At 37.0% G+C, this 54,936-nt stretch carries 52 protein-coding genes and 2 riboswitches; of the genes, 10 read left to right on the top strand and 42 right to left on the bottom strand.

Annotation, left to right across the window (positions count from 1 at the left end; all coding sequences use genetic code 11):
* Positions 1 to 425: 425 nt before the first annotated feature.
* The 13 genes from ACQKNZ_RS19120 to ACQKNZ_RS19060 form a co-directional block, all read right to left on the bottom strand.
* Positions 426 to 941, bottom strand: coding sequence for a GNAT family N-acetyltransferase (locus ACQKNZ_RS19120; RefSeq protein WP_144541993.1), 516 nt, complete (start codon positions 939 to 941; stop codon positions 426 to 428).
* Between the two features lie 130 nt (positions 942 to 1,071).
* Positions 1,072 to 2,403 (bottom strand): NCS2 family permease, encoded by a 1,332-nt coding sequence (locus tag ACQKNZ_RS19115; RefSeq protein ID WP_144541991.1) that lies wholly within the window; start codon positions 2,401 to 2,403, stop codon positions 1,072 to 1,074.
* 86 nt (positions 2,404 to 2,489) lie between these two features.
* Positions 2,490 to 2,591, bottom strand: a riboswitch (purine riboswitch).
* Positions 2,592 to 3,101: 510 nt separating this feature from the next.
* Positions 3,102 to 3,236 carry a hypothetical protein gene (locus ACQKNZ_RS19110; RefSeq protein ID WP_427661304.1) on the bottom strand — a complete coding sequence of 45 codons (135 nt, stop codon included), beginning with the start codon at positions 3,234 to 3,236 and terminating at the stop codon, positions 3,102 to 3,104.
* Between the two features lie 437 nt (positions 3,237 to 3,673).
* Complete coding sequence (locus ACQKNZ_RS19105) at positions 3,674 to 3,922, bottom strand: DUF3923 family protein (protein ID WP_427661298.1); 249 nt, start codon at positions 3,920 to 3,922, stop codon at positions 3,674 to 3,676.
* Between the two features lie 444 nt (positions 3,923 to 4,366).
* Entirely contained in the window at positions 4,367 to 5,920 is a 1,554-nt protein-coding gene (guaA, locus tag ACQKNZ_RS19100) for a glutamine-hydrolyzing GMP synthase (protein WP_151112693.1), read from the bottom strand.
* Between the two features lie 129 nt (positions 5,921 to 6,049).
* Positions 6,050 to 6,151: riboswitch (purine riboswitch) on the bottom strand.
* Between the two features lie 33 nt (positions 6,152 to 6,184).
* The gene (locus ACQKNZ_RS19095) at positions 6,185 to 8,377 is read right to left on the bottom strand and encodes a DUF4129 domain-containing transglutaminase family protein (protein WP_427661295.1); all 2,193 of its coding nucleotides are present in this window, start codon (positions 8,375 to 8,377) and stop codon (positions 6,185 to 6,187) included.
* Complete coding sequence (locus ACQKNZ_RS19090) at positions 8,374 to 9,579, bottom strand: DUF58 domain-containing protein (protein ID WP_427661293.1); 1,206 nt, start codon at positions 9,577 to 9,579, stop codon at positions 8,374 to 8,376. Before ACQKNZ_RS19090 ends, ACQKNZ_RS19095 begins: the two co-directional genes overlap by 4 nt.
* Positions 9,576 to 10,526 (bottom strand): AAA family ATPase, encoded by a 951-nt coding sequence (locus ACQKNZ_RS19085; protein ID WP_427661291.1) that lies wholly within the window; start codon positions 10,524 to 10,526, stop codon positions 9,576 to 9,578. Before ACQKNZ_RS19085 ends, ACQKNZ_RS19090 begins: the two co-directional genes overlap by 4 nt.
* 490 nt (positions 10,527 to 11,016) lie before the next feature.
* The gene (nadE, locus tag ACQKNZ_RS19080; protein WP_144540842.1) at positions 11,017 to 11,844 is read right to left on the bottom strand and encodes an ammonia-dependent NAD(+) synthetase; all 828 of its coding nucleotides are present in this window, start codon (positions 11,842 to 11,844) and stop codon (positions 11,017 to 11,019) included.
* A 1-nt stretch (position 11,845) separates the two neighbouring features.
* Positions 11,846 to 13,327 (bottom strand): nicotinate phosphoribosyltransferase, encoded by a 1,482-nt coding sequence (locus ACQKNZ_RS19075; protein ID WP_427661289.1) that lies wholly within the window; start codon positions 13,325 to 13,327, stop codon positions 11,846 to 11,848.
* A 365-nt stretch (positions 13,328 to 13,692) separates the two neighbouring features.
* The gene (locus ACQKNZ_RS19070; RefSeq protein ID WP_427661287.1) at positions 13,693 to 15,879 is read right to left on the bottom strand and encodes a PQQ-binding-like beta-propeller repeat protein; all 2,187 of its coding nucleotides are present in this window, start codon (positions 15,877 to 15,879) and stop codon (positions 13,693 to 13,695) included.
* A gap of 612 nt (positions 15,880 to 16,491) precedes the next feature.
* Positions 16,492 to 17,772, bottom strand: coding sequence for an aminotransferase class I/II-fold pyridoxal phosphate-dependent enzyme (locus ACQKNZ_RS19065; protein ID WP_151112679.1), 1,281 nt, complete (start codon positions 17,770 to 17,772; stop codon positions 16,492 to 16,494).
* A gap of 100 nt (positions 17,773 to 17,872) precedes the next feature.
* The gene (locus ACQKNZ_RS19060; RefSeq protein ID WP_427661285.1) at positions 17,873 to 18,637 is read right to left on the bottom strand and encodes an exodeoxyribonuclease III; all 765 of its coding nucleotides are present in this window, start codon (positions 18,635 to 18,637) and stop codon (positions 17,873 to 17,875) included.
* Positions 18,638 to 19,042: 405 nt separating this feature from the next.
* On the opposite strand from ACQKNZ_RS19060, the gene ACQKNZ_RS19055 reads away from it, so the two are divergent.
* A complete protein-coding gene (locus ACQKNZ_RS19055; protein WP_144540829.1) occupies positions 19,043 to 19,831 on the top strand; it encodes an SDR family oxidoreductase in 789 nt (262 codons plus the stop codon).
* A 292-nt stretch (positions 19,832 to 20,123) separates the two neighbouring features.
* Here the strand turns inward: ACQKNZ_RS19055 and ACQKNZ_RS19050 are convergent, their stop codons facing one another.
* Positions 20,124 to 20,774 (bottom strand): HAD family hydrolase, encoded by a 651-nt coding sequence (locus ACQKNZ_RS19050; RefSeq protein WP_427661283.1) that lies wholly within the window; start codon positions 20,772 to 20,774, stop codon positions 20,124 to 20,126.
* 379 nt (positions 20,775 to 21,153) lie between these two features.
* Between ACQKNZ_RS19050 and ACQKNZ_RS19045 the strand changes: the two genes are divergently transcribed.
* Complete coding sequence (locus ACQKNZ_RS19045) at positions 21,154 to 21,717, top strand: GNAT family N-acetyltransferase (RefSeq protein ID WP_427661281.1); 564 nt, start codon at positions 21,154 to 21,156, stop codon at positions 21,715 to 21,717.
* 337 nt (positions 21,718 to 22,054) lie between these two features.
* On the opposite strand, the gene ACQKNZ_RS19040 is transcribed toward ACQKNZ_RS19045, so the two are convergent.
* From ACQKNZ_RS19040 to ACQKNZ_RS19030, 3 genes are all read right to left on the bottom strand, one after another.
* Entirely contained in the window at positions 22,055 to 23,002 is a 948-nt protein-coding gene (locus ACQKNZ_RS19040; protein WP_427661279.1) for an ATP-grasp domain-containing protein, read from the bottom strand.
* A gap of 347 nt (positions 23,003 to 23,349) precedes the next feature.
* The gene (locus ACQKNZ_RS19035) at positions 23,350 to 24,945 is read right to left on the bottom strand and encodes a catalase (RefSeq protein ID WP_427661277.1); all 1,596 of its coding nucleotides are present in this window, start codon (positions 24,943 to 24,945) and stop codon (positions 23,350 to 23,352) included.
* A gap of 88 nt (positions 24,946 to 25,033) precedes the next feature.
* Positions 25,034 to 25,600 (bottom strand): hypothetical protein, encoded by a 567-nt coding sequence (locus tag ACQKNZ_RS19030; protein WP_427661275.1) that lies wholly within the window; start codon positions 25,598 to 25,600, stop codon positions 25,034 to 25,036.
* Positions 25,601 to 25,916: 316 nt separating this feature from the next.
* Here ACQKNZ_RS19030 and ACQKNZ_RS19025 point away from each other — a divergent pair, with 316 nt between their 5' ends.
* The 4 genes from ACQKNZ_RS19025 to ACQKNZ_RS19010 all read left to right on the top strand — a co-directional run bounded on the left by ACQKNZ_RS19025 (position 25,917) and on the right by ACQKNZ_RS19010 (position 29,037).
* Positions 25,917 to 26,174 carry a hypothetical protein gene (locus ACQKNZ_RS19025; RefSeq protein ID WP_144540811.1) on the top strand — a complete coding sequence of 86 codons (258 nt, stop codon included), beginning with the start codon at positions 25,917 to 25,919 and terminating at the stop codon, positions 26,172 to 26,174.
* A gap of 27 nt (positions 26,175 to 26,201) precedes the next feature.
* The gene (locus ACQKNZ_RS19020) at positions 26,202 to 26,945 is read left to right on the top strand and encodes a gluconate 2-dehydrogenase subunit 3 family protein (protein ID WP_191697840.1); all 744 of its coding nucleotides are present in this window, start codon (positions 26,202 to 26,204) and stop codon (positions 26,943 to 26,945) included.
* Between the two features lie 30 nt (positions 26,946 to 26,975).
* Positions 26,976 to 28,718, top strand: a complete 1,743-nt coding sequence (locus ACQKNZ_RS19015; protein ID WP_144540806.1) for a GMC family oxidoreductase — start codon at positions 26,976 to 26,978, stop codon at positions 28,716 to 28,718.
* 118 nt (positions 28,719 to 28,836) lie between these two features.
* The gene (locus ACQKNZ_RS19010; protein ID WP_144540803.1) at positions 28,837 to 29,037 is read left to right on the top strand and encodes a twin-arginine translocase TatA/TatE family subunit; all 201 of its coding nucleotides are present in this window, start codon (positions 28,837 to 28,839) and stop codon (positions 29,035 to 29,037) included.
* Positions 29,038 to 29,157: 120 nt separating this feature from the next.
* On the opposite strand, the gene ACQKNZ_RS19005 is transcribed toward ACQKNZ_RS19010, so the two are convergent.
* Complete coding sequence (locus tag ACQKNZ_RS19005; RefSeq protein ID WP_191697842.1) at positions 29,158 to 29,769, bottom strand: TetR/AcrR family transcriptional regulator; 612 nt, start codon at positions 29,767 to 29,769, stop codon at positions 29,158 to 29,160.
* Between the two features lie 260 nt (positions 29,770 to 30,029).
* On the opposite strand from ACQKNZ_RS19005, the gene ACQKNZ_RS19000 reads away from it, so the two are divergent.
* Positions 30,030 to 30,794, top strand: a complete 765-nt coding sequence (locus ACQKNZ_RS19000; RefSeq protein ID WP_427661271.1) for a DUF817 domain-containing protein — start codon at positions 30,030 to 30,032, stop codon at positions 30,792 to 30,794.
* A gap of 112 nt (positions 30,795 to 30,906) precedes the next feature.
* On the opposite strand, the gene ACQKNZ_RS18995 is transcribed toward ACQKNZ_RS19000, so the two are convergent.
* Positions 30,907 to 32,298, bottom strand: a complete 1,392-nt coding sequence (locus ACQKNZ_RS18995) for a protoporphyrinogen oxidase (protein WP_427661269.1) — start codon at positions 32,296 to 32,298, stop codon at positions 30,907 to 30,909.
* A 367-nt stretch (positions 32,299 to 32,665) separates the two neighbouring features.
* Here ACQKNZ_RS18995 and ACQKNZ_RS18990 point away from each other — a divergent pair, with 367 nt between their 5' ends.
* Positions 32,666 to 33,307, top strand: coding sequence for a glycosyltransferase (locus ACQKNZ_RS18990; protein WP_427661267.1), 642 nt, complete (start codon positions 32,666 to 32,668; stop codon positions 33,305 to 33,307).
* A gap of 260 nt (positions 33,308 to 33,567) precedes the next feature.
* Here the strand turns inward: ACQKNZ_RS18990 and kynB are convergent, their stop codons facing one another.
* The 15 genes from kynB to ACQKNZ_RS18915 all read right to left on the bottom strand — a co-directional run bounded on the left by kynB (position 33,568) and on the right by ACQKNZ_RS18915 (position 48,284).
* On the bottom strand, positions 33,568 to 34,194 hold the full coding sequence (gene kynB / locus ACQKNZ_RS18985; RefSeq protein WP_144540782.1) for an arylformamidase: 627 nt from the start codon (positions 34,192 to 34,194) through the stop codon (positions 33,568 to 33,570).
* 11 nt (positions 34,195 to 34,205) lie between these two features.
* Complete coding sequence (gene kynA / locus ACQKNZ_RS18980; RefSeq protein WP_427661265.1) at positions 34,206 to 35,060, bottom strand: tryptophan 2,3-dioxygenase; 855 nt, start codon at positions 35,058 to 35,060, stop codon at positions 34,206 to 34,208.
* A 14-nt stretch (positions 35,061 to 35,074) separates the two neighbouring features.
* Positions 35,075 to 36,346, bottom strand: coding sequence for a kynureninase (gene kynU / locus ACQKNZ_RS18975; protein WP_427661263.1), 1,272 nt, complete (start codon positions 36,344 to 36,346; stop codon positions 35,075 to 35,077).
* A gap of 995 nt (positions 36,347 to 37,341) precedes the next feature.
* Positions 37,342 to 37,563, bottom strand: coding sequence for a transcriptional regulator (locus tag ACQKNZ_RS18970; protein ID WP_427661261.1), 222 nt, complete (start codon positions 37,561 to 37,563; stop codon positions 37,342 to 37,344).
* A 134-nt stretch (positions 37,564 to 37,697) separates the two neighbouring features.
* A complete protein-coding gene (locus tag ACQKNZ_RS18965) occupies positions 37,698 to 37,856 on the bottom strand; it encodes a hypothetical protein (protein WP_186318254.1) in 159 nt (52 codons plus the stop codon).
* Between the two features lie 195 nt (positions 37,857 to 38,051).
* Positions 38,052 to 38,900, bottom strand: coding sequence for a pentapeptide repeat-containing protein (locus ACQKNZ_RS18960; RefSeq protein WP_427661259.1), 849 nt, complete (start codon positions 38,898 to 38,900; stop codon positions 38,052 to 38,054).
* A 44-nt stretch (positions 38,901 to 38,944) separates the two neighbouring features.
* Positions 38,945 to 39,487, bottom strand: a complete 543-nt coding sequence (locus tag ACQKNZ_RS18955; protein WP_427661257.1) for an SDR family NAD(P)-dependent oxidoreductase — start codon at positions 39,485 to 39,487, stop codon at positions 38,945 to 38,947.
* A gap of 268 nt (positions 39,488 to 39,755) precedes the next feature.
* A complete protein-coding gene (locus ACQKNZ_RS18950) occupies positions 39,756 to 40,031 on the bottom strand; it encodes a DUF1292 domain-containing protein (protein ID WP_151112651.1) in 276 nt (91 codons plus the stop codon).
* Between the two features lie 94 nt (positions 40,032 to 40,125).
* Positions 40,126 to 41,835 carry a phosphoenolpyruvate--protein phosphotransferase gene (gene ptsP, locus ACQKNZ_RS18945; RefSeq protein ID WP_427661255.1) on the bottom strand — a complete coding sequence of 570 codons (1,710 nt, stop codon included), beginning with the start codon at positions 41,833 to 41,835 and terminating at the stop codon, positions 40,126 to 40,128.
* A complete protein-coding gene (locus ACQKNZ_RS18940) occupies positions 41,823 to 42,098 on the bottom strand; it encodes an HPr family phosphocarrier protein (protein ID WP_144540764.1) in 276 nt (91 codons plus the stop codon). The genes ptsP and ACQKNZ_RS18940 overlap by 13 nt, the downstream gene beginning before the upstream one ends.
* Before the next feature lie 149 nt (positions 42,099 to 42,247).
* Positions 42,248 to 43,687: an N-acetylglucosamine-specific PTS transporter subunit IIBC gene (gene nagE / locus ACQKNZ_RS18935; protein WP_151112649.1), complete on the bottom strand. Its 1,440-nt coding sequence runs from the start codon at positions 43,685 to 43,687 to the stop codon at positions 42,248 to 42,250.
* 108 nt (positions 43,688 to 43,795) lie between these two features.
* Positions 43,796 to 44,278, bottom strand: a complete 483-nt coding sequence (locus ACQKNZ_RS18930) for a PTS sugar transporter subunit IIA (RefSeq protein ID WP_427661252.1) — start codon at positions 44,276 to 44,278, stop codon at positions 43,796 to 43,798.
* A 204-nt stretch (positions 44,279 to 44,482) separates the two neighbouring features.
* Positions 44,483 to 45,118: a FusB/FusC family EF-G-binding protein gene (locus ACQKNZ_RS18925; RefSeq protein WP_144540755.1), complete on the bottom strand. Its 636-nt coding sequence runs from the start codon at positions 45,116 to 45,118 to the stop codon at positions 44,483 to 44,485.
* Positions 45,119 to 45,211: 93 nt separating this feature from the next.
* On the bottom strand, positions 45,212 to 45,970 hold the full coding sequence (locus ACQKNZ_RS18920; RefSeq protein WP_427661250.1) for an HAD family hydrolase: 759 nt from the start codon (positions 45,968 to 45,970) through the stop codon (positions 45,212 to 45,214).
* Positions 45,971 to 46,049: 79 nt separating this feature from the next.
* A complete protein-coding gene (locus ACQKNZ_RS18915; RefSeq protein ID WP_427661248.1) occupies positions 46,050 to 48,284 on the bottom strand; it encodes a PepSY1/2 domain-containing protein in 2,235 nt (744 codons plus the stop codon).
* Between the two features lie 255 nt (positions 48,285 to 48,539).
* Here ACQKNZ_RS18915 and ACQKNZ_RS18910 point away from each other — a divergent pair, with 255 nt between their 5' ends.
* On the top strand, positions 48,540 to 48,710 hold the full coding sequence (locus ACQKNZ_RS18910; protein WP_427661246.1) for a hypothetical protein: 171 nt from the start codon (positions 48,540 to 48,542) through the stop codon (positions 48,708 to 48,710).
* Here ACQKNZ_RS18910 and ACQKNZ_RS18905 read toward each other — a convergent pair.
* The 5 genes from ACQKNZ_RS18905 to ACQKNZ_RS18885 form a co-directional block, all read right to left on the bottom strand.
* Positions 48,700 to 49,416 (bottom strand): 3-ketoacyl-ACP reductase, encoded by a 717-nt coding sequence (locus tag ACQKNZ_RS18905; RefSeq protein WP_144540746.1) that lies wholly within the window; start codon positions 49,414 to 49,416, stop codon positions 48,700 to 48,702. The genes ACQKNZ_RS18910 and ACQKNZ_RS18905 overlap by 11 nt on opposite strands.
* 69 nt (positions 49,417 to 49,485) lie before the next feature.
* Positions 49,486 to 50,010 carry a hypothetical protein gene (locus ACQKNZ_RS18900; protein ID WP_427661244.1) on the bottom strand — a complete coding sequence of 175 codons (525 nt, stop codon included), beginning with the start codon at positions 50,008 to 50,010 and terminating at the stop codon, positions 49,486 to 49,488.
* A gap of 61 nt (positions 50,011 to 50,071) precedes the next feature.
* Positions 50,072 to 50,560 carry an HXXEE domain-containing protein gene (locus ACQKNZ_RS18895; protein WP_427661242.1) on the bottom strand — a complete coding sequence of 163 codons (489 nt, stop codon included), beginning with the start codon at positions 50,558 to 50,560 and terminating at the stop codon, positions 50,072 to 50,074.
* Positions 50,561 to 50,571: 11 nt separating this feature from the next.
* On the bottom strand, positions 50,572 to 51,867 hold the full coding sequence (locus ACQKNZ_RS18890) for a DUF4179 domain-containing protein (RefSeq protein WP_427661240.1): 1,296 nt from the start codon (positions 51,865 to 51,867) through the stop codon (positions 50,572 to 50,574).
* Positions 51,867 to 52,367 carry a sigma-70 family RNA polymerase sigma factor gene (locus tag ACQKNZ_RS18885; RefSeq protein WP_154309913.1) on the bottom strand — a complete coding sequence of 167 codons (501 nt, stop codon included), beginning with the start codon at positions 52,365 to 52,367 and terminating at the stop codon, positions 51,867 to 51,869. The genes ACQKNZ_RS18890 and ACQKNZ_RS18885 overlap by 1 nt, the downstream gene beginning before the upstream one ends.
* A 181-nt stretch (positions 52,368 to 52,548) precedes the next feature.
* Here ACQKNZ_RS18885 and ACQKNZ_RS18880 point away from each other — a divergent pair, with 181 nt between their 5' ends.
* Complete coding sequence (locus ACQKNZ_RS18880) at positions 52,549 to 53,367, top strand: thermonuclease family protein (protein WP_427661238.1); 819 nt, start codon at positions 52,549 to 52,551, stop codon at positions 53,365 to 53,367.
* 36 nt (positions 53,368 to 53,403) lie between these two features.
* On the opposite strand, the gene ACQKNZ_RS18875 is transcribed toward ACQKNZ_RS18880, so the two are convergent.
* From ACQKNZ_RS18875 to ACQKNZ_RS18865, 3 genes are all read right to left on the bottom strand, one after another.
* On the bottom strand, positions 53,404 to 53,613 hold the full coding sequence (locus tag ACQKNZ_RS18875) for a hypothetical protein (protein ID WP_427661236.1): 210 nt from the start codon (positions 53,611 to 53,613) through the stop codon (positions 53,404 to 53,406).
* A gap of 44 nt (positions 53,614 to 53,657) precedes the next feature.
* Positions 53,658 to 53,888, bottom strand: coding sequence for a hypothetical protein (locus ACQKNZ_RS18870; protein WP_427661234.1), 231 nt, complete (start codon positions 53,886 to 53,888; stop codon positions 53,658 to 53,660).
* A 156-nt stretch (positions 53,889 to 54,044) separates the two neighbouring features.
* Positions 54,045 to 54,635 (bottom strand): hypothetical protein, encoded by a 591-nt coding sequence (locus tag ACQKNZ_RS18865; protein WP_427661232.1) that lies wholly within the window; start codon positions 54,633 to 54,635, stop codon positions 54,045 to 54,047.
* Between the last annotated feature and the right edge of the window lie 301 nt (positions 54,636 to 54,936).

Raw genomic sequence — 54,936 nt, 5'->3', positions numbered from 1 at the left:
CCTGAGCCAGGATCAAACTCTCCATAATAGAGAACTTAAAAAGCTCATTTTGTTTTGCTGGCATCATCATTAAATGATGTCAAAAATTGTTTTGCTTCAATACAACCGAAGTTGTTTGATGCTATATGTCTTAACGTTTTGCATGTTCAGTTTTCAATGTTCATTGTGTCGTTTTGTTTCGACAGCTTTATTATCTTATCAAATCTAATCATCAATGTCAACAACTTTTTTTAAGTTGTTTTTTTGAAATCAGAAGTAAAAATGAGAACTTGATAACTATACCACCCTATTTAACTATTCGTCAACAGTATTTTTAATAAAATAAGCGAAAATATAATAACAATCTATTCTGATAAGTCTTTTAAAATCTTTTAGACTTTCTAATCCCTCTCTCAATGCGCTTTAGACGGCTTTAATTCCTGATTTTATTCATAAGCTAGAAGATCAATATCCTCCCATACGTATACTAGCTCATTAAGCTGCACTCCACCAATTTCAACTATTATACTATCAATCTTCTTTGCACCAAGCTTTTCATAAAACTTCCGCGAAGGGTTATCCTCTAACACAAGCACTAACATAGATGAGATTCCCTGGCGCTTTAGTTCTTTCACTATTGGTTTAATCAGTAGTTTTCCGACACCTTTCCCCTGATACTCTTGCAAAATATAAATGGCATATAACTCTCCATTATACTTAGAGTACTTCCTACTTCGTTCCTTGCCACCAGAAGCAAAACCAATCACTTCCCCTTCTTCATTTTTCGCTACATATACTTCTCCATCGGGTATAGCAGAATACCAATACTCTACTCTTTTTTCATAGGAAAGGTTTTTTAGGAAATCCTCTGGGACAATGTTTATATAAGTAGATTTCCAGCTTTCTACGTGAACTCTTGCGATACCCTCTGCATCTGAAGGTGTTGCTTTTCTTATTTGCATCACTACAATTCCCCCCATTATCTTTTCGAGTTTCTACTATATAAACTATTTCTCTATTATCTCTTTATAACCCTCTTATTAAAACACATAAAAAAAGAGAGGCACTTGGCCCCTCTCGATAGCTTGAAAATTATAAGAATATGAAGTAGGCCACAAATATTACCCATAGCCCATACATTATCGGATGAATCTCTTTTATTCTTCCAGCTACAATCATCGTGATTGGATAGAATATGAAACCAATTGCTATACCAGTTGCAATTGAATAAGTTAATGGCATTGCAATTACAACAAAGAATGCTGGAACTGCTACTTCAAATTTCGTCCATTCTATACTTCCTAAAGATGAAACCATAAGTACACCCACTATAATTAATGCTGGTGCCGTTACATAAGAAGTTACTACATCTAATACAGGATAGAAGAACAATGATAATAACAAGAGAACCCCAGTAACAACTGCCGCAAACCCTGAACGAGCACCTGCAGCAACACCGGCTGTAGATTCTACATAAGATGTAGTAGTTGAGGTACCAGCAACAGCTCCGGCAGTTGTAGCAATAGCATCTGCTAGTAAAGCTTTACCTGCACGAGGTAATTTATTATCTTTCATTAACCCTGCTTGGTTCGCAACGGAAATTAATGTTCCAGCTGTATCAAAGAAGTTAACAAATAAGAAGGTAAGTACTACAATTAAAAATTGTGATGTCATTAAAGATGCTGGGTTTTCAAAAATAGGTTTGAGTGCTGCCCCGAAAGTTGATTCCATACTTGGAACCTCTCCAACAATCGCATGAGGAACTTCTACTAACTTAAAGATCATACCTACGATAGCGGTAATTAACATACCGTAGAAAATTCCGCCTTTAACGCCTTTAACCATCATAATAACTGTTATAATAAGACCAAAAATTGTTAATAGAACATTTGGGTCAGCTAAATCACCAAGCGCAACAATCACATCAGGATTACCAACGATAATCTTTGCGTTTTGTAGACCAACAAAGGTTATGAATAATCCAATCCCCGCTCCTACCGCATATTTAAGCTCAGATGGGATGGCATTAATAATAGTTTCACGAATACCTGATAAAGAAAGTAAGATAAAGATTACCCCGGCTACAAAAACACCAGTCAAAGCGACTTCCCATGGAATTCCGAATTTCAGTACTACAGTGTAAGCGAAGAAAGCATTGAGACCCATACCAGGTGCCAAGGCAATCGGGTATTTAGCCAGGACACCCATTAAAATAGAACCTAATGCTGCTGCGATTGCAGTAGCAGTGAAGACTGCCCCTTTATCCATATACATAGATTCAGGTAATCCAGGCACTGATTCTAGTGATAACGTCATAGGGTTTACCACTAAGATATAAGCCATAGCTAAGAACGTTGTTAATCCACCAATAATCTCGCGGCGATAGTTAGTTCCTAATTCCTCAAAACGAAAATACTTTTTCATAAGTTCCTCCATTTTTTGTCGCGATAACGAAAAAAAGTATACAACCATTTTCGGTCGTATACATGTACTATCCCCAATAAGTGAATATAAATAGGCTCACTCATCGTAGTCGAATCATTTACGGTGATTCGGTAGAGACTTTTGGGCCTTATTCCCAACGTTATACGACGACATAATTAAATTATATATGTAATATAACACCGAATTATGCCGAAATCAATACTAAATACGAACATTATTTAATTTAACCAAATAATAGTTCGTTTTCTGCTTATAGGCAAAATAATTTTTAAAGTAAAATAGACCTATATTTCTCAGAATAAAAATACCTTGGAAAACCTATAAAATAGGCAGTCCAAGGTTTTATTTATACTATTCCCACTCATAGTAGCATGTGGCTTACTCGTAATATCATAAAGCACGCGCCAACCATTGAAATATAACGCTGTTTATCAACACAGAAAAACCCGTTCAGATCATGTAATTCTTGTCCTCATTTGTAGCTGGTGAACCCCTGTTTACAACGCTATTAGTTTGAATAATGGCTATGTCGTTTCGAAAGAGATATCTGATGACGAGTTTTTTTGTCAACGAATCTGAAATTTAGGAGAATAATAAACTCTATCTTCAATTTTAAAAAAGGACATCGAATAAGAAAAACATAGGGAGATTTTAGTCTTCCTATGTTTTCATTCATATTAATTATCTGTTTGTTTTTGCTTCTTTTTCAAATACTCCGCACGTATTTTTTCAAGTTGCTGCTTTTTATCAAATTTGGCAGGCTTGTGTTTTTCATGATACTTTGCCACAACTGCCTTTCCTTTGGTATCCAATTGGTATTTCCCCACTTTGTTCACCTTCTTTTCTTGTCTTTAAAGAGAATCTATTCAACAAATATAATATACCTTACTTTACTGAATTAAACCTTTTTACTTTATTAGTGTACTGCCTAACCTTGAATATATCAGTAAAAACTTATTAAAATAATTCTTAGCCAAATGGTATTCATTATACTTATCTTTACAACCTAAAATTTGCTGATTCATTTTAATGTAAAATGACAATAAAGTTCTTTAATTTTAAAAGAACAAACAAACATAACCCCTTTCTAAATTTAGAAAGGGGTTATAATATAATCGTTTAACTTTTGATGAAAGATACTTACTGCACTAAAAATATAACAATAAAGTCGTTTAAAAATCTAATTTTTTTGTTCTATAATCGCGTCTGATTGCTTATTTTGCTAATTTCTTAAGTACATAATTCCCTTTTATACCTGCTGAATTTTAGTTTTTTTACTATTGTTGATTACCAAGTTAACAATTAGCCATACAACTTGAATTATTAAGGGAAGTATAAAGGCGATTAATAAAACTATAAATGCTGCTAATTTTGCCTCAAGTGTTTGAATTGCACCTGCACCATCAACCTCCCTTAACCAAACGAAAGCCGTACCTACTGCAAAAATGACAACCCAAAAAGTGTTAGCAATCCACCATAAGAACCAAAGCTTTTTCATATTCTCACTCCTTATCTTTCATCACAATTGCTGATAGCAATCGAAAATCAAACTTTTTATTTTATGTATAATCGTTCCACTACTTACTTCTTTATATTTCTATCTTACAGTGCGAATGAATTCCTGTTAATGGACCTGAGATATATTTAAAACTAGGGCTTGAGATGTATAAAATTCAACTGTTTCCTTCACTTCACTGTATAGACCATTTGTTAAATAGAATGACTCGCATTATTTTTTAAACGACTTTAAAGTCATCAATCAAGTTCCTAATTTTAACTAAACAAAAAAACCTCTTCTAGTTATTTGTTATAAATAACTAAAAGAGATTTTAACTTTTGAAATATAAAAAGTTGTACGTTAATCACTGATAATTCTTAACATACTAGGCTAGACATGGATATGACTGCGTTTAACCTGTTTAGATTATATTACTGAAGAGTATTATTCCCACTCAATAGTTGCTGGTGGCTTGCTCGTAATGTCATACAGTACGCGGTTGATGTGTGCTACTTCGTTTACTAAACGAACAGATACTTTTTCTAGAACGTCCCATGGGATACGTGCCCAGTCAGAAGTCATGCCGTCGATAGATGTTACTGCACGGATACCGATTGCGTAGTCATAAGTTCTTGCATCCCCCATTACACCGACGCTACGGATATCAGGAAGTACAGTGAAGTATTGCCAGATATCGCGTTCTAAACCAGCTTTAGCGATTTCTTCGCGTAGGATGGCATCTGATTCACGCACGATTTCTAGTTTCTCTTCTGTTACTTCTCCCAATACTCGGATAGCTAGTCCAGGACCTGGGAATGGTTGACGCCACACGATTTCATCAGCTAAGCCAAGCTCTGAACCTAGCTCGCGCACCTCATCTTTAAATAAAGTTTTAAGAGGTTCAATTAGCTTGAATTGCATGTCCTCTGGAAGTCCACCAACATTATGGTGAGATTTAATCGTTTGAGCAGTAGCTGTACCACTTTCGATAATGTCTGTATAAAGAGTTCCTTGTGCTAGGAAATCCATACCTTCTAGCTTAGAAGCCTCATCATCAAAAACATAGATAAATTCATTACCTATAATTTTACGTTTTTTCTCTGGATCAGATACTCCAGCCAATTTACTCATAAAACGCTCACGAGCATCAATTTTAATAACGTTCATATTGAAGCCTTCAGTGAAGGTTTTCATTACACCTTCTGCTTCGTCTTTGCGAAGTAGATTATGGTCAACGAACATACAAGTCAGCTGGTCACCAATTGCTTTATGGATTAACACTGCAACTACAGAAGAATCTACTCCGCCGCTTAGTGCACATAGAACTTTTTTGTCTCCAACTGTTTCTCGGATTTTTTCAATCTCCATCTCGATGAAGCTTTCCATTGACCAATCACCTTTTGCTTTACAAACATCAAATACGAATTGGCGAAGTAATTCTAACCCGTATACAGAGTGACGAACTTCTGGATGAAATTGTACTGCATATAAGCCTTTTTCAACATTAGCCATTGCTGCAATGTCACAAGATGGACTTGTAGCGATTACCTCAAAACCTTCAGGAGCTGCTGTCACGTGGTCTCCATGACTCATCCACACTACATGGTTAGAAGGAAGATCACCAAACAATGTCGTTGGATTCTTTATATCTATTTCAGCTCTACCATATTCTCTTGTAAAAGACTTTTCTACTTTTCCACCAAATTGGTAAGCCATCAACTGCATTCCATAGCAAATTCCCAAAATCGGAATATTTAAGTCATAGATTGCTTTGTCAATGTGAAAAGCGTTAGTGTCATAAACAGAATTTGGACCACCAGAGAAAATAATTCCTGTAGCGTTCATTTTCTTAATATCCTCTGCTGTTACTGTGTGAGGATGTAACTCACTATAAACTCCGAATTCACGGATACGACGTGTGATTAGTTGATTGTATTGACTACCGAAATCTAGAACAACAATCTTTTCTTGCTCTTTCAACAATGGAGTTGAAGACATATGCATTCCACCTCTTCTAATATTTGTGCCAATTCACTACGTATACAAAAAAAACGCGTGCGAAAGTATCCTCTTTCTACGCGTTTATGCTTACTACATTAAAAGGTGAATGCCGCCACCTAAAAAAGGCATGACTGCATTCACCTTCATAGTCAAGTTATTAATGGTAACTTGGTAGAAACATCCGAACCATATTATCGGACATATACGAGGGCAACTGGTCAATTTAATTTGACTTCAGTTTACAGGTTGTTGAGGTTAAAATCAACCGCTTAGCTGATTGATTAAATATTCCCAACTTTCTCTAATTGACGCGTAATTGAGTTCAGTTTTATTGTTACCATAAAATCCTTGTTGATACGCTTTAGTTAGCCTTATCATATGAGTATCGCCAAAGTCCTTGTCTACTTTTCGTGCAAAGTCCATCAAGGTTTGACCTTGCTCTCTTACAAGGCCGCGACGACTCAATTGCCGTAGCAGCTGATGATACATTTTTTCGAAGGAATTCCAGTCATTTTTTCGCAGCCTTGATGTTGGGATTAAAACCTTTGACAACCATTTGCCTCGGTGTATGTAGGCAAATAAGCTTAAGATTCCAAGGATAATGACAAACCAAAGGATTGTCACTTTCTTCTCACTTATCCAGTCTATAATGGTTTGTAAAAAAGCTGTAAAGCTGAAAGACACTTCATCCTCTTTTTTAAATCCTTCGCTCTTAGGAGTTTCCTGTTGTTCTTCTGGCGTTAGTAGTTCGTCTGTCTGTTTCTCAACATCGTATACAATATCAGCGCTTGAAGAGAAGCCGATCGTTGGCTCAAACGTTATCCATCCCACATTTGGAAAATAAGCTTCTACCCATGAGTGTGCGTTATTGTTCGTTACCTCATAGACATCTCCCAAATTCTCCATATTCGTACGATCCCCAGGTGCAAAGCCCTTCACCCAACGTGCTGGAATATCAATAGAACGAAGTAAAACTACCATAGATGTAGAAAAGTTATCGCAATACCCTACCTTCGTATCAAACAGAAATTGGTCTACGTAATCGGTGTCCTTATCAGGTATTGCAGCCATTGTTTGGTTGTAGCTAAAACTATTTGATCTAAAATATCTTTCAATACTATTCGCCTTATCATAGAGGCTTGACTTGTCTTGTGTAATACTAACTGCTAGCTCTCTCACTCTATCTGGCAATGTATCTGGTAGCTGCAAATATCTATCAAAATCACTAGATAATGAATTCAAGCTCTCTGTATTAGTAGCACGCAACGCTTTCAGGCTGTACGTAGGCTCACTAAATGAAACATTGTAATCCCATAGACTAGAATTAGAGCTATTAAGAACCGAAATTTTTTGATTTAATGGGTTTCGTGTAAACATTGCTTCTTCATTTGTTTGTATGCTTTTAATGCCATATGGCTGAAGGATTAACGGAAAATCTTGTGCCATAACTATGTTGGCATCTGTTGTTAAATTATCTTCTCCTGGTGGTATATCGCTTTCAAATATCTCTCCAATTCCAAAGTTTTGAAGCTCTACCTCACTCTCCGACTGAATCCACCCTTTAGAGGTATATGTGTCCTTTGTTTCTACCTTCCAATATTGCTGTGTATTTACATCTGCCCAAAAAATAGGCGTATCATCGCTTTGGAAGGCACCACCTAACTGTTCATCATTTTCTCCATATCCAACCTTCTTTATGCCGCCTGTACCTTTCACTCCTCCCTCACGCTCGTCCACTTCAAGAGTAGAAGTAGTGAAAAAAGGAACAGGATCTGGCCAGATTGGTCCTGCTTTTGGCAAAGCATAAGCTGTGATACCGCTAATTGCAAGCAGCAGTATTAAGCTGCCGATGGAAGCAGTAATAAAAGTACCTTTAAGTGATATATTATTCTCTACCAATAGCTTTTGAATGTACAATAATCCCATAATTATAAATCCAGATATTAGAGTAGTGACTATGGAATCTTTACCACTATACGGGCTAAATGCATCCAAAATGGTTATAAATAATACCGTGAGGATAAAAAATAGCAGAAGTGTCTTCCGAACTCTAATCCAATAATTTAATAAGTAGGTCGTCATCCAAAGCAATACAAAAAATAAAAACGTACGGAATGGATCAGTAATCGCTCCCCATTCTTGACTAAAAATAGCAGAAAAGTTATGTAGAAGCTCTACACCAAGATAATCTAAAGAAACCTTCGAGAAAAAGGAGTAATCAGTGTATATATAAACTATTATCCAACATATAAATAATAACTTAATAGGTATAGCAAGCTTCCAATCCAATTTAATAAAGTAAAAGAAGAATGAGATGGCCAAATAAAAGACAAACAATGACAAATGGTCCGTATCTGTCAATTCCATTACCGGCTTTAACCATTCCACCATCAAAAGACAAGTAAATATATAAATGAGAAGAGAAACTATTTTCTGCTGGTAGCTTTCTTTCATGAGCGATTCACCTCCATAAACGCTTGGGCAAAACGATCCTTCGTAATATTATGAACTTCAACTCCTCTACTTTTCGCATACTGGTAGAGGGCATTTTCATTTTTATTTGGTTTTTCGTCTTTATTTTTCACGACAAAACATCGACACACTCGCAGGTTTCCTGCATTTCGTTGTATCCCATCAACCCACTCATGTGTTAACTCGCTAGTAATGTATAACAATGAAGTTGCTTGAGCCAAAGTAGGCTCTTGCGATATTACTTGATCGATTGGCTTGTCTAAATCTGGCTGTACCTTCGTTAGATGATAAAGCACTCTATGAAGCTGTTCCTCATTTTCTACATTCTGTACGAAAAAACGATTCTGTCCTATAGATAGAAAAGCGCTACTAGCTTGGTGACGGACAATCGCCTGCATAATAGATGCAGATAAATCTACCACGTCCTCGAACATAGGAGACAAAGTCCGATCGATTAATATAAACAAATCCTGTGATTGACGATCCTCAAATTCCTTTGTTTTAAGGGTTTGAGTACGAGCAAATGACTTCCAGTGTATCCAGGATACTCGGTCCCCGGGCTGATAGGAGCGAACCCCCGTAGCCATAGTTGTATCTTTCATAACCTGAATTCTTGAGGCCGCTGCTCCCTGATCATACCTAGTTTCGATAGGAATATAAACCATATCCACTAGATTTGGAAAGACGAGTAAGGTTTTAGTATTAGGAATGAATACATTTTTTTTCACCCATCCAAACAAATCGCTTATTTCGATTGATGTTCCTTCTAAAACATGCTCCCCACGAGGCATATGTTCAATTTCATATGTCCAGGTAAATTCTTTTTTCATACCCCAAAAGATGAGCTGTTTCTTAGAGCCTGTATGCAAAAGTGAATTACTCACTCTTTCTTCAAACCAAACAAACAGCAAGGGAAAGCTATCATTTCTTGTCACCTTGATTGTTGCAGAGAATTTTCCTCCGCTATATACCTTTCGTGTTTCAATCGTCCGCTCGGCCTCTAATTTGGATAGAGGATAAAAAAACAGGAGCACCGAATATAGAGCTATAGGGACAATGAGGTAAAAAAGAAACCAGCTCACAAATCCTCCCTGGAACATTGCGTAAACAAAAGCGACCACTAATAGAAGGAGGACTCCACCAATACCTTTAAGTTTCTTAAATCCCTCTAACCAACTATTCATCCGTTTACCTTCCTCTTTATAGGGACAGAAGTTCTTTTTACAACACGAGAAAGTACTTCCTCAGAGGATATACCATCATATCTTGCCTCTGGTCGAAGAATCACACGATGTCCAAAAACAAATGGCACTAAATACTGAATATCATCTGGAATAACATAGTCTCTCCCCTGTAACAATGCATACGCTTGTGAAGCACGCATTAGAGCAATAGAAGCACGAGGACTTACCCCTAGGTAAATATATGTATCAACTCTAGTTCTATTAGCAAGGTCTACAATATAGCCCTTCATGGTTTGATCCACGCTAACATTTTTCACTTGCTTTTGAAGATGAATAAGCTCTTCCAACGAAATGACTGGTAGAAGGCTGTCAATAGGAGAGGCATGCTCTAATCTATTTAACACTTCAATTTCTTCACTTGGATGTGGATAGCCCATTTTCACTCTCATCAAAAAGCGATCTAACTGAGCTTCTGGCAATGGATATGTACCCTCATGCTCTATAGGATTTTGGGTTGCCATAACAAAAAATGGCTTTGGTAGCGGCATAGTAATACCATCGATTGTTATTGATGATTCTTCCATTCCCTCCAATAACGCAGATTGTGTTTTTGGCGATGTACGATTAATCTCGTCAGCCAACACAATATTTCCTAAAATAGGTCCAGGTCGAAACTCAAATTCCATTTCCTTAGGATTATATATAGATACTCCTAATACATCTGAGGGTAATAAGTCTGGCGTAAATTGTATTCTCTTAAACTCTGCTCCAATAGATTTAGCGAGAGCTCGTACCATCATAGTTTTACCCACTCCTGGTACATCCTCTAGTAATACATGTCCATCTGCCAAAAGTGAGATGACTGCTAATTCCGCAATGCTTTTCTTCCCTATCATAACTTTCTCTATGTTAGTAATAATTGCTTGAATCTGTGCTTGATCCTTCATATGATTTCCCCCAAAACTATCATTAAATGATTAGTTAGAAAATTTTTATAATACACTCTAAGCATAACGAAAATAAAAGGATAAAACAATTTAAAAATTACTTATCCTATATAAAGAGTTATATTATGCCAATTTTTTCGAATCCAAAATCTAGCTTAAAACTGTCTAAAATCTCTGCTGTAAAATTTGATTCGTAAAATTTATAATATATGAATTTAGTATCCAGTTCTTAATCCTATTTTTAAAATTTATAAAGCTGTACCTTAATTTAGACGACACTTATTTAAAAAGGATATATTTTGGAACTCAATCTATTTCATAATTTCTATTTAGTTAATGATATACGAACAAAAGAAGAATAGGCGGATACGTTCAGTAGGTAGAGCAATTAAATATATAGTTTTAATAAAAAAATAACTAAAAATAGTTCCCCTTTGATAAACGCAATAAAAAGCATGAAATTTCTATCTCTAGAAATTCCATGCTTCTATTACTTCCAAAAGTCATCGAAGATAGTTATTGGTAGCTGTCGTTTATGCTCGGAACGGTCGTAGAAGCCAACAATCTTTTCTTCTACTTCCTGTGATACCGTTTTTCCTTCTAAATAGTCGTCAATGTCATCATAGCTTACACCTAGAGCAACTTCATCTGGTAAAGCAGGACGATCTTCCTCTAAATCTGCAGTCGGAATCTTCGTATAAAGATGCTCCGGTGCTCCTAGATGTTTTAACAATTGTTTACCCTGTCTTTTATTCAAACGGAAAAGAGGAGTTAAATCTACTCCACCATCTCCATACTTTGTATAAAATCCAGTGACTGCTTCGGCAGCGTGGTCAGTACCAAGTACAATTCCATTATGCATTGCTGCTATAGAATACTGTGCCTTCATACGTTCTCTCGCCTTTTCGTTCCCTTTAGCAAAGTCGCTTAAGGTGATGCCAGCTTCCTTCAATGCACGGTCGCTCGCATCTACTGCTTCTTTAATGTTAATAGTTACACGCTTGCTTGGCTGGATGAAGCTTAATGCATCCTGGCGATCAGATTCATCAAATTGGACACCGTATGGCAGGCTTACAGCGATAAATGTATAAGTACCTGCACCCATCTCTTCATTCAACTCATCTACTGCCATTTGGGCAAGCTTACCAACTAGTGTAGAATCCTGTCCTCCAGAAATACCTAATACCATGCTTTTTAAAAATGGATGCTTCTTTAAATAGTCTTTCATAAAATCGATACTTATACGAACTTCCTCTTTCGGATCAATCTCAGGCTTCACCTTCAAGGCTTCGATAATTTCTCTCTGTTTTTCAGACATTTTAATTCCCTCCATTATGTGCTATAAAATTATGTTCCATTTCCTTCACTTCTCGAATGTTACGCATTTTATTGTCCCAACACTTTTGGCTTAAATCGACTGGGTATTCCTCTGGGTTCAGAGATCGTTTATACTCCTCCCAAAGTAAATCTAGATTTTCATGAGCATATTGACGAACCTCGGTGAGCTCTGGATTTTCATATATGACTGCCCCGTCCTCTATAACCTTTACGTGTAATTCCTTTGCCTCAAAGTTCGTGACAAATTTAGAAACGAACGTATGAACAGGGTGGAACATTTTTAGGCGTTCCTCGTGGGTAGGATCCTCGTCATGCATCGTAATATAATCGCCTTCTGCTTTACCATTTTCTTTATCGATGATACGGTAGAGTCTTTTTTGGCCAGGGGTAGTCACCTTTTCAGTTGTAGACGAGATTTTAATAGTATCTTCCATCTCTCCGGCCTCGTTTTCTATAGAAACAATTTTGTATACTGCTCCTAGTGCAGGCTGATCATAACCTGTGATGAGTTTAGTACCGATTCCCCAACTGTCTACTTTGGCACCTTGAGCTTTTAAGTTCAAAATTGTATACTCATCTAAATCATTTGATACAACTATTTTGGCATTTGGGAATCCAGCAGCATCTAACATTTTTCTTGCTTCCTTCGATAAGAAAGAAATATCTCCTGAATCTAGACGAATACCGATAAAGTTTATTTTGTCTCCTAGCTCCTTAGCTACCTTGATAGCAGTTGGTACACCTGTTTTCAAGGTGTTATAAGTGTCTACTAGGAATACACAATCCTTGTGTCTTTTCGCATATGAAAGAAAAGCATCGTATTCACTCTTATATGCCTGCACCATTGAATGTGCATGTGTTCCAGCGACTGGAATACCAAACATTTTTCCGGCACGAACATTGCTAGTTGCTTCAATTCCTCCGATAAATGCAGCACGGGTTCCCCATATAGCGGCATCCATTTCCTGAGCTCTTCTAGAACCAAATTCCATTGCTACTTCATCCTTGACCACCTGCTTGATGCGTGACCCTTTAGTGGCGATTAACGTTTGGTAATTTACGATGTTCAATAGTGCAGTCTCCACTAATTGTGCCTCAGCAAGAGTTGACTCGACTCGAATAATAGGCTCATTAGGAAATACTAATTCCCCCTCCTTCATCGAATAAACATCGCCAGTAAAGCGAACAGTTTTTAAATATTCAATAAAATCATCACGATACCCAAGCCCATTTTGTAAATATTCTAAATCACTTTCTGAAAAATGGAAGTCTCTTAAGTATTCGAGACATCTTTCAAGACCAGCAAAAATTCCATACCCATTTCCAAAAGGAAGTTTACGGAAAAATAATTCAAAAACTGCTTTTCTCTCATGCATATTATCAGCCCAATAGGCCTCTACCATATTTATCTGATATAAATCAGTATGTAATGCTAAACTGTCATCTGGATATTTTTTTCTCATGATGATCTCCTTCTCATAACTATTGAACTTAGTATACACTATTTACCCTTTTGCATGGAAAATTAACCACTGGAATAGCGAGGAGAAAGCTCCTTGGTTTCTGCGAAAAAGGAATAGCTGATTTCCTCTTTAGTTAAGATACTTTCCGCGGATCCGCGTCGCTTACGCTTCGTTTTTAGGATGACTTATCTATCTTCCTCTTGTCGATTCAATCAATATGTAATAGATATTAATGCATAGGTAGCAAACTACTATTTATAAAATTACAAATAATTTTTTTTCCTTTTTGAACACTGAAAACCATTTAATCCTTTACCCCACAAGAAAACCAGCCCAAAACTGGACTGGCTAAGTGGCCTATCTTATTATTTACCTAAAGGGGATATGACCGTCAAGACATAATCGGCAACGGCGTCAATTTCCTCCTGCGTTAATGTATCTTTAAAGGATGGCATAGAAGTTCCTCCATTAGTGATTCGCTCTATTACGTTTTCTCTGTTTTCCGCGAATTTACTATCCTGTAGATTCGGCCCATTATGTCCATTCGCACCTTGATCTCCGTGACAAGCTATACAGCTATTTGTGTATACCCCAAGGCCAAAATCAGAGCTAACCGTCTCGCCTTCCGTTTCTTCAGTAATGTCTACCTTTTCTTTTACAGAGCCATCGATCACTTGCCCTTCTGGTAAAGTGCCCCCAAGCTTAAAGGTATAGATTTTATCTCCATGCTTCGAGCCCGCTAAAGCATTACCTGCTGCATAAATTGAAATGTATTGTTCACCATCTATTTCATACGTGATCGAAGGAGCATTGGCTCCTGCATCCATCATGTACTCCCATAATTGGTCGCCTGTTTTTGCGTCAAAAGCAATGAGTCTTCCATCATTATGACCTACAAATACAAGGTTCCCTTTAGTAGTTAAAACCCCACTATATGCTTGTGCATCCCAGTTTTGCTGCCACACAATTTTATTTGTTTTCACATCTAACGCGGTGACTGTTCCTCTAACCGGCGCATTAGAAACTGGCTGCATTATACTTCCGATATACATTGAGCCTTCTTCAAAAGCTTCTTCTTCCTGTCTTGCAAATGAAAAATAATTATCATTCCCTAACACATAGAACAATTCAGTATCAGGATTATATGCTGAAGGTGGCCAGTTTGCTCCGCCTGCTGGACCTGGCTTAAGCGTAATTGGCTCCTCCCAGAAAGGAGTAAAAATATCTCCTATTTGACCTTCAAATTCATCTCCTAGATCCTTATCCACGTCCTCCTGGAAAACTCCTTGAGGCACAAAAGCATCACCTACTGGGAAAGGTTGTGTTGGAGAGGTTTTTTGTTCTGCCAGTTGCGGAACTGGCTTCTCTTCAATTTCAATAAGAGGTGTCCCATCTGTACGATCTAAAAAATACACCCAGCCAGTTTTTCCTGCCTGCCCTAGTCCCTTTCTCATAACCCCGTCCTTCTCTACGTCAAACAAAACAACAGGGTTTGCTGGATCCATATCCCATATATCATGATGTACCTCCTGGAAGTGCCAAACGTAATCTCCATTTTCAGCATTTATCGCAACAACTGAGTTAGCGTATAAATTGTCTCCCTCTCGATTACTACCGTCTAAGTCCGGAGCCGTATTGCCGGTAGCAAAGTAAATATATCCAAGCTCTGGATCAACAGCTGGAGTGTTCCATACAGGGCCTCCACCAGTCAACCATGAATCATTGTCCGGCCATGTATCGCCATTTACATCTCCTGGTCCCGGTATCGTATAGAATCGCCATACCTCGTATCCTAAATCAGCATCATATGCCATTACACGACCACGAATTCCGTATTCTCCACCTGCTACACCGGTATAGACCTTACCATTGTAGTAAAGAGGTGCACTAGTAACGGTATAGCCTTCCTCCCATTCTGCCACTTTTGTTTCCCACTGCAATTCCCCGGTTTTTTGATCAAGTGCGATTAGACGAGCATCTAGTAACCCAGCATATACTTTACCATCTCCTACCGCTAAACCTCTTGTTGTCCAGCCACAGCAAACGGTATCCATCTCTTGACTAATATCAGGTTCGTAGGCCCAAATTTGTTCTCCCGTTTTTGCATCTAGAGCAAAAATGTCATTTGCTCCAGTCGCCACGTACATAATTCCATCAACGACTAATGGAGTTGCCTCCCCCGAATACTTCGGCTCTGCCCCAGAACCTAAGCTCGTTACCCATGTCGGCTTCAAATCTCCAATATTTTCAGATGTAATTTGATCGAGAATAGAATACCTCCTATTATAGTAATCTCCCCCATGAGTCACCCATTCCTTAGAAGAATATTCTACTTTTATATTGGGATTAGATGGACTTGGTGTCACCTTTCCTTCTATCTTCGGCTCTTCTGTTTTAGTCTCCTGTACGACTTCCACTTCTTGTGGCACAACAGGCTGCACTTCTTCCTTGTCCTTGTCTGCAATAAGATAAAGCCCAAATATCACGACCATGGCAATACAGCTACCTACAAATATTTGAGATATGACTGATGATTCTCTTCTTCTACGCATTTCCTTTCCCCCCTTTATTATTCCGAACAGCTAAAGAAAATAGATTCAATACACTACAAAATATGCGCAGAAATTATTTTTAATTCTCTCAAAAGGAAATACAGTCACATATTTAACAAATAAATGTGAGGTAACGTTAATAGAATTTCCTGTTCCATCGGGCCATGACTATTCAAATCTCTCTAAAGTTAAGAAAGTGCCAGCCTTGTAAACTATCTCCTCTCAACCCTATTTTCCTATGTATATTTTCACCTAGCTAAAAGGCGGACAAAGGTATGCAAGTGCATGGAAGCATATGCTTTCTTTTCGTAAAAAGAGCTTGCATGAACCCCAAGATTGGCTACTCTTTTATTTTACGTTGATAATCACTCGCAGCCATTTCTTCCTCTTAAAGCTTTTGTTTTACATATGATGGACATCCTAGTTGTTCGGAGCGACCTCCTAGTGGATAAGCGCGCGGGGCTCGATCCATGCCCCCTGAAAAGCGTCCAACGTAGCAGAAATCAACGGCATAGAAGTGGATAAAAAAAGCCTCGAAAATTTTACGAATCGTAAAATTTCCGAGGCTTTTGATTTTGTAAGATGTGTTTTGTCCCAGTATTATTTAAATGATTATTTAGTTAAATCTTGGCAGCCCTTATAAATGAGGTTAAAGAGCTCTTCAATATCCTCTTCTTCTACACATGAGAAAGCTACACGGATATCCGTTTTATTGCTAGCAATAACACCGACTCCATACTGATCTAATAGGTGTAATCGAAGCGTTTCTGCATCTAGATTGTGAAGTTTTAGGCACATAAAGTAGCCAGAGTTAAATGGATAGTATGTCCAGTAAGCATCAAATTTTTCATTTGCGAGCACTTCTTTTGTTTTAGTGGCTCTACCTTGCATAATGTTAAATTTTTCTTGCTTTTCCTTTGGGAACTCATCTGACTGAAGAGACTCAAGGATCATCGTTTGTGAAATGTGGGATCCACTAGAGATTGTACCTCGGATAATTCCCTTAGTTTTTTGCTCCAATGCATCTAAAACATCTGGCCCCGCTGCATAAGTGATAAACCCAACGCGAAGACCCCAGACATAATTTTCTTTCGTTGCCCCATCTATTTTGATAGGTAAGATATTAGAATGGGCACCCGCAAGCAGAGCAAAAAGAGATTCCTTAATAGAATCCTCATAGAATAAACCAAAGTAAGCATCATCTAATAGTACTATTAAATTCAAGCCTCCATCTGCAGCTTCCTTCAAGGCTTCCACTATTGCTTCTCCTTCTTGAATTGATGGAGTAAAGCCAGTAGGATTGTTCGGGAAGTTTAACACGACAATTGCTTTTCCTGTTTGCTTCAAAAGTGTTGCTCGGAAACCTTCTACATCAAAGCCCCCATCTCCGTTAAATAGAGGGAATGTTTCTACCTTGCCGCCTCGTCTAACTTGAAAGACTGTATTGTAGTTACCCCAATAATGATCAGGAGTAATTAACACATCTCCCGGATTCACAAATAGATCAGCAACAATACTTAACCCATGGGTTAACGCATTTGTAACAATTGGCAATCCAAAGGTTTTGCCTTGAAGAGAGGGGTTATCGATAAGTAGTTTTTCCTTCCAAGCAGAACGAAGTGCTTCCTTTCCTTGCGGCGGAGCGTAAGGATAAATGTCACTTGGATTATAATCTACTTTATTTTGGATGTGGCGAAAATGCATCGGCTCTCCATTTTCAATAGCTATTCCAATAGTAGCGTTAAAGCGGTGTGCTTTTTTCCCAGCCTCCGCACTTTGACTCAATATTCCTTTGGGATAGTATAAATCCTTGCCTAAATCGGATAACATATTAAAAATTGCTGGATTTTCTTTTTGCATCTTTTCATTTAATTGGACAGCTAAAGTATTCATCTATTGGTACCTCCAGAATTTCTATTTTAAAAACATTGTACTCTATTTTATTCAGGGATTGTATCCTTTCCCATAATATATTGAGTATTCCACGAGGTTGTCACGACTTTTTATCTTCTATTTCTAGCAAAATAGGGCAATGATCGCTGCCTAATATATGCGAATCAATCGAAGCGCTCTTTAGTCTAGGAACTAACTTTTGAGAAGCAATAAAATAATCGATGCGCCAACCGATATTACGTTCCCTTACCTTACTCATATAGGACCACCATGTATAGGCACCCTCTTTGTCAGGATGGAAGTACCGGAATGTATCTACAAACCCTTCCTCCAAAAGGGAGGTCATTTTCCCTCTTTCCTCTATAGTGAATCCTGAATTTCCTCTATTAGATTTAGCATTTTTTAAATCTAGTTCGGCGTGAGCAACATTCAAGTCTCCACACATGAGGACAGGTTTTACTGTATCCAGCTGCTTTAAGTATGTACGCATTTCGTCTTCCCATTCTAATCTATAAGGGAGTCTTGTTAAATCACGTTTGGCATTTGGAGTATAAACATTTACCAAGTAAAAGTCCTCGAACTCCATCGTTATGATACGTCCCTCATCCTCCGTCTCTAATTCGCCTACTCCATATTTAACGGAGAGAGGCTTTATCTTAGTGAAGATAGCGGTTCCCGAGTACCCTTTTTTCAATGCATAATTCCAGTATTGCTCATAGCCTTCTAGCTCTAAGAGGATCTGACCTTCTTGAAGCTTCGTCTCTTGCAGACACACGACATCAGCATTTACTTCCTGGAAGTAATCTAAAAATCCTTTGTTTACACAGGCTCTCAACCCATTTACGTTCCACGATACTAACTTCATTTTAGTACCTCCCAATAAGAAAAGCGCATTCGCGCCCTTGCAGTGATAATTTTTCTATATATGTACTTACTCAAAAGCATACAGAGCAAAATATGCTTGATTTCGCTGAGTCGACGCATAGTGCACCTATCGAAAATTATGGCACGGAAACAAGACAACTACTTTGTATTGAATAAAAAACCCGATTTAAAAAGATCAGGTTAACTTTTCTATCATTGTATAACTCTCTTATTATAAAAGGAAACTAAAAGGTCTGTAAATTAGCAATAAGACAAATGTATATAAACCCTAATTGTGTGCCAATATACTTTGAGCAAATTTATTGATTTACAAAAATTTATGGTATATATTTATCTTGTATTCGAGATATACGAATCGAAGATAAAAGAAATGGAGAGATTAATCATGAGTAAACGCTTTGAAGATAAAGTAATAATTATTACTGGAGCTGGTTCAGGTCTAGGCCAGGTAACGGCAGTAACTGTAGCGAAAGATGGCGCTAAGCTGGCATTAGTCGATTTAAATAGCAATGGTTTAGAGGAAACAAAAAAGCTAATTCTTGAAGTGGCGCCAGAGGCAGAATTGCTTCTAGTTACGGCAAATGTTGCAGATGAGGCAGCTGTGAAAAACTATGTGGATGAAACAGTAAACAAATTTGGGCGTATAGATGGGTTCTTCAACAACGCTGGAATTGAAGGTAAACAAAACCTTACAGAGGATTTCGGTATCGATGAATTCCACAAGGTAGTAAACGTTAATCTAAACGGAGTATTTTATGGCTTAAAATATGTACTAGCTGAGATGAAAAAAAATGGAGCTGGTTCTGTAGTAAATACTGCTTCTGTGGGTGGTATTCGTGGAGTCGGCAATCAATCCGGTTACTCTGCTAGTAAACATGGTGTAGTCGGTCTTACTAGAAACTCAGGAATTGAATATGGTCAGTTCGGTATTAATATTAATGCGATTGCACCAGGTGCTATTATGACGCCTATGGTTGAAGCTTCTTTAAAACAAATCGGTGGTGAAGAAGGCTGGGAAGAAGCAGGTAAGGAATTTGTTTCAGCCAATCCTATGAAACGTTTCGGTAAACCTCAAGAGGTAGCAAACGTTGTGGCATTCCTGTTGTCGGATGAGTCTAAGTTTGTAAATGCTTCTGTAATTACAATTGACGGCGGACAATCATATAAATATTAATGGTTAGGCCGATTAGAATTTAACAATCAGCCTGCTCTGGTCTAGCTTCAACGCCTATATTTGCCTATCGATGGGCAGACATAGACGTTGAGGCTTTTCTTATTTAAACAGTAATACTCTTAGTATTATTTCTTTGCCGCATTCATCAATAGATAAATAATACCCGCTAAAATGGCTATACCAAAGATAACTACTAAAAGACTAATCAACAACGCAACAAAACTCATTATTCTACACCCCTAATAATTTTTATAATTTTTTTCCTTGCCAATCTTCTTTCCTCTAATATTGTTTAGACAAGTAGTTTCTCTAATTCTCTTATACTCTCCACAATAAAAGTGGCATTCTCATTCTCTAACTCTTCTGCCGAACCATATCCATATGTTACTCCAATAGAATCGATGCCAGTTAAATTAGCACCAATAATATCATGCTTTCTATCTCCAATCATGATAAAGCTTTCAGTGGTATAATCTTCGAACTGGTCTAAAATATATTGAATGATCTCTGCCTTAGCTGACCTAGTTCCGTCTAATTCACTACCTACCACCAAATCAAAATATTCATCGATTTGAAAGTACTTTAAAATCTCAATTGCAAAAACGGTAGGCTTAGAGGTGGCAATTACAAGCTTTTTTCTTTCTGTCTTCAATCTTTCCAGTAACAATTCAATTCCCTCATAAAGTTCATTTTCGTACATACCAGTTTTTTTAAATCTCTCTCGATAAAACTCTATGGCTTGTTGGCATTGCTTTTCATCAAATCCGTAATACTCAGCAAAAGAAACCTGTAGGGGTGGGCCTATGAAGCATTCTAGCTTTTGAAAATCCAGCTCCACAATTCCCATCTTTTCTAGTCCATATTGGACAGATGCTGTTATACCTTTTTTAGGATCAGAAATTGTTCCGTCTAAATCGAATAAGATAATCTCAAGTTTTTTCATACTCCCACTCTTCTCTATTAAATTTTCTGTTACTACTATTATATCTTAGTTAATTTCCTAAATAGTACTTTACCAGTAAAACACGAACTTTTGTCAATGAGTGATTGGAGCGACAGGCGGCAACACCAGTGGGATGATTGAGAAAGATAAGACATCACAAACGTGCACGTAGAGGGCAGTAATGGATTATCGCTCACCCCCACGGAAGGCGTCCGCCTAATGCGGAAATCAATTAAATTTTACTCTTTATTCTCTTCTCGATTGTTCGTGTTTCTTAATAATAATAGGAATTATGAAATTAACTCATCTAAATATTGCTTTCCTTTTTTAAAATAAAATTTATAATGGAAAGAACTAACAAAAAAGAGGGTGGATTATAGTGGAAGTTCAATCAATCTATGGGGATCTACCTCGATTAGAAACGCAGAGGCTAGTTCTAAGAAAAATAACGCTAGAGGATGCAAAGGATATGTATACATATGCCTCCAATCCCGAAGTCTCCAAATATGTGACTTGGGATACGCACCATATGATTGAAGATACAAAGGAATTCATACGTTTTGTTCTGAGGCAGTATGAAAACAAAGGTATCTCCCCATGGGGCATTGAATATAAGGAAAACGGTAAGCTAATCGGAACAATCGACTATGTAGGGTGGCAGGCAAAACATAATAGCGCCGAAATTGGCTATGTTCTTTCTCAGGAATACTGGGGACAAGGAATAACAACAGAGGCTGCAAGGGAGTTAATCCATTTTGGATTTACCCATATGGATTTAATAAGAATACAGGCTAGATGCTTTATAAAAAACATTGGCTCCTCCCGCGTTATGGAAAAAGCCGGCATGTCCTATGAGGGAGTTATGAGAAAAGGGATGAAGGTAAGAGGTAACCATGAGGATTTGAAGATTTACTCTATTTTAAAGGAGGATTTCTCTCTCTAAAAACCAAATGAGCTTGGGACAAAACCCACCTTAAAAATTTAAGAATCGGTGTTCTCCGCTACAGCGGACGCTTTCCTGGGGGCACGGGTCGAACCTGTAGTCTCTCACACGCGCTTGTCCCCTAAGAGTCGCGGCCTTCGCTCCGAACAATTTCTTCGACACCAAGTGAAAACTGTATATATTTTAAGTAAAAAGAGGACATCTGTAGTGAAATTAATAATTACCAAAACGAATTTCACTCAGAAAGAAGTATCCTTCTCGTTAGGGATTATTACCAGATTCAACTCACAGCATTTTTACGTTGCTTGAATCTACTCGTGTCCCAGCCTTTTCTTCATTAGTTAAATGCCTTCAAGCTCTCAAGTGTAGCTCCTAGAAATTTAGCCAGCTCTAGCATTCCATATTTGCCTGCTGTTTCTTCTGCATCCGCATTATAATTTGTATTTGTATTGACGTCATACGTGTAAACTTCTCCGTTACTATCTCGAATAAATTCGATGCCTGCAACGTCAATATTGTTTGCTTGTAGAAAGGCTTCATAACGAGCAATCCAACCTTCATCTAGATCTTCTTTAATCTCAAATTTTGGTTTAACTTCTGGCTCTTCCCCAACTGGACAGAACGCATCACCAATTTGACAGGAGTCTGCCGGGCAGAGCTCGAATCCCTCCGAGGTATCTACTCTAACTGCATATAAGTATTTTCCCCCTACAAACTCTGCTCTAGTAATATATGATTCTGGCGATTGGATATACTCCTGAACTAGTGTGATGCCATCCACTGGATCTTCAAAAAGTGACCCATATACATATTCCTTTAATCCATCGATTGTTTGGAACAATTGCACCCCTAATCCTTTACCAGCTCTATTATGTTTAGTGATAAAAGGGACTTTCCCTAATTTTTCTGCTGCTGAAACGATATGCTCCTTGCCAACAGCAGCAATTGTTTTCGGAGTTCGAATACCACTTGCCTCTAGCGCAGTGTACTGATTGATTTTGCTCAACTCTAGATTTAATGCTTTAGTTCCATTGAATACTGTTCTTCCATGGTGCTCCAACCACGTAAGTACGCCACCTGCCAATTCTGGTGCATATCTATGTCCTCTAGTGTGAGAAGATGCACTCATACGATTATAAAAAACGCCATTTGGTGGCTCTATTGTCAAGTCCACAATTCCTTTGTCCAAGTGCCAGGTCTCATAAGGCAACTCCAGCTCTTCTAATCGTTTGGTTAAATGAATTGTCCACTCATCATTTTCATGGATAATATAAATTTTTGACATATTAGCAGCTCCTTATCGTTTATTTATTACTTTCCTTATTTGTCAGGCCTTAAAACTTTACCTAGTAAACCACTTGCTTTTATATTACTTTACTACACTAAAACAAATTAAACAATATTCAGACTATTAAAATCATTGATCAATGAAAACCTAAGTATAAATCACAAGTCCCATTCACTATTTTAAATTGATAGTCAGACTTAGCTCAGCTTATGGTAGTCTAGCTACTGAACCTTAAATTGGACGTTTCCCTACTATGTATTATAAATAGGAAAAAGCTGTAGACATTTTCAAATTTCTTTGAATATCTACAGCCTGAGCACTATTTTAAGTGTATTTTTCTCTAATTAATACGGATCTGATTCATGACTATTTTCTACTGCTTGCTGTGGGGCTTTTTCACCGTCTACATCTCCAAGCGGATGCTGACTAGAGCCACCTTTTGGTGCATTTTTTAAACCTTCTCTTAGAAGTCTTCCGTATTCTTCATCCGCTTCCTCTGCCAAGGAAATCATCTTGTCTTGGATTCTTTGATCACATTTAGACAAATCATTTATTAGATTAGACAACAATTCTGTCTTCTCCCATTGTTCAAAATTACGGTAAGTTTCTCCTGCTTGTTTCGTATTATTTTGACGATCTATCGACTCTCTAACTAAGTTCCCCTTAATCATCGGAGTATATTCTTTGCCAGTTTGTTCAGCCTCATGCAAGCCATCTAAAATTGAAGGCTCATAATTTATGTGAGGGTTTTGGAAGGGCCCTCTATCTAAACGGTATGCCATTTGTCCGCCTGTTTGATTGGTTGCAACACGTTTCTTTGGAGAATTGATTGGCAACTGTAAGTAGTTAGCACCAACACGATGTCGCTGTGTATCTGAATACGAAAATGTTCGTCCCTGAAGCATTTTATCATCTGAGAAATCCAAGCCATCTACTAGTACACCTGTACCGAACGCCACCTGCTCCACCTCAGTGAAATAGTCCTGTGGATTTCGATTTAAAACCATTTTTCCAACCGGCATCCAAGGGAATTGATCGTTAGGCCACAGCTTAGTGTCGTCTAGTGGATCAAAATCTAGTTCTGGATGATCACCATCACTCATTATTTGAACGTTTAACTCCCACTCAGGGAAATCTCCCTTTTCAATAGCATCGTATAGATCTTGCGTAGCATGGTTAAAGTTTTTTGCTTGAATTTCTTCAGCTTCTGCTTGAGTTAAATTGCGTATTCCTTGTTTTGGCTCCCAATGATACTTTATCAGGACTGCCTCTCCCTCTTTATTAACCCATTTGTATGTGTTTACCCCAGAACCCTGCATCATACGGTAGTTTGCGGGAATACCCCAAGGCGAATAAATGAATGTGACCATGTGGAATGACTCAGGTGAGCTTGCACAAAAATCAAAAAATCTTTCTGCATCCTGAATATTAGTAACAGGGTCTGGTTTAAAAGCATGAATCATGTCTGGAAATTTCATCGCATCACGGATAAAGAAGATTTTCAAATTGTTACCAACCAGGTCCCAGTTTCCGTCTTCTGTATAAAACTTTACTGCAAAACCTCGTGGATCTCTCAATGTTTCAGGGGAATGTCCTCCATGAATAACCGATGAAAAACGTACAAAAAGCGGAGTTTTTTTACCTTTTTCTTGAAATAGCTTCGCCCGAGTATATTTTGCAATGTCTTCATCCCCGACTGCTCCATACGCTTCAAAATACCCGTGTGCTCCAGCTCCGCGAGCGTGAACGACGCGTTCAGGAATTCGCTCTCTGTCAAAATGGCTAATTTTCTCGATAAAATCATAGTTCTCTAATGTTGCTGGGCCACGGTTTCCAACCGTTCTTATATTTTGGTTGTTTGTAATTGGATGCCCCTGTCTATTCGTCAGTGTATCCTCTGTCTCTCGGTTAGTTTCATTTTTAGAATGATCCTGTGCCATCTTTCATCCTCCTAAGCTTAAACTTTACTTCGTCTTCATTCTGTCCAAAAGTAAAAGTAAATATTCTAGCAAAGGAGAAAGGAAGTAGCTAATATGCAAGTTCCTTCCACTTAGATGCATCACCTAAATTGTTATTTAATAAATAATACTGAAATCGCCCTTCATAAATCAGTTGAAGCGCTGGGTGCTCTGCAATATGATGTGGTTGAACTAAATAAGTAGGAGTGTCTATGCTTAAAGTAGAAGATTCATTCATAATCGTAGCTACAAATTGAGAACAAAAATATGCATTTTCCCGATGAATTTTCAATCGAAGGGCAATTCCAAACAAACCAAGCAAATTATATTTATACCTATCTTGTTCCTCCCGAAATGCAAGTACTCTGTTTTGCATTTGCTCAAATTCGCTTAAAGATATTTTGCATTGAAAAATAGAACAGTTGGCGTTTTTAAACACCCCGCCCCTCGCGTTTTCTTGAACAAAGCCACCATTTATTGGGTTATATCTCTGTTTTCTACCGAAGCTATACATCTCATTCAATTGCTCATCAAAGGCAATCGACGCGTGATTTCTGTTTCTTCCCGTATACATTCCAATCATTTTAGAAAACCATGTACTTGTGTCACTTAATATAATATAGACCGTCTTCTCCACTTTTCCACCCCATCAACAAGATGCTCTCTTTTTGTTCCTTCATCATCTCTTATTTAAGAGGATTTACTGAACAGTCTGCAGGAGGAAATCAACTAAGACCTAAGATGTATTTTTTGAATTTATTGGCAATACAATCGAATTTATAATTAATTATATTTAAAAATTAGACAAATAGAAAGAATGTGTTGTGTAGGTAGGCAAATATCAATTTATTAATGATTGTAGATTATATTTATTATTGATAAAATTCTTTCGTTACATAGTTCTTGTGAAATAGTATATTAAAGAAAATTTTGTCTTATATAGGAGGATAATAATGTCTAATTATAATAGAGAAGAACTAGTTTTATTAAATAACGTACTACTTGCTCTATTTTTAGTAGCAGATTTTGCACTTTTTCTTCATTTCTCTAATAGTTCTTTCCCATGGTTTGCATTACTAGGCGCAGGTATTGGTTTAGCTATTATTGTTCTTTGCTGGGCAGAAAAAGTACAAATCTATTTCATTGCCAGTTTGCTAGTTTTTACAGGCTTATTTTTATTAATCTACAATTGGCATTCAATATTCCATTAATCAAATTATAATAGGGGGTTTACAAATATGTCAGAACAAGAAAACAAAGAAACTTTTTTAGATAAACGTTCTTCGAGACGGAAGTTTATCAAAAACTCAGGGCTTACAGTCGGAGGCTTAGTACTAGGTGGAGCTATTGGTAGCTTAGTTGGCGGAAAAGAAAGTACTACTAAATCTGGAGTCGAAACAGCTCATAAGTCAGTTGATTATAGTGAGACACGCCAGTTTTTTGTTCGTCAAAAGGATTTCGACGCACTTGCAGCTGCTACTGAGCTTATCTATCCAGAAGATGAGCATGGGCCAGGAGCAATCGCGTTAGGAGCACCGTATTTTATCGATAAACAATTAGCTAGCCCATGGGGAAGTAATGCCGATGACTATAGAAAAGGTCCATTTAAGGCTGGAGAAATTCCTTTAGATAACAGTGAAATCTTTTTACAAGGAGTTCGCAAGCTAAACGAGGTTTCAGAGAAGCAGCATGAAGGAGCACTATTCAAAGATCTATCGGAAGAACAACAAATTGCTATCTTAACTGCATTCCAAATGGGTGAAGTAGAAATGCAATTTATCAACTCTGCAGTATTCTTTAATTCATTAAGATCTGCAACACTTCAAGGATGTTTCGCTGATCCACTATATGGAGGAAATAAGGATATGGCAGGCTGGAAGATGAAAGAATTCCCAGGAGCTCAAATGTCGTACACTGCCTATTTAGATAAAGAAGAATTCGTATCAATACCACCTGTAAGTCTAGGTGGACATAAACACTAAGCTATTAAAAAAATGGAGGTTACTAAGGTTATGGTTACAAAATTACCAAAGGTGGACGTTGTAACAACTGGTATGGGTTGGACAGGCGGAATAGTTGCTGCTGAGCTAACAAAAGCAGGCTATAAAGTGGTCGGTCTTGAACGTGGAGTTGAAAGATCTATTGAGGATTATCTGCACGGACATGATGAATTAAAGTACAACGTTCGTAAAGAGTTAATGCAAAAATTAAACAAGGATACTATTACTTTTCGAAATACTTTAAATGACGAAGCTCGTCCAGTTCGCGATGAGTCAGCATTAGTTGTTGGTACTGGAACTGGCGGCGGTGGTGCCCACTGGGGTGGACAAACTTATCGCTACTTCCCTTACGATTTTGAAATTCGCAGTAAAACCATTGAAAAATATGGAGAAGGTAAAATCGGAAAAGATGTAACTATTCAAGACTGGGGCATTACCTATGATGAAATAGAACCTTACTATTCCAAGTTTGAACAAATGGCTGGTATTTCTGGGGAGGTAGATCCTTTAGCGGGTCCCCGTTCAATTGACTATCCAACACCACCATTAAAGAAACTAAAACAAATGAAGATGTTTCATGAAGCTGCTGAAAAACTTGGTCATCACCCATTTGTCGTTCCTACAGCAAACGTATCCGAATCATATACAAATCCAGATGGGGAAACACTAAACGCTTGTCAGTACTGCTCTTTCTGTGGTAACTATGGCTGTGAATACGGAGCTAAGGCAGATCCGATCGTTACAGTTATACCTACTGCTAAGAAAACAGGTAACTTTGAATTGCGTACCCACTCTTTAGTAACTCGTGTACTTTATGAGAATGGCAAAGCAACTGGAGTATTGTATAAGGACATCAGAACTGGTGAAGTATTTGAACAGCCTGCTGACGTAGTAGCATTAACAAGCTATACATTTAATAACGTCCGCCTACTTCTTTTGTCTGGTATCGGGCAGCCTTATAATCCGAAAACAGGCACCGGGGTTATCGGGAAGAACTACACAGATCACCATACTATTACTGGAGCAATCGGTTACTTTGAAGAAGAGAAATTCAATAGCTTCATCGGTACTGGCTCTTTAGGTTCTGCATTTAACGATTTCAATGCAGATAATTTCGACCATAATGGAGTTGAGTTTATCCATGGTGGACAAATTGAAATGCACTTATTCGGTAATGAACCAATTGCTAACAATCCTGCTCCTTTTGGAACACCAACTTGGGGTAAAGAATTCAAGAAAAACTCTTTACATTACTTCCATAGAAATGTAACCGTTGTTTCTCAAAGAGCCATTTTACCGAATAAAAATCACTACCTTGATCTAGATCCAGTCTATAAAGACGATAATGGTGATCCATTAATTCGTGTTACATTCGACTATACTGCGGAGGACCATAAGCGTAACGAATTCCTAGTAGAGAAATGTGCGGATGTAGTAAAAGAAATGGGTGCTGACATTATAGATGTAATCCCTATGGCCGAACATTTTGGCGGAAGATTCACATTCCAGCATGACGCTGGTGGAGCAATCATGGGAGACAATCCAGAAACATCTGCAGTAAACAATTATCTTCAAATGTGGGACGCTGAAAACTTATTTGTGTGTGGAGCTTCTGCTTTCCCTCACTTTGGACCGACTAATCCAACCCCAACAGCTGCTGCCCTTACTTATAGAGCAACAGAAGGTATGGTACAATACCTTAAAAACGGTGGCGGACAATTAGTATCAGCGACAAAATCAAAAGAATTAGTGTAATCTCTTATATAGGTATAGATTAGTCAACGAATCGAAGCTAGAAGAGACCATTTTTCTGTAATGATGTGTTATAGTTAACATGCGTCAACATTTATATTACAGACAAGGAGGAAACAATATGCCAAATATAGGTATCCCGGGTCTAATACTCGTTTTAATTATAGCTTTAGTTATCTTCGGTCCTTCCAAACTGCCTCAACTAGGAAAAGCAGTTGGTCAAACTTTAAAAGAATTTAAAACTTCTACAAGAGACATCATCAATGATGAAGAAAAAGATGATAAAAAGCTTGAGGATTCTGAGAAAGAAAAGAAAATATAATATATAGTTTCCAAAGAGGTGGGTAGTGACATTAGTTACTAGCCCACTTTTTTGCTCATAAAAGATACTTTAGTGAGCAATAGATATAGAAGTCCTATATTTATATAGCAAAAAAGACAGCTATTTTCTAATAGCTGTCTTTTCTAGCTTAAAGGCACTCTCCGATGTTTTAAATATTTCTAAAAGTGTATCTGCTATTTCTTCAGGTGTTTCTATACACCCTCCCTCTAGCCACTCTAATATTACTCCATACGACCCATACATTTTATAAGTATTAAAATGCTTAATCCCGATGACTTCATTAGACTGGTCTAAGTAAGTAATACCATAAAATATTTTCTTAAATTTATTTAAAAAACTCTCTTGAAAGCCTGGTATGGTGTCTGATATATATAAAAGACTGTACACCCTTCTATGATCATATAAATGTCTGAAAAAAGCATTCGAGGTAGGAATAATTTTACCATAATCAACTACCGAACTTCCTAAAAATGGACTGTGAAAGGCATATTCTAGATCCTTTAAAGTTTCTTTTACAAGCTCCTCGGCAAGATCTTCTTTATCCTTATAATATATATAAAAAGTACTTCTATTGTAGTCTGCTCTGTCTACAACATCAGTTATCGTAACATTTTTATATCCTTTTTCTTTCACTAAATCTATAAAATGAGACTTGAATATCTTCTTTGTTCTTCTCACTCTTCTATCTACATTGATATTTTCAGTAGTCACACATATTCTCCTTTATCGAACTTTCCCCTATAATGGCTATTTTATATAGTTCCAATTCACGATGAATATTATACCTCATATTTCATTCTTTAGGTAGGAGTTTTTTCTAAGTATTATACAAATAACATAGTCCTTATATACTATCATTCCCTTGGAAACTTACATTTTTACTTTTCGTCTCCTTCTATAATGCATGTTTACTTTCATGCAAAATAAATAACAACTTTAAAAAATTCTACATAGAGGAGGTAAGCGAGAACGTGAAAAACTTTTTACATTTTGGCTATTTACAAGCAATTTCATGCATATTTCCTGTCATTATTTTTGGAGCTTTAGCCCTTTCTAAGATAGTCTCTATACCATACCTGCCCCGCTATGATTTCATACTTATTATTTGTATAGCTGGCCAAATATTTATGCTAATTTCAAAGTTAGAGACATGGGATGAGTTTAAAGTCATTTGTCTATTTCATGTAATAGGTTTAGCATTGGAACTCTTTAAAACCTATATGGGATCTTGGTCATATCCAGAGAATGCATACAGCAAAATTGGGGGAGTACCGCTTTATAGCGGTTTTATGTATGCAAGTGTCGCAAGTTATATTTGTCAAGCTTGGCGAAGGTTCGACTTACATATCTATCATTGGCCACCTTCTATTTCAGCTACAATTATGGGAGCTCTTATATATTTTAATTTTTTTACACATCATTACTTTTTCGATATACGCTGGTTTTTAAAGGCTCTTTTACTTATTGTTTTCTTCCGGACTGTCGTCAGCTTTCGAGTAAAGGAAAAGGTTTATAAAATGCCAATCGTCTTATCCTTTTTGTTAATTGGTTTTTTCATATGGATCGCTGAGAATATCACTACCTTTTTAGGTGCTTGGCAATATCCTAACCAAGAACAAGTGTGGTCCATCGTTCATATTGGGAAGATTAGCTCTTGGTTTCTACTCGTGATTATAAGCATTATTATTGTCGTTCAACTGAAAAAGGCAAAGAACGGCTCAGCACTTGTACGCTAACTACTATTCATACTGGAGTTCTAGAGTTTTCTAAAGGATGTACGAATAATAACTTAAAAAGGACATTTGTAGAAGGATTCCTCCTTCTAACAAACGTCCTTTTTTAAAGTGTTCAACTTAATTTTTCAATAATTTGTTTTGCTGTTTCTTTCCCATTCTTAATGCAAGGTCCAATACCAACTCCATAATATGAGCAACCAGCAAGTATGACTTGAGGAAATAATGTAGACATTTTTTTCTCAATAGATTTGATAGCCTCCGCATGAGCCATATGATAGTTTGGCATTAAATCATTCCATTTCGTTACTTCAACTACTTGAGGTTTCCCATCAAGCTTCAAACTATGTTGAATATCTTGCATTGCCACTTCTATAAGCTCTTCCTCGCTCATATGCTTCATCTTTGAAAACTCTGGATTAGTGCTCTTATAAAACATACGGACTAATAGCTTGTTATTCTTTGAGGTGTGCTCCCATTTCCGACTAGTCCATGTGCAAGCGTTACATTTCACATTTGAGTTCTCCGAAACAATATAACCAGTCCCCTCTGCCGGCAGCTGTTCATCCGATATATCAAAACCAAGATATATGCTGATTAACGAAGAATTTTTAAACTTGCTGAAGTCCTCATTCAGTTGTTCATTATTTAGCACTTCTTGTGCAACTTGATGAGGTGTGGTCAGCACTACATAATCTGCCTCTATTATTTGTCCGTCTGACAGATATACGCTGTACTCACTCTCCCCCTTTTTCTCAATTTTTGTTGTATGAACACCTTTTATAATTTTAGAATCCTTTAATTCATCTTCTATTTGATTAATAAGTGTAGATAAACCGTTTTTAAATGAAATAAATTTTTTGTTAGCAGATTTTTGGAATTGCTCCTTATTGGCCCCAAGCCCTTTAATGATGCTGCCATACTTATTTTTATAATCAATTAAATAGGGTAAAGTTGTTTCTAATGTTAGCTTGTCCAAGTCACCTGAATATACGCCTGATAATACTGGAGCTACTTGTTTTTCTACTAGTTCTTCTCCAAGGAAGTATTTTAAAAACGAACCAATTGAGTCTTCTTTTGTAAAGCTTTCGTTAGTTAGCTCTAAGTCCTTCAGTGCCTCCTGCTTTCCTTCTCCAGAAACAAGTGAACTACTTTCTAGCGATTCCACACTTGTAGGAATTCCAAAAACTGAGTCTGCTGGTATTGCATGCAACTCATTATTAGTATAAATATAGGAAATCCCTGTTGCGTTATATACTAGCTCTTTTTGTAAACCAAGTTCCTCCACAAGGGGCAATATTGATTCGTGACGTGCTACTATGGAGTCTGCGCCAACTTCCATGATAAAATCGTCCTCATAAACTGAATGTATTTTTCCCCCAAGATAATCATTCGATTCCACTAAAGTCATTTCCACATCTAAAGCTTTTTCCTTTTTAAGCAGATGCAAATAATGCATCACAGAAAGTCCAGTAATTCCACCACCAACTACAACTATCTTTTTCAAAAAGCTCACTCCTCTGTTCTTCTTACGTACTATGTTATCTTAAGTATAAACAGAAAATACAGGATAGAGTATGATTTCTCTCACTCTTCTAGGTGATTTTCTCTGATAGTTTACAGGATTGTCAAATTTGGATAGAGAAAAAACAACTGAAGAATAAGGTTTATAATTTCGCATGTATAGTTGAAGATATTTCTGTTTGAAGTGATTGACTATCAGGATTCCTTTGGTGGTTAGTTCTTATAAAGATAGCAAAAGGAGTACTTAAGAATAAAGCTTAAGTACTCTTTTTGCAAAGAAGGATAAAATTAGAGAAAAAAACCAAAGTAATAAAGACATTTTTCTAATTCTTTAAAAAGGAGCAGATAGTATGAAAAAACATTCTTTGAGGTTAGCGTTATTGTTTATGTCTATTGCTTTGATTGTTTCACCATTAACTACTAAAGCTGAAACCGGACCCCAAGAACAGTGTTTTAGCCAAGAAGCATGTCAATTGAAGGGTGACTTAAGAAAGCTTTGGACAGAACATGTCATGTGGACTAGGCTTTATATTGTGAGCGCTTTGGAAGGTCTGGACGATCAAGAAAATGTACTAGCGAGGTTATTAAAAAATCAGGAGGACATTGGGAATGCTTTCAAGACTTATTATGGAGAAGCTGCAGGCAATAAATTGACTGCGCTGTTAAAGGACCATATCCTCATCGCTGGAAACGTAGTGGATGCGGCAAAAAGAGGTAACAAAGCTGATTTGGAAAAATACAATAAAGAGTGGTATAAAAATGCTGACGACATAGCCGAGTTCCTTAGCAAAGCCAACCCAAATTGGCCAAAAGCAGAATTAAAGGAAATGTTGGAAATGCATTTAGCTTTAATAACAGAGGATGTTACGGCAAGACTGGCAAAAGATTGGGATGCATCTATTGTTGCTTTAGATAAGGGGTTAGATCATATCATCCAGCTAGCTGATACATTATCAAATGGAGTCGTAAAACAATTTCCTAATAAATTTTAAGACAGGATTGTTAAGAAAAATCTTTAAATAATTAAGTTAGAGTCAACCTTCTTACTTTCTTCTTGCTACACTCTATGAGTGTAGCGACTGACTACGACTTCAGTGGGCTTATCGCTCACCCTACGGAAAGCGCCCACCTAAAGCGGAAATCAGCCATCCATTGTTCATACATTTTACTGTCGTTCCGAGAAAATAAAAGGATAGATAAAAGTGGAACAGCTTTATCCATCCTTTTTTTACTACATATAAACATTATCCACTTACATTTTTCTTAAAACAGCACGAACAGGACTTCCATCTGCTCCAACAATTTTTAATGGCAAAGCGATCAGTTCATAGTCTCCAGCAGATACATCCTGCAAATATAAGTTCTCTAGAATGTGTACCCCATTCCTATATAGCGTATGATGTATCGGTAAATCTTTACTATCAGCTGCATCTACTGAGGGAATATCTAAGCCTAACAGGAATATTCCTTTGTTCTGTAGAAACTCACCAATATCTTCTTTTAACAAGGTAAAATCCTCTGGAAATTTTTCAACTTGAACCTTTTCTTTTGTTTTTAAGATTAGCCGCCTAACTCCATCTAGGTCAAAATTCATTAACTCTTCTTGACCAACCCATGGTATTCCAGTTACATCTATTACTTTGGCTGGTCCAATGTAATGATTAACATCTAACTGTTCGATCGTAGCCGCACTACTATTAAAATGAAAAGGTGCATCCGCATGAGTTCCAGTATGCACACTAGCTGTTATCTGACCTATATTAACAGAGCCTGTCTGCTCCTTTGTGTGAGCCACTTCAAAATGAAAAGGAGTATCCCCCGGCCATGTTGCAATTTGGTTCGTTAACGGTTGTGTAATGTCTATCCATCTTTTAGACATCTTTCTTCCTCCTATAAGTCAGTTCTTAGTTCCCAAAGCTCCGGAAAAAATCGATGATCGAGTACCTTGCGCAAATAATTGACGCCAGATGAACCACCAGTTCCAACCTTAAAGCCTATTATTCTCTCCACTGTTTTCATATGACGAAAACGCCATTGCTGTAACCAATCCTCAATATCAACAAGCTTTTCAGCCAATTGATAAAGATCCCAATACTGATTGACATTTTGGTACACAGTCTTCCATGCATCTGCCACTGACTTGTCTCCAGAATACGTTATAGAATAATCTCTATTCAGAAGAGCAGGATTTATGAAAAAACCGCCCTTCGACAAAGCTTCAATCGAGACATCATAAATGCTCGGTGCATGAAATGCCTTCTCTAGCTGTTCATGCAGCTTCTTGTCCTTTTCATAAATTTTCAATATATGTGCTGTTTTATAGCCAAGAGCAAACTCAATCTGCCTATATTGATATGACTGAAATCCAGAGGACTTACCTAAATGATCCCTAAACTCTAAATACTCAGCAGGGGTCAAAGTAGATAGTACATCCCATGCTTGGATAAGTTGTGATTGTATTTTCGTTACTCTCGCTAGCATTTTAAAGGCGGATTGTAGATTATTAGCTTGAATAGCCTGTATAGCACTATTTAGCTCATGTAGGATTAACTTCATCCATAACTCGTTTACTTGATGAATGATAATAAATAGCATTTCATCGTGATGAGTAGATAAGGTTTTTTGGCTAGCCAGAATAGTATCTAACTGAAGATATTCACCGTAGGTCATATCCTGCTGAAAGTTAGTATGAATCCCCTTTTCATTTGAATTATTATCCTCTTGTTTAGCAAATTGTCCGGACAATTCCTCACTCCTTCCTAGGCAATTACTTCTCGTTTATTTTCGAATTTCAAATACTCCTCTTTTTCCATAATCTCCTTTAAAAATTGAACGGTCTCCCAGACTTCCTCAAAGGTATTATAGAGAGCAACCGGAGCCAAACGAATGCCATTAGGAGAACGGAAGTCAGGAACTACGCCTTTTTCCTTTAATGCCTTACAAATTCTTGCCGCTTCCTCATGTAATAGAAATAAGTGTCCTCCTCTTCTTTCCTGCTCCAGTGGAGAGACATTCTGAAATGCATATTCACTTAGCAGTTCATCTATTAAACAACGCATATATTCTGTTAGTTTCCATGATTTATCCCTAATTCGTGCTATGCCAGCTTCCTGAAATATTTGAAGAGAACCATACAATGGGGCTGCACTCAAAATATGTGGTGTCCCTATTTGGTATGAGCCGACCTGAGTAGCAGGCGTCATTTTAATGTCTAAGTCAAACTGCTTATCCTTATCTGATCCAAACCAACCAGCAAGTCCTGGGTCAACTCCAAAGTGTTTACGATTAACATATAATCCTCCGACTGACCCTGGTCCTCCATTTAAATGTTTATATGTACACCAAAAGGCAAAATCAACTCCCCATTCATCCATGGCATGTGGAATAGCTCCTATGGAGTGACAAAGATCAAAACCAATTAAAATATCCCTTTTGTGAGCCTCTTCTGTTAACAGCTTCATATTCAATATTTGTCCACTGCGGTAAAGCACACTCGGCAAAACAATCAATGACACGTCCTCTGTCATTGCTTGGATAATATCCACTTCCTCCAATAGCATGCCATCTTGGCTTCTTACTATCTTCATATGCTCGCTTGGGTCATATCCATGAAGCGCCAGCTGACTACTAACCGCGTATAAATCGGAAGGAAAATTCAATTCATCCACTAATATTTTCGTTCGGTTGCCATGGGGCTTATAAAAGCTAGCTATCAATTGATGAAGGTTTGAGGTGGTAGAACCGGTAATGATGACCTCCTCTTCCATAGCACCAATTAACGGTGAACACATCCCTCCCAGCCTTTCCGCAAAATAATACCAAGGATGCTGCCCCTTCATCCAACCATCAATACCTAAATTCTTCCATGAGTCGAGTAGAGATAATACTGCTGATTCAGCCCTTTTGGAAAGCAGCCCCAATGAATTCCCATCCATATAGACAGTTCCAGAAGGAATATAAAATTCTGTACGGTATGTTTTCAGGGTGTCCTCTTTATCTAGCTTTCTAGCGTACTCTTTTGTGATGTCCATTACACACCCTCCTTTTACCGAATTTTCTATCTATTATAAAAGAATATTATTATATGTATTGATTTATGTCAAAGCAATACCATTACACACGACGACTTCTATATATATGGGAGGAAAGGAAGGTCATTAATGAGAAAGGAATAGTAAGTAAATGTTTCAAAAAGAATTTATCAAATAGCATAAAATGATTAATTCTTTAAAATATATAATTTAAAGTAGTACTTTCTATAAGGAAATATCACAAAATATAAAACAATGTATGGAGTTTATTAAAAAAGGTCTTTATTCTTTAAAATAATTTAGACAAGTAGTCCTTTGACCTCTATCAACACATTAAAAAATAATAGGATGTGATAGAGGGGGTGAAAATGAATTAACAAGTTCCTTTAATGGAAATGCTGTTAGGATGTGATAATTATCCTTGCTGCTGTTTCAAAGGTAGTCGAGGAACTACTGGCACTTCTGCGGCTACTGATGTTAAGGAAAAAAATGAGGCTGTGTTATTCTACTTTACACATGCTTGCTTATACTCCCGGAACGAACAGTTCCTAATAAGAGGTCTACTTAAGTCTTTCTTACACAACATTAAACAGATTTAAGCAGGCATAGTCTAAAGAGGATAATGCAGAGCTTAATCGGTTAAAGTAAATAAAATTAACCGACTGCAATATTCGTTAATGGAAAACCAATCCCAAAATACTATGAGACACGTAGTACAAGGCAAAATAGCGGTCTGGCAATTGTTTTCTTGAATAGAGATGCATTATTAACCTTAAGAAACCAAATTTTTGACCTGCCCGTTACACTATCAAACGATGACGGAAATAGACAAACAAACGTAAACGCTTCACTTATATCCAAATATTGACTGAGTGCATTCAATATGCACTCTACTTTTTTAAAGTAAGAACTAGAAATAGGAGCAATTTTTTTAATTGCTCCTATTTCTAGTTTTTGTTTTTTGAAAGCCATTTATACTATCGTTTAAGCATTTCTTATATTACATACTTTTCTTTTTCTTTTAGAGGGACAAATGCCAAAATATTGTTCATTTTGAAGGTTCTCTTTGTTTTTCTTAAGTAGCAATATGCTTGAAATGAATCAGCTTTTAAACCTATTACCTTTATTCTTCTTTTGCTAATTTCCCCATTTTCATTTATATAAATCATCTCTACTAATTGATGATATTTTAAAGCTTTTAATATCAAAATACGCAAGCCCGTTTCCTCCTTTTACAGCATTGTATGAAACATACGTTCTATTTATTACTAAAAAAAATATTATATCCTTTGACTTATATAAAAAAAGAACAAATTCTAGTTAGAAAATGTTCCCTTCATTTACCATGTTATTAAGTTATAGGAGATGATTGATCACTTATAATAGTAGGTTCGTGTAAAGCAGCATTATAAGCGATCAAAGTAACGCCAAGCCTTTCTTCCAATTCACTTAGCTCTTTTAATTGCTCGCTATCTAGTTCCGCAAATTTATAATCTTCCATATGGATCATCCTTTCTTTCTATTTATCATCACCTTTCTTCAATGATTTATGCATCGTATCATTAGTTTTCTAACAGCAGCTATTATTTTAAAAGGCTTGTTTGTATATTTATTGATACATCCCAATAAAGCTATATACTGCACCGACATAACATTATCATGGTAACCCTATCAATCAATCTCAAATTATACTCTTCAAACAATTTTATTTTCTCCAATGAGTAGGAATTTTTAGTCTGTCGGGTAGCTTAGTAGAAATATCTCCGTTTGCCGCATTAATTTGCATTTGAGTGAGGAAGAACGAACCAGTTAAATTGGCTCCACTTAAATCTACATCCCTTAAATCTGCTCCTATCCAATCGACTTCTCGTAAATTTGCTTCCCGTAAGTCAGAAGCAATAAGGTATGCGCCTCTAAAACTGACACCACTTAGATTCGCTCGCTTAAGCTTAGCCCCAATTAAATCTGCTCCTCTTTTTGAAAGCTGGGAATTTTTTTTGTTTTTGCTGCCATTTCTCATTGCTTCATAGCGTATTAATTCACTTGCTTTTATCAAGATTTCATTTACAAGCACCCTATGTAAAGGAATATTCACCGTTAAAAGACTTTCTATTTCCAAGGATGTTAACTCTTCTGTTTTATTTATCAATACTTGGACATCCTTGTGTAAGGAAGATGTTTTATCATAAGAAAGAATTTCCGACAAATATAAAAGCATTTCATGTAGCTGATGCATAATTGGCAAGGCAAGAAACATTTGATTAGCTATGTTAGGATTATCTCTCCAATCCATTCCTTTAAAGGTCTGCTGAGATACTTTCTGTCCTGCTCCAATGCATTCAAAAACCGTACAGCCACGATATCCTTTGTTTCTTAACTCACTGTGAATACCACAACGATATTCAGACTGTAAATACTGACAAGGTCTTCCTCCGTCTTTATTGCAGGCGAAATCAGAGGAAGCCTCAAATGGTAAAGCAACACAGCATAGTCCAAAACAATTTTGACAATCTGGAACTAGGTCTGCTCGTATTTGATTAGAGTTATTAGACATAGCACTTCTTCTCTTTCTTCTTTGTTTTTTTATGCTTTATGTTCTCAGTTCGGCTCTATCTGACCTATTTGAAATGAGCGTTTTTCTTGATCGCTCGTAATCGCTTCTATTACACCTTTCGAAATTTCTGAATGTGTTAGCCATCTGGATGTATTGCCTTCTTGCATAAAACCTAGCTGGACTTGATAATACGAGCAATTTTGTGAAATTGGAAGGCCGTTTCTAGTCTCTTCCACATTCGAACTACTCCCTAATATGTGATAGAGTTTCCAGTTGTGCTCCCACTTAGACATTGCTTTTATTAAAGTTGGTAAAGCTTTGCTTGCATATGAATGAACCCATGCAATAACTACATCAATTTCTCCTTTTTCCTTTATAAGCTTTTGTATCTCTTCTTCCCATTGCTGTTCATTGCTATAGTCCACATATAAAGGTGTAATTGTGTGTGCTCCAGAGGATTGCTCTAAAAGTTTTTGCATCTTTGTTTGATTTCTTGCGACCACGGTTACATTGAATTTTTTTTCTTGAAGTCGTAGAGTTGCTTCTCTTAGCATTCCTGTGCCACCAATTACAAGTGCATGTTTCATCGGTTCTCCTCCTTAAACAATTGAAAATATATACAATTCTATTTTTATTGTATCAAATTGCAAGAAATTACATTTAAGAATTATTTTTCATAATTTCTATTATATAATTTGATTTACGCTTTCCGTGGGGATTATGATAAGTTAATCCAATAAGAAAATGAACAATATTTGGATAGAGTATAGTTAATACTGCTATTTGAAAGGTACTATTATCAATAATTTTATAAATAAAAAACCCCCACTGTTTAAGTGGGGGCAGAAAAGAAAATTATTCAGCTTCAGCAGCCATAAATGCCGCAGATACTTTTTCAAATTCCTCATCGCTTTCAATGTTAGCTAGCTCGTCTTCGCCTTCAATACGTAAGAAAAATACATCGAAATCTTCATCTGTTTCTTTTTGTACTTCATCCGCAAAGCCAACAGCTGCATAAGTATCTCCTTCAATTTCCAACAAACCTAATACCTCAATATCTTGTTCTTGGTCATTTTCATCTATAACAGTAAAAATATCGCCAATCTCAACTTTACCAGTGTTTTCTTCCATTCCAATCTCCTCCTAACAATGATCTAATCTGTTCAAGTTTTTCCACCTGATATTTCATCATTACATATTTAGAGGCAAAAGAAAAGAAGTAAGATTACAGGAGATGCAATTTTACATATTCTGTTACATCCTTATCAGTTGCCAATGTTAATATGTGTTTCATATGCTTCCTTAATTCTTCGTGATTCAATTTAGCTATTTGTGACCTAGCTTTCAAAATAGCCAAAGGGTCCATCGACAACTCATCCACACCAAGTGCAAGTAAAAGAGGTATGGCAATTTGCTCACCAGCCATTTCTCCACAAACACCTACCGTTTTTCCGTTAAGATGCGCTGCCTCTACAACCTTTTGAACTGCTCTTAAAATTGCAGGATGATATGGTTGATATAAATAGGATACTTGTTCATTCAAACGATCCGCCGCAAACATATATTGTATCAAGTCATTTGTTCCGATAGAAAAAAAGTCAGCCTCCTGAGCGAATAAATCCACAATCATTACAGCTGCAGGCGTTTCCACCATCATCCCAACTTCTATTTCTTCCGATACAATAACTCCTGCATTTAAAAGCTTTTGTTTTTCTTCAAATAGAATTGACTTCGCAGTCCTAAACTCCTCCAGTGTGGAAATCATAGGAAACATAATTTTTAACTTTCCAAATTTGCTTGCCCTTAAGAGAGCTCGCAACTGTGTACGAAAAATTGTCTGCCTATCTAGACTAATCCGGATAGCTCGATAACCTAAAAAAGGATTCATTTCATTTGGAAGCTCTAAGTAAGGCAATGCCTTGTCTCCACCAATGTCCATTGTTCGAATCACGGTAGGTCTGTATTCCATCTTGGAAATTACAGCTTGATAAGCTTCAAATTGTTCCTCCTCATCTGGTAGTCTATTGCGATTCATGTACATAAATTCGGTGCGAAATAAACCAATACCTTCCCCACCTTCAGAAAGTACTGTTTCTCCATCCTCAGGAGCTCCAATATTTGCAACAAGATGAACCTGATGCCCGTCCATCGTAACACTAGACATGGAAAGATAATTTCTCAACAATTCTTCTCTTTCTTCTAATACCTTTTGTTTAGTAAGATAAAACATTTTTACGTCTTCTGGTGGATCGATTATTATTCTTCCCTCTTCACCATCTATAATAAGCAATGTACCATCTTCGATATCAAAGGTCCCTGTTTTTGTACCTACAATTGCTGGAATTCCTAATGAACGAGCCAATATTGCTGAATGAGAAGTAGTCCCCCCAATGTTAGTGATAGTTCCCTTAACATATTGCTTGTTCAAATGAACAGTTACCGAGGGAGTCAAGTCCTCTGCTACTATAATTATTTCAGAATCTATCAAGCTCAAATCAGGCAATTTTACTCCTAATAAGTCGGCAAGTAGTCTCTTTGAGACATCCTGAATATCTATAACTCGGTCTTTCATGTAATCATTATCTAGTGCGAGGAACATCGCCCTGTACATGTCTGTAATCTCAGTTAAAGCTGCCTCTGCATTTTTCCCTTCATTGATTTGTTCAATAATAGCCGCAATCCAAACAGGATCCTCTAAAACGAGCTGCTGGGCAGAAAAAATAGCAGCCTTTTCTTCTCCCAAATGTTGACGAGTTGCTGCATATATTAACTGGAGCTGTTCCTTTGTACTAGCAATGCTGTTTTTAAGTCTATTTACCTCTATTTCTGCCTCCTGGATATGGTTTTGATCATATGAAAGAATTGGTTCTACAAAGCTATACGCCTTTGCAATCGCGACACCAGTTGAAGCTGGAATCCCTTTTAACTCTCGCATAGTTCACCAATCCCATGAGAAAGTATGACTTCAGCTAGCTTTTCTAGTGCCTCAGCAGCATCGTCGCCGTCAGCAGAAATAGTAATGGTTGAATTTACAGGAATAGATAAGGTCATAACTGAAAGTATTGACTTCAAGCTTACTGACTTACCATTGAAACTCAATTCCATTGATGACCTACAAGACGCAGCACTTGAAACTAATAACGCAGCCGGTCTAGCATGAATACCTTCCTGAGCTGTAATTTTAAAACGCTTTTTCATCGTCTCACCCCCGTTAGGTTTATAGAAAAAAAGAGAGGCAGACCCAAAAGGAAGTCGGCCAGTCTTCAATTTATTACTATGTGAGTTTACTCATCTAGACACCTAGGTGAATCAACTTCTAATTTACTGGATACGCCAAATTTCAACCTTTATTTTCGAAGTTTATCTACTTCATCAGCGACAAACTGCACACTTGTGCCAACAATTACTTGAATGCTTTTCGGACCGACAACATTAATACCATGTATTCCTGATGACTTTATTTTCATTTGATCCACTTGGTCCATATCTCTAACTTCAACGCGTAAGCGAGTAGCACAATGCTCTACTGATGTTACATTTGACTTGCCACCAAGACCAGCAAATATTTTAGTCGCCATCGTTGCAAATTTATTGTCAGTAGTTGATGTTTCCTCAACTTGTTCAACTTCATCATCTTCTCTTCCTGGAGTTTTCAAATTGAATTTGACGATTAAGAAACGGAATAAGAAGTAGTAGATGACCGCAAATACTAGCCCTTGGACAATCAGCATATAAGGTTGATTTGCGATTGGAATGCTCAAGCTTAAGAAATAATCGATAAATCCAGCACTAAATCCAAAGCCTGCTGTCCACTGGAAGGAAGCTGCAATAAATAAAGACAAACCTGTCAAAGCTGCATGAACCACATATAATGCTGGTGCTAAGAACATAAAGGCAAACTCAAGAGGCTCTGTTACGCCTGTAAAGAATGAGGCAAATCCAGCTGCTAGCATTAAAGAGGCAGCTTGTTTTTTACGCTTTGTTTTAGCAGTATGGTACATAGCCAAAGCGGCTGCTGGTAAACCGAACATCATAATTGGGAAGAAGCCCGCTTGATACATCCCTGTTACGCCCTTGACACCAGAGCTCGACCAGAAATTTTTAATGTCACTTATTCCAATCGTATCAAACCAAAAAACAGCGTTTAACGCGTGATGTAAGCCGGTTGGAATTAAAAGGCGATTGAAGAATCCATATAGCCCTGCTCCTGCTGCACCTAATCCGCTGATAGTTTCTCCAAATGAAACCAATCCTCCGTAAACAATTGGCCAAATAAAGAATAGTGCTACGGAAACAGCAAGCATCACAAACGAAGTAACGATTGGCACCATTCGCTTACCACTGAAGAAAGCAAGGAAGTCCGGCAGCTTTACATGACTGAAGCGATTGAACATAGCTGCAGCTATAATTCCTGAAAGTATCCCTATAAATGCATTATTTACTTTTTCAAATGATGCATCTACCTCGCCTACATCAATTCCTTGGAGCAAGGAAACTGTACCTGGAGATAGCATAGTCGTTACGACTAAAAATGCAACCAAACCACTAAGAGCTGCTGCGCCGTCTCTTTCCTTGGAAAGTCCAATTGCAACTCCGACCGCAAACAGGACTGCTAAATTATCTAAAATTGCTCCTCCAGCTTTAATAAGGAAAGCTGCAACTACATTACCACTTCCCCAGCCTGTTGGATCCAGCCAATAACCCACCCCCAGCAATATAGCCGCAGCCGGCAATACAGCTACTGGAAGCATTAATGAACGACCGAGCCTTTGAATATAGCTTTTCATTGATTAACATCTCCTATTCTCCTTATAGATTTAGGGAATCTTTAAAATGATTGCTTAAGCCAAAACAATTAACTTGCTCTTCTCACCTCCAAATTCCTTTCAATTTTTTCACTTGGAGAAACTGGTCATCAAAACCGTTTTCCCCTGTTCGCAATGTTGTACTTGTTCTAATTGAACAGTCTTTTCTGCACTATTAGTTATGACAAGAGGTGTTACCAGACTGGCGGCATTCTCCTGTAGAAAATCCCAATCCACCTTTAGTAGCAGCTGACCTTTTTCCACCTTATCCCCTGCTTTTACACAAGCAGTAAAGCCTTGTCCCCCTAAGGAAACAGTTTCCAATCCAACATGGATCAGAAGCTCTGTATTATCGTCTGTTCGTAGACCAATCGCATGCTTTGTGTTAGCAAGATGTATAATCGACCCACTACAAGGAGCAAGAATATTTCCTCCACTTGGCATGATGGCTACTCCATCTCCTAGCATCCTTTGACTAAACACCGGATCTGGAACATCATCTAAAGAAAGTACCTCCCCATCTACAGGGGCGAAGATGTGTAACCTCTGCTTAGAAAAAAACCTAGAAAACATACTTTTTATCCCCTTTGCACCTCTTTTATCACACTCAATAATTCCTATACACCATGTATATTGTCTAGTCCCACATTAAAGAACAGAAAAAAGGAGCAGGCAATGAAATTCATGCCAACTCCTAAAAAGAATTATCTTTTCTCTTACTCCTTCATCTAAAAAATGCTCTTTGACAAAGTTTCTTCCATCAAAGAGCATTTCAAATTATTTCAAACCACTTAAAAATTCTGTTAGCTTAGAGGCGTCTGTGATATTTTCGTTACATCGTATGCTATCCACGCAAATGGTATTTCCTTGTTTCGTAAATGTTCCTTCATTTCCTTTTTTCGAACTCACCATAAACATAGTGACGTCTTCGAGGTGATTACAGATGGCACAAATTCCTTTCTTCACTTGGTTACCATATGTTCCACGTCTTCCATGTAATTGGCCATCTTTTTCGTATATTATATACTTTCGATTAGTACCATTATCGGTGATACAGAAATAGACTGAACCAATTCTTTCTTCTACGCTTTGTTTAGGGGCCTTTAGTTTTTTATCCTTTGGAAAGAATTTTTTTATCGTATGCTCCGAAACCTCTGGAAAAGGAATTACTAAAGTTCTTAGTTCTTTTAAAAAGGCTTCTAACTGTTCCTTGTTCTCTAGGTCTAAAATTTTATCGATTAATAGCTTCTGTTCTTTGTTTAAATCCGTAAAGGCCTCACTGTTTTTTTCTTGGACAAGTTCCTTTAAAGCTTTGATAACTGCTTTATCCTTAGTAACTCCAAGCCCATTCACTAACTTTTTTGCTTGTTCCTTTAGGATGTTGTATTGAATCGGTTGAATGAATTGCTCCATATCCCTTACTCCCCACTCTAATTTTCTAATATATAAATTACCAATCTTTGTTAATAAGTGCAATTAATTAATTTTTCTCAAATACAGTGAGGCTTATGTCAAAATATCCAAAAGCTCAGTAATACTAAAAATTACGTGTGTTGGGATAGCTTCGCTTGGGAGAGATATTACATTATTATTTGATTCCTTTGCGAGCTTAGCTAGGAGAATATCCTCCATTCCTTCAGATCCCGCTCTTGCATTGGACTTTACTTGCTTGAAGTGGTTTGGTAGGCTCCTATTGATCCATACAGCCCTTACTCCCGTCTTGTTTGCTGGAATAATATCGTGATCAATTCGATCTCCTATATGTGCTACAACAGCTTGAAGCTCCTTAAACACCCTTGTATCTGGCTTAGCATAGCCAGCTGTATCAGGGGTAATTATTTTATCAAAACATGCAGTAAGCCCTAAAGCATCCAATACAGGCAGCTGATACTTTAAATAACCATTTGTTATAACTGCCAGTGAATATCCCCTTCGCTTTAACTCCTGCAGAACTTCTATAATTCCTTCTTCTAAGAGATAGATTGAGGTTGGCATACAATATTTTTTCACTATCTCTTCCACATTAATCGGGAGGTTCAGGTTTATGCTATTAGTATATGAATTCACAATTTGTTCCCAATCATATGCCTCAACAAATTTCCCCTGGCTCAATAGAGTTTGATGCTTTAGGACAAATGCTTCTACACAATCTACAGAATCTCTCTTTTTCTCATGGATGATACGCTGTATCTCTGGAAACACATGACTAACAAAAGGGTTTTGCATAATGGTTCCATCCAAATCAAAAGTAATCCATTTATTCATTTTATAACAACCCCAATTGTAAATATTTTAAACCTCTGACCACAATAAAAACCCTCGCTTACACGAGGGCTCGCATTATTTAATAATTAATATATCTTCCCTTTTTGGCGATCTCATGAGCTAGACGAATAGTAGACACCGACATTTCCGCATAGGTCACTTCTTGCTTAGGATTAAATTGATTTTTAGATGTCTCAAATAGCCCGTATTTATTTGCTAGAGCGACATATCCAATGTAATCAGGATTTATATTTTTTGTATCCGCGAAGTCTACCTTGTATATATCATAGTGCTTTGCAGCATGCTCTAAGCCGAGTACTCTAATATACCATGTAGAAAGTTCTTCTCTTGTTACTGGTGAGTCTACATCAAATTTTTTGCCTTCTACGTTCAGAATTTCAGAACCAACCGCTCTTTCAATTACTTGATATAATGGATGCTTTGGATCGATATTATCAAACGTTTGCTCCATTGCTTCATTTTCATAATAATATCTTCCCTCATAGAAGTAGGTGAGAGAATTCATCAGAATTTTAAGTGCTTCACCTTTTGAAATAGCAGCATCTCCATTAAAGGTTTTGGCATCCTTCACATCTAAAATCTTCGTGCTAATTAAGTAATTGAGTTCTTCCTCAGCAGTCGGGTGTGAAACAACCACTGAGCTTTGCTCTCCATATAGGCTGCTCCATTTACCGGTCTTAGCATCTAGTGTACTGTAAAGGCTATCGTTGTAGACAGGCACATACAGTAAATCATAATGCTTATTATCCTTCTTTTGCATTTGCTTTGTATAATTTAACTTTACCTTTAAAGAACTACTTAAGATTGCCATTGCCTCTTTCTCAGGAAGTACATCCTTTACAGAAGGCCACTCATCTATTTTTTGTTCATTTACATATAGGCTGCTTAGTGAGCCATCTGCAGAAACACCTACGTTAATCATATCTCCGTTTACTAGTATTCCATTCACTACTCGAGGGAAGGAGAAGTTATATGTTCCCATTCCTTCATCATAATATGGCTCGTCAACTGGCATGCTAAAGTTATGCAAGTAAGATGGAATCCATTCTTTGATAAAAGCTGTTGCTTTCGCTAAGGCTTCCTTTTGAGAAATTGGCTTTGATACGGCTTGCTTTTCTCCTAGCTCTTGAAGTAAATATCCCATCATATTATGATATTGAACAATTTCTCCAGTAGCTTTATTAATCTCAATACTAGCACCACTTCCACCATTTTTGTGGTTATACATGTACTGAATGCTGTAAACAGTCTGACCATTATAATTTTCAATTTCATCAATTGATTGGATGCTTAGCTTCAATTTGTCTGATTTATTTTGTAGGAGCTTTTCTGCAACTTTTTTAGCTTCCTCTACCGTTATTCCCTTTTGTTTTGCAGGTAGAGGTTTCTCTACAATCTTTGTAACCTTTGTCTTTGAAGGAAATTTATCTGTCAATCCATTTGCAGTTAACCATTTGCCAGTTGAAGCATGGACCCCAATAAAATTACCCGTTGGTTGATAAATCAGCTTAACCGTGCGCTCTCCTGACTGGTAATCCACATTCACCTGATATTGAAGCTCTACTTTAACATTTTCTTTTAATTTACTTAATATATCCTTTTCAGACTTAATGTTTTTCACTTCGTCAAAAGTGTTTTTTTCTTGTTTGGATGGATATTTGTAAAAATTAGTGATTTGACCATTTCCAAGAATCGTCACTTCCACGCGGTTATCCGATATTGAAATATCATTTTTGGTTTTTGAGAAGGAGAAGGAATAATTAATAGGCTCTGTTAAAATGCGAGTTGGATAATAATAATTGTTATCACTTTCTAACTTGTATGAGTCTTCCTTCAACAAACTCTTAACGAAGTCTTCTGCTAATTTTCTTGCTTCATCCTTGGAAACCTTCGCTGGAAATAAGGCATCCGATCCAATTGGTGGTGAGTACGAGTAATGTTCGATGTCTAAATTTTCACCAACAAATCCCACGTTGCCATATACTCTTTTTCCTTCAACCGTTTGAGTAAAGCTAAGATTGTATCGAGTTGTCTCATCCTCTGGGAAGTAATAGCTGCCACTACTCATTTGAAAGTCACTACTTTTTAATGAATCAAATTGCTTTGGAAAATACGAGCGAAACTTTTTAATCAAATCTTCCTTCGTATAAACAACCTCTGAAGATGCTACCTGAACTAACGGTTTATCCGGCTGCCCCAATCCCGTAGTTGCCGCGCTAGCAGTAGTAGAAAATAATCCAACGGTCAATGCAGATGAAGTCAAGATGATCCCAAGCTTATTTAATTTAACCAAGATTGTCCCCCATTTTGTAATCTCATATTTTTTATCTATCTTCCCTATGCTTGTCTATTAATTTCCCCTATGGAATAGGTTGCTTGAACATAATTTAGCTCTTAAGTCTCCTCCCTTTTATAGAAAAACACAAACCTACTTATTTATATGCTAGATAGAATCAGAATATTCCATATTCATAAAGTTTTTTTAAAACATTACTAGAGAAATAGTTTTAATGAAAGCCACTTTGAGGGGATTGTAGTAATTCGAGGAGTGATTGTCGTAATCCAAGCAATGATTGTAGTAATCTATTGGGCGATTGTAGTAATTCAAGCCTGTATTGTCGTAATCTATTGGGGGATTGTAGTAATCCATATCAATATTGTCGTAAACAAAAAAGATCGTGATTTTCATCACGATCTTCATTTAAGATTTATGGATTAGTTGACCATAATCCAGCTGATTTCAGTAGAATTCTTGGATTCATCTTCAGCTGGGCTACCATGAAGTCAGCAATGTCTTCTGGTTGCATAACTTTTTCTGGATTGCCATCTGTAAGATTTAATTCAACTGCCATATCTGTTGCGACAGTACTTGGTGTCAATGTTACTACACGGATATTTTGCTTTCTTACTTCTAGCATTAATGATTCACTTAGTGCGATAACTGCTGCTTTTGAGGCGCTATAAGCACTTGTGACTGGAGCACCTTTTTGGCCAGCAGTAGAAGAAATATTGATAATATCTCCTGCATTTTTTTCAATCATATCTGGTAATACTGCTCTTGTTACATAGTAAACACCCATGACATTCACTTGAATGATTTTAGCCCAATCTTCTGGGTCTACTTCAAGAAACTTGCCAAACTTTGAAATCCCAGCATTGTTTACTAAAATTTCAATTGGACCTAGCTCGCCACGAATTTTCTCAACTGCAGCATTCACAGATTCCATATTGGAAACGTCTGCAGTAGCTAAAGAAACCTTCACACCGTACGATTGCAATTCACTTGCAACTGCCTCTAAATTTTCTATTGATCTTCCCAAAAGTCCAAGGTTGATCCCCTCTTTAGCGAATGCTAAGGCTGTTGCACGACCGATGCCTCGACCTGCACCAGTAATCAATGCCGTTTTCCCTTTAATTGCTTGCATGCGAATCTCTCCTTATGTACACATTTTTCCTTACACATTTAGCGTACCCTCATTCGGAGAAAAAATATATTATTTTGCTTTAGATGGCATTTGCTTAGCAGGCGGTTTTATTTCCTTCACGCTTTCAATCAAGGCAAAAATCACGCCTAATATTAACTGAATGAACCCAAAGGACCTTAAGCTTTCATTTTGCAATCCTATAATTGTACTCACCACAATAATCATTCCAAAAATAATCATATATTTGCATATTACTAGTGGCTTAACATTCCATTCCAAAAGCTCGATTTTCAGGATAAAAAAGATAGCTCCAAATAAAAATAGTAAAGAACCTAAGTATATTAAAAGATATTCCCCTAATAAAACTCCGCCCAGCACAATGACTGGTCCCGAAATTAGCATGAATATACGAATTATTTTGGTGTTAACAGGCTTCTTTACTCTCCTTGTTTTCCTCGAGCTAAGTACCATTGCACCTAAAAAAAATAGCCCCACCCCGTAAATCATTAAGAATGAATTATCAAGCGTTTCAACCTTTACAGACATCAAAAGAGAACCACACAGCATAGATAATACTCCTAGTAAAAGTGCCATATAACACCCCGAACATTTTTACCTAATTATCCCATAAAAAGTAACTAAATGGTATTAGTTTTTAACTTAGCAAATACTTTGCTATCAATAAGGCTGTAAACGCAAAAGGGGTTTGTAATATAAATCCGAGCATTATATATAGAGGTATTTGTTTTCCCTTAATCATTTTAGTTAGTAGCAAAACACGAATACTATATACGCAAAACGGTATTAAAAGTATAACCGCAGTAATTAGGCCGGGCACATACCTCTGAAAAAAAATACCTTGAAGGACATGAACAATTCCATTCGCTAAAAAAATTCCTCCAACCATCAGCATTAAAAATGAACTAGGAGCCATCCCTAAAAATCTTTTATTTGCTGCAGTGACTAAACATCCCACAGTAACAATCACCCATAGCAAGCTAAAGGCAAGCGCAAATTCTTCTTCTGTTACTTGAAAGGGAAGTGGCAGAATAAATTTCTCTACTGTCAAAATTTCCTCTACATCATGAAGAAGAAACACGATCGGAAACATCCATAAAAGTTTTTTTATTTTTATATCTTCCATTACTTATCATCCTATTTTATCTTGATGCTTATATCATTCTCCAAATAATTAGGATATCCCTGCAATTCAAAGGTCACTGGATTTTCATACATTCCTTTTTCTAAGGTAAATACTTGAAAATTCTCCGTATCAGAGAATCTATTAGATACGCTTAGCACGATATTCTTTCCATTTGTATCTAATCCATTATTAAAAAGAGTGTGCTTATAATGTATATGTTCATCTAGTCTTACTGCGAATCCTTCTTCGCTTATATTTTCAAGCTGTAACGGATACTGCTCGGACATAGAAACAACCTCTTTTTTATCAAAATCTATGACGACCTCTCGCTCATCCTTTGGTAAAGCGACTAAATCACCAATGACTAAAAATAACTCTTTTGGTTCCTGAAAATAACTGCTTTCCAAAAAAAACGTTCTTTTCGTATTATCTGCACTCCCAAAACCACTAATGGAAGAAGATCCATTTCCCCACATATCCCCATCTCCATCTTGCAATTCAATGGAAAGGAAATCAAAAATTACCATATCATTTTGGTTATCTGTTTCTATCTCAATAGCAGCATGCAAGGGTGAAATTTTCACTTGTTCAACCGTAAACTTTTGCCCAGCTACTATCACCTCTTGATTAATATTATATTTCTTTGGTTTTGCTATTTTATTATTTAATGTAAAAGGTATTACAAATTTTAGTTCCTCCTGCCCTATAACGGACACTTCTAATTCAAAGGATGGATTAGAATAATCGATTACACTACTCGGATCAGAAATTCTAATCGTGTTCTTTATTTCATTGGTTTGTTCATCTTGCGCAAAATCTGAAGTTACATATACAAGACCCAACTCTTCCTCATTCTGTAGCAGTACAGTCTTACCTAAGCGATAATCATTAACGGATTGAGGAGACTCGAGGGTATAGGAAAGTAACATTCCAGTTTCATCTGCAATGACACCGTCTAATGTAAAGGTAACCTCGTTTTCTGTGTTGGATACACCGATTTCCTCAAAATAGTTATTTTGAACACTGTCTTCTACCCCTCTGTCGTATTCAATAATTGCTACAATAGCACCTAAGCCAGGTATGCTCTCAAAAACCTGAGCAAAGGCTGGAGAGATTCGGGTCATAAAGGTAAAGCCAAGGAACAGCACGGCTACTGCTGATAAGCTAAAAACTATTTTTGTTTTGCGTTGTTTTTTTCTCTGGGCTAGCTTGATACCATTTAATATGGCACTTCCAGTAGATTGACTAACCTGGATTACCTCCATCTGCTGATCCATTAATTGCTGTACCTTTTTTATACCGCTCATCAAATATCCCCCCCTCGCTCACCCATGAACACACGAATTTTCTTTAATGTATGGTGTAACCTTGATTTTACTGTCCCCTCTGGAATTTTTAGCCTTCTAGCTATTTCACTAACCTTTAAATCATTAAAGTATTTTAAATGAATAAGCTCTCGCTGTGCAGTTGGCAGGGCTTGAAGTGCTAAATTGAGATCTGGGTTAGAAGTATTTTCTTCTTTTTCTACATATTCATTTAAGGATGCTAGCTTCCCTTGTTTCTTCAATGTATCCATGCAATAATTCAACAGTATTCTTACAAGCCATGTTTGAAAAAAAGATGACTCCTTCACTTGATGACGCTTTGTATAAGCTCGATAAGTCACCTCTTGAAGAGCCTCCAGTACTTCATGCTCATTTTTCAAATAGATGAAGGCTGTTTTATATAAAACATCACGATGTATTTGCATTAGCTGTAAGAAAGCATCGTCATCTCCAGCGATTGCTCTCCTAACTAGGTGCTCCATTTTCGCTCCCCCTCTTTCGTATCTGTTAGACTCTCTTTTTAAAGAAAACGTTCAATGGAAATAAAATATATTTTTAATGGAAAAAAGCTACGTCTAACGTACTGTATTCTGCATTTTCTCTTCCTCTTCCTTTTATTTGTATGTTAAGATAGTGACCGATTGAAAGAGAGAGGTAATTGATATGAAAAAATGGATTATGTATTTGTTGTCCTTAACCATTTTGTTAGGGGCATGCAGCAGTATAGATGAACTAGTGGAAGAAACTCCATTTACAGGACCAACTGAGGAAACTCAACAAACTGAAAAAGAACCAACAAAGGTCACGTCACCAGGTACCATTCACGATATATCTAAATTTGAAGAATTTCCGTTAGTCAGCGTGATTGATGGAGATACGATTAAAATAAAATACAACGGTGCAAATGAAAATGTTCGTTTTTTATTGGTAGACACTCCTGAAACTAATCATCCAAAGCTTGGAGTACAGCCTTTTGGACAGGAGGCAAAGGATTTTACGAAACAGCTACTAGAGGGACAAGATACGGTCTTCTTAGAGTTTGACGTCTCTTATAGAGACAAGTATAATCGTCTCCTCGCCTACATTTACACTGCTGATGGTAAGAGTGTCCAAGAAGAATTATTAAAAGAAGGACTTGCTCGGGTGGCATATATATACGCCCCGAATACAATGCATGTTGACTGGTTCGAATCTATTCAAAAGTCCGCTCAACAACAAGCGGTTGGCATATGGTCTGTCGAGAATTATGTAACAGATAGAGGCTACGATAAAGAGGCGATTGAGGAGTTAGAAAAACTTACTGAAACAGATTCAACAAAAAACAACGATGCTGATTGTACGATTAAAGGTAATATCAATTCTAAAGGTGAAAAAATCTATCATACACCTGGACAACAATATTACGAAATGACAATTGCTGAAGAGATGTTTTGTAGCAAGGAAGAAGCTGAAGCAGCAGGCTTCCGAGGTACGAAAAGATAACAATATTTTATTTCTTACTAGTTCAAACCAGCCTCATCATTCTGTGATGGGGCTTTCTTCTATATTTAACTCCTTATAAAAAGTATCAACCAATGGAATAATATTAGGTTTGGAATGATAAACTTGGTTTTGGATATTAGATAAGTCTGTATTAAAAACTGTCTTTCCATCATACAAGTAAACAGCGTATCTCCAGCCAACGCTTCCTTCCTGATCTTCATGCGGTATAAATTCAAGCTCATTCACTAAATGGAGGAACTCATTGACTTTGTCTTGGTCTTATATTGTTTTCATTTGTCCAGTACTTCCATCTTGAATAACAACCTGGAACTCCATCCATAGCCAGACAGAAAGACGTTAATGGGGATTTCTCCTATAGTGACGGCTAGCTTCGGTGGTTTTTGTCTAATCGCAGACTGCTCCAATTGTTCGTTTTTCTTTATAGATGCTATCTTCTCCCCTTCTCCTGACCAATAAAACAGATTTAGGACAGCTGTCATCACTAAAAGTGCTACATTCATATAATTGTCCCCCCTTTTTGAATTAGTCGTGTATTATATACAAAGGTTACCATAAGATATCTTGAAGATAATGACCTTAAATTGCAAAGAAGTCTGTCCGGTGATATACAAAGGAACAAATAAATAAAAAGGCAGCCCACATTAAATGGAACTGCCTTATTCTCTGAAAAATTTAATCCATATTGAAAGTAAATAAAAGCCTATAAAAGTGAAGGCTGTGATGGAAAAGAGAGAATCATTTATAGTGACTAGCAAAAGCTGAACAACAATTAACAGTGTAAATGCTTCCCTCATCCACTCTGCTTTTTTTCTATGTAAAACAATTTGGATTATGATAATTACTAGAAATAGTATAGCTATTATAATATTTTCGTTTGCTATATTGTTCATGAATTCATAAGTAGCAAAAAATAACAACAGAAAATACGGTACCTCCATATATAGCCGGGGTTTCTTTTTACCAACAACTACCACATAGGTAATTACTGCAAGGATGCCAAGAAAATGTCCTTTAGTTCCTCCATTAAAATAAACGATTGAAAGCGGCATTTGGCTAACTAACGAAAAGTTAAATAAAATATAGGATAGCTTCCACACAAGAATATAAGTAAAAAATGCATTACTAACCCATTCTCCTACTTTTTCTTTTAAAGCAACTCGATAGAGAAAAGAACTTATAAAGACTGCTCCTATTACAATTATCCATATCGCAGGAATCGTTATTCTCCCAATTTCTAAATAAGACATTTGGAACTCCTTTTGCAAAAATAATACTAGTTTTCTCTACTATGACACATTCTTCTTTTGTTCGCAGTTATTTGTGCTCGACTGCCACTTCTCATCCACCTGAAGAATTACCTATACTCAAATAAAAGTCATTCTTATGGCTATTTTAAACATGAAAAAATCCACACTTCTATTTTCTAGAAGTGTGGATTTTTTACTGAAAAGCTGCCTCCTCGATTTTTCTCCATTTGCTTGTCGGGGCAGTAATAGGTGCTTGCGCTTTTCTTATTTGTCTAGCGCAAGCGCCTTGCCCCTCGAGGTC

The organism is Psychrobacillus sp. NPDC093200 (assembly GCF_050280345.1).
GTDB lineage: Bacteria > Bacillota > Bacilli > Bacillales_A > Planococcaceae > Psychrobacillus > Psychrobacillus faecigallinarum.
The sequence above is the reverse complement of the archived record's forward strand: the minus strand, read 5'-3'. Positions and strand labels throughout refer to the sequence as shown.

Bases quoted from the DNA above. Each gene is read 5' to 3' on its own strand.
- ACQKNZ_RS18965 (WP_186318254.1), bottom strand. From the start codon at position 37,856: ATGATCCATATGGAAGATTATAAATTTGCGGAACTAGATAGCGAGCAA.
- ACQKNZ_RS19010 (WP_144540803.1), top strand. From the start codon at position 28,837: ATGCCAAATATAGGTATCCCGGGTCTAATACTCGTTTTAATTATAGCT.
- ACQKNZ_RS18990 (WP_427661267.1), top strand. From the start codon at position 32,666: ATGAAAAAACATTCTTTGAGGTTAGCGTTATTGTTTATGTCTATTGCT.
- ACQKNZ_RS19060 (WP_427661285.1), bottom strand. From the start codon at position 18,637: ATGAAGTTAGTATCGTGGAACGTAAATGGGTTGAGAGCCTGTGTAAAC.
- ACQKNZ_RS18885 (WP_154309913.1), bottom strand. From the start codon at position 52,367: ATGGAGCACCTAGTTAGGAGAGCAATCGCTGGAGATGACGATGCTTTC.
- ACQKNZ_RS18930 (WP_427661252.1), bottom strand. From the start codon at position 44,278: ATGTTTTCTAGGTTTTTTTCTAAGCAGAGGTTACACATCTTCGCCCCT.
- ACQKNZ_RS18960 (WP_427661259.1), bottom strand. From the start codon at position 38,900: ATGTCTAATAACTCTAATCAAATACGAGCAGACCTAGTTCCAGATTGT.
- nadE (WP_144540842.1), bottom strand. From the start codon at position 11,844: ATGTCTGAAAAACAGAGAGAAATTATCGAAGCCTTGAAGGTGAAGCCT.
- ACQKNZ_RS19065 (WP_151112679.1), bottom strand. From the start codon at position 17,772: ATGAATACTTTAGCTGTCCAATTAAATGAAAAGATGCAAAAAGAAAAT.
- ACQKNZ_RS18895 (WP_427661242.1), bottom strand. From the start codon at position 50,560: ATGGAAGATATAAAAATAAAAAAACTTTTATGGATGTTTCCGATCGTG.
- ACQKNZ_RS18905 (WP_144540746.1), bottom strand. From the start codon at position 49,416: ATGCAAGCAATTAAAGGGAAAACGGCATTGATTACTGGTGCAGGTCGA.
- ACQKNZ_RS18920 (WP_427661250.1), bottom strand. From the start codon at position 45,970: ATGAATAAATGGATTACTTTTGATTTGGATGGAACCATTATGCAAAAC.
- ACQKNZ_RS19085 (WP_427661291.1), bottom strand. From the start codon at position 10,526: ATGAAGGATCAAGCACAGATTCAAGCAATTATTACTAACATAGAGAAA.
- guaA (WP_151112693.1), bottom strand. From the start codon at position 5,920: ATGTCTTCAACTCCATTGTTGAAAGAGCAAGAAAAGATTGTTGTTCTA.
- ACQKNZ_RS18890 (WP_427661240.1), bottom strand. From the start codon at position 51,867: ATGAGCGGTATAAAAAAGGTACAGCAATTAATGGATCAGCAGATGGAG.
- ACQKNZ_RS19040 (WP_427661279.1), bottom strand. From the start codon at position 23,002: ATGTCAAAAATTTATATTATCCATGAAAATGATGAGTGGACAATTCAT.
- ACQKNZ_RS18880 (WP_427661238.1), top strand. From the start codon at position 52,549: ATGAAAAAATGGATTATGTATTTGTTGTCCTTAACCATTTTGTTAGGG.
- ptsP (WP_427661255.1), bottom strand. From the start codon at position 41,835: ATGCGAGAGTTAAAAGGGATTCCAGCTTCAACTGGTGTCGCGATTGCA.
- ACQKNZ_RS19020 (WP_191697840.1), top strand. From the start codon at position 26,202: ATGTCAGAACAAGAAAACAAAGAAACTTTTTTAGATAAACGTTCTTCG.
- kynB (WP_144540782.1), bottom strand. From the start codon at position 34,194: ATGTCTAAAAGATGGATAGACATTACACAACCGTTAACGAACCAAATT.
- ACQKNZ_RS18955 (WP_427661257.1), bottom strand. From the start codon at position 39,487: ATGAAACATGCACTTGTAATTGGTGGCACAGGAATGCTAAGAGAAGCA.
- ACQKNZ_RS19115 (WP_144541991.1), bottom strand. From the start codon at position 2,403: ATGAAAAAGTATTTTCGTTTTGAGGAATTAGGAACTAACTATCGCCGC.
- ACQKNZ_RS19050 (WP_427661283.1), bottom strand. From the start codon at position 20,774: ATGAAAAAACTTGAGATTATCTTATTCGATTTAGACGGAACAATTTCT.
- ACQKNZ_RS19015 (WP_144540806.1), top strand. From the start codon at position 26,976: ATGGTTACAAAATTACCAAAGGTGGACGTTGTAACAACTGGTATGGGT.
- ACQKNZ_RS19025 (WP_144540811.1), top strand. From the start codon at position 25,917: ATGTCTAATTATAATAGAGAAGAACTAGTTTTATTAAATAACGTACTA.
- ACQKNZ_RS19070 (WP_427661287.1), bottom strand. From the start codon at position 15,879: ATGCGTAGAAGAAGAGAATCATCAGTCATATCTCAAATATTTGTAGGT.
- ACQKNZ_RS19075 (WP_427661289.1), bottom strand. From the start codon at position 13,327: ATGAGAAAAAAATATCCAGATGACAGTTTAGCATTACATACTGATTTA.
- ACQKNZ_RS19095 (WP_427661295.1), bottom strand. From the start codon at position 8,377: ATGAAAGAAAGCTACCAGCAGAAAATAGTTTCTCTTCTCATTTATATA.
- ACQKNZ_RS18940 (WP_144540764.1), bottom strand. From the start codon at position 42,098: ATGAAAAAGCGTTTTAAAATTACAGCTCAGGAAGGTATTCATGCTAGA.
- ACQKNZ_RS18925 (WP_144540755.1), bottom strand. From the start codon at position 45,118: ATGGAGCAATTCATTCAACCGATTCAATACAACATCCTAAAGGAACAA.
- ACQKNZ_RS18900 (WP_427661244.1), bottom strand. From the start codon at position 50,010: ATGGCACTTTTACTAGGAGTATTATCTATGCTGTGTGGTTCTCTTTTG.
- nagE (WP_151112649.1), bottom strand. From the start codon at position 43,687: ATGAAAAGCTATATTCAAAGGCTCGGTCGTTCATTAATGCTTCCAGTA.
- ACQKNZ_RS19090 (WP_427661293.1), bottom strand. From the start codon at position 9,579: ATGAATAGTTGGTTAGAGGGATTTAAGAAACTTAAAGGTATTGGTGGA.
- ACQKNZ_RS19120 (WP_144541993.1), bottom strand. From the start codon at position 941: ATGCAAATAAGAAAAGCAACACCTTCAGATGCAGAGGGTATCGCAAGA.
- ACQKNZ_RS18870 (WP_427661234.1), bottom strand. From the start codon at position 53,888: ATGAATGTAGCACTTTTAGTGATGACAGCTGTCCTAAATCTGTTTTAT.
- ACQKNZ_RS19055 (WP_144540829.1), top strand. From the start codon at position 19,043: ATGAGTAAACGCTTTGAAGATAAAGTAATAATTATTACTGGAGCTGGT.
- ACQKNZ_RS18950 (WP_151112651.1), bottom strand. From the start codon at position 40,031: ATGGAAGAAAACACTGGTAAAGTTGAGATTGGCGATATTTTTACTGTT.
- ACQKNZ_RS18865 (WP_427661232.1), bottom strand. From the start codon at position 54,635: ATGTCTTATTTAGAAATTGGGAGAATAACGATTCCTGCGATATGGATA.
- kynU (WP_427661263.1), bottom strand. From the start codon at position 36,346: ATGGACATCACAAAAGAGTACGCTAGAAAGCTAGATAAAGAGGACACC.
- ACQKNZ_RS19035 (WP_427661277.1), bottom strand. From the start codon at position 24,945: ATGGCACAGGATCATTCTAAAAATGAAACTAACCGAGAGACAGAGGAT.
- ACQKNZ_RS19105 (WP_427661298.1), bottom strand. From the start codon at position 3,922: ATGAAAAAGCTTTGGTTCTTATGGTGGATTGCTAACACTTTTTGGGTT.